General features: G+C 65.6%; 56 protein-coding genes (2 of these 56 cut by a window edge). 37 read left to right on the plus strand and 19 right to left on the minus strand.

Translation table 11 applies throughout. The features are described 5' to 3' along the window. The 4 genes from Q7514_RS24925 to ubiG all read left to right on the plus strand — a co-directional run. A protein-coding gene (locus Q7514_RS24925; RefSeq protein ID WP_330135942.1) for an acid phosphatase crosses the window boundary here: on the plus strand, positions 1 to 798 show its 3' portion. 330 nt of this gene lie to the left of the window's left edge; 798 of the gene's 1,128 nt are visible here — the last part of the coding sequence; its start codon lies beyond the left edge, outside the window; the stop codon is at positions 796 to 798. Positions 799 to 1,088: 290 nt separating this feature from the next. Next, entirely contained in the window at positions 1,089 to 1,655 is a 567-nt protein-coding gene (locus Q7514_RS24930) for a dihydrofolate reductase family protein (protein WP_330135943.1), read from the plus strand. A 78-nt stretch (positions 1,656 to 1,733) separates the two neighbouring features. Beyond that, positions 1,734 to 2,612, plus strand: a complete 879-nt coding sequence (locus Q7514_RS24935; protein ID WP_330135944.1) for a sulfurtransferase — start codon at positions 1,734 to 1,736, stop codon at positions 2,610 to 2,612. Positions 2,613 to 2,693: 81 nt separating this feature from the next. Continuing rightward, positions 2,694 to 3,470, plus strand: a complete 777-nt coding sequence (ubiG, locus tag Q7514_RS24940; protein WP_408016180.1) for a bifunctional 2-polyprenyl-6-hydroxyphenol methylase/3-demethylubiquinol 3-O-methyltransferase UbiG — start codon at positions 2,694 to 2,696, stop codon at positions 3,468 to 3,470. A gap of 47 nt (positions 3,471 to 3,517) precedes the next feature. Here the strand turns inward: ubiG and Q7514_RS24945 are convergent, their stop codons facing one another. Together Q7514_RS24945 and Q7514_RS24950 are read right to left on the minus strand one after the other, a co-directional pair. Further along, positions 3,518 to 4,639 (minus strand): DNA alkylation repair protein, encoded by a 1,122-nt coding sequence (locus Q7514_RS24945; RefSeq protein WP_330135946.1) that lies wholly within the window; start codon positions 4,637 to 4,639, stop codon positions 3,518 to 3,520. Between the two features lie 60 nt (positions 4,640 to 4,699). Then, entirely contained in the window at positions 4,700 to 5,926 is a 1,227-nt protein-coding gene (locus Q7514_RS24950) for an oxygenase MpaB family protein (RefSeq protein ID WP_330135947.1), read from the minus strand. 147 nt (positions 5,927 to 6,073) lie between these two features. Here Q7514_RS24950 and Q7514_RS24955 point away from each other — a divergent pair, with 147 nt between their 5' ends. Next, on the plus strand, positions 6,074 to 6,733 hold the full coding sequence (locus Q7514_RS24955) for a TetR/AcrR family transcriptional regulator (RefSeq protein WP_330135948.1): 660 nt from the start codon (positions 6,074 to 6,076) through the stop codon (positions 6,731 to 6,733). 5 nt (positions 6,734 to 6,738) lie between these two features. On the opposite strand, the gene Q7514_RS24960 is transcribed toward Q7514_RS24955, so the two are convergent. Further along, positions 6,739 to 8,340, minus strand: a complete 1,602-nt coding sequence (locus Q7514_RS24960) for an FAD-dependent monooxygenase (protein WP_330136035.1) — start codon at positions 8,338 to 8,340, stop codon at positions 6,739 to 6,741. Positions 8,341 to 8,502: 162 nt separating this feature from the next. Here Q7514_RS24960 and Q7514_RS24965 point away from each other — a divergent pair, with 162 nt between their 5' ends. The 8 genes from Q7514_RS24965 (at position 8,503) to Q7514_RS25000 (ending at position 16,795) form a co-directional block, all read left to right on the plus strand. Next, positions 8,503 to 9,270, plus strand: coding sequence for a helix-turn-helix transcriptional regulator (locus Q7514_RS24965; RefSeq protein ID WP_330135949.1), 768 nt, complete (start codon positions 8,503 to 8,505; stop codon positions 9,268 to 9,270). Between the two features lie 150 nt (positions 9,271 to 9,420). Then, entirely contained in the window at positions 9,421 to 10,458 is a 1,038-nt protein-coding gene (locus Q7514_RS24970) for an iron-siderophore ABC transporter substrate-binding protein (RefSeq protein ID WP_330135950.1), read from the plus strand. Continuing rightward, positions 10,455 to 11,498: a FecCD family ABC transporter permease gene (locus Q7514_RS24975; RefSeq protein ID WP_330135951.1), complete on the plus strand. Its 1,044-nt coding sequence runs from the start codon at positions 10,455 to 10,457 to the stop codon at positions 11,496 to 11,498. The genes Q7514_RS24970 and Q7514_RS24975 overlap by 4 nt, the downstream gene beginning before the upstream one ends. Next, a complete protein-coding gene (locus Q7514_RS24980; protein WP_330135952.1) occupies positions 11,495 to 12,547 on the plus strand; it encodes a FecCD family ABC transporter permease in 1,053 nt (350 codons plus the stop codon). Before Q7514_RS24975 ends, Q7514_RS24980 begins: the two co-directional genes overlap by 4 nt. After that, positions 12,544 to 13,347, plus strand: coding sequence for an ABC transporter ATP-binding protein (locus Q7514_RS24985; protein WP_330135953.1), 804 nt, complete (start codon positions 12,544 to 12,546; stop codon positions 13,345 to 13,347). The genes Q7514_RS24980 and Q7514_RS24985 overlap by 4 nt, the downstream gene beginning before the upstream one ends. 65 nt (positions 13,348 to 13,412) lie before the next feature. Beyond that, the gene (locus Q7514_RS24990; protein ID WP_330135954.1) at positions 13,413 to 15,005 is read left to right on the plus strand and encodes an FAD-binding protein; all 1,593 of its coding nucleotides are present in this window, start codon (positions 13,413 to 13,415) and stop codon (positions 15,003 to 15,005) included. Further along, positions 15,002 to 15,385, plus strand: a complete 384-nt coding sequence (locus Q7514_RS24995; protein ID WP_330135955.1) for a ferredoxin family protein — start codon at positions 15,002 to 15,004, stop codon at positions 15,383 to 15,385. The genes Q7514_RS24990 and Q7514_RS24995 overlap by 4 nt, the downstream gene beginning before the upstream one ends. A gap of 255 nt (positions 15,386 to 15,640) precedes the next feature. Next, positions 15,641 to 16,795, plus strand: a complete 1,155-nt coding sequence (locus Q7514_RS25000; RefSeq protein WP_330135956.1) for an LLM class flavin-dependent oxidoreductase — start codon at positions 15,641 to 15,643, stop codon at positions 16,793 to 16,795. Positions 16,796 to 16,856: 61 nt separating this feature from the next. Here Q7514_RS25000 and Q7514_RS25005 read toward each other — a convergent pair whose 3' ends face one another. From Q7514_RS25005 to Q7514_RS25015, 3 genes are read right to left on the minus strand one after another with little or no spacing between them, the layout of a single operon-like run. Next, on the minus strand, positions 16,857 to 17,654 hold the full coding sequence (locus tag Q7514_RS25005) for an ABC transporter ATP-binding protein (protein WP_330135957.1): 798 nt from the start codon (positions 17,652 to 17,654) through the stop codon (positions 16,857 to 16,859). Then, positions 17,651 to 18,718 carry a taurine ABC transporter substrate-binding protein gene (locus Q7514_RS25010; RefSeq protein WP_330135958.1) on the minus strand — a complete coding sequence of 356 codons (1,068 nt, stop codon included), beginning with the start codon at positions 18,716 to 18,718 and terminating at the stop codon, positions 17,651 to 17,653. The genes Q7514_RS25005 and Q7514_RS25010 overlap by 4 nt, the downstream gene beginning before the upstream one ends. Further along, entirely contained in the window at positions 18,715 to 19,548 is an 834-nt protein-coding gene (locus Q7514_RS25015) for an ABC transporter permease (RefSeq protein ID WP_408016183.1), read from the minus strand. Before Q7514_RS25015 ends, Q7514_RS25010 begins: the two co-directional genes overlap by 4 nt. Positions 19,549 to 20,018: 470 nt before the next feature. Here Q7514_RS25015 and Q7514_RS25020 point away from each other — a divergent pair, with 470 nt between their 5' ends. From Q7514_RS25020 to Q7514_RS25045, 6 genes are read left to right on the plus strand one after another with little or no spacing between them, the layout of a single operon-like run. Then, entirely contained in the window at positions 20,019 to 20,780 is a 762-nt protein-coding gene (locus Q7514_RS25020) for a GntR family transcriptional regulator (RefSeq protein ID WP_330135960.1), read from the plus strand. Further along, on the plus strand, positions 20,777 to 21,004 hold the full coding sequence (locus Q7514_RS25025; RefSeq protein WP_330135961.1) for a 4Fe-4S dicluster domain-containing protein: 228 nt from the start codon (positions 20,777 to 20,779) through the stop codon (positions 21,002 to 21,004). Before Q7514_RS25020 ends, Q7514_RS25025 begins: the two co-directional genes overlap by 4 nt. A gap of 19 nt (positions 21,005 to 21,023) precedes the next feature. After that, positions 21,024 to 22,448: an ABC transporter substrate-binding protein gene (locus tag Q7514_RS25030; protein WP_330135962.1), complete on the plus strand. Its 1,425-nt coding sequence runs from the start codon at positions 21,024 to 21,026 to the stop codon at positions 22,446 to 22,448. Beyond that, complete coding sequence (locus Q7514_RS25035) at positions 22,445 to 23,287, plus strand: ABC transporter permease (RefSeq protein WP_330135963.1); 843 nt, start codon at positions 22,445 to 22,447, stop codon at positions 23,285 to 23,287. The genes Q7514_RS25030 and Q7514_RS25035 overlap by 4 nt, the downstream gene beginning before the upstream one ends. Further along, a complete protein-coding gene (locus Q7514_RS25040; RefSeq protein ID WP_330135964.1) occupies positions 23,284 to 24,033 on the plus strand; it encodes an ABC transporter ATP-binding protein in 750 nt (249 codons plus the stop codon). The genes Q7514_RS25035 and Q7514_RS25040 overlap by 4 nt, the downstream gene beginning before the upstream one ends. An 11-nt stretch (positions 24,034 to 24,044) precedes the next feature. Continuing rightward, positions 24,045 to 26,774: a fumarate reductase/succinate dehydrogenase flavoprotein subunit gene (locus Q7514_RS25045; RefSeq protein ID WP_330135965.1), complete on the plus strand. Its 2,730-nt coding sequence runs from the start codon at positions 24,045 to 24,047 to the stop codon at positions 26,772 to 26,774. A gap of 48 nt (positions 26,775 to 26,822) precedes the next feature. Here Q7514_RS25045 and Q7514_RS25050 read toward each other — a convergent pair whose 3' ends face one another. Beyond that, positions 26,823 to 27,089, minus strand: coding sequence for a hypothetical protein (locus Q7514_RS25050; RefSeq protein WP_330135966.1), 267 nt, complete (start codon positions 27,087 to 27,089; stop codon positions 26,823 to 26,825). A gap of 132 nt (positions 27,090 to 27,221) precedes the next feature. Next, on the minus strand, positions 27,222 to 27,860 hold the full coding sequence (locus Q7514_RS25055; RefSeq protein WP_330135967.1) for a DedA family protein: 639 nt from the start codon (positions 27,858 to 27,860) through the stop codon (positions 27,222 to 27,224). A gap of 249 nt (positions 27,861 to 28,109) precedes the next feature. On the opposite strand from Q7514_RS25055, the gene Q7514_RS25060 reads away from it, so the two are divergent. From Q7514_RS25060 to Q7514_RS25070, 3 genes are read left to right on the plus strand one after another with little or no spacing between them, the layout of a single operon-like run. Beyond that, positions 28,110 to 29,471, plus strand: a complete 1,362-nt coding sequence (locus Q7514_RS25060; protein ID WP_330136036.1) for a WS/DGAT/MGAT family O-acyltransferase — start codon at positions 28,110 to 28,112, stop codon at positions 29,469 to 29,471. Positions 29,472 to 29,500: 29 nt separating this feature from the next. Continuing rightward, on the plus strand, positions 29,501 to 31,516 hold the full coding sequence (locus Q7514_RS25065) for an ABC transporter ATP-binding protein (protein ID WP_330135968.1): 2,016 nt from the start codon (positions 29,501 to 29,503) through the stop codon (positions 31,514 to 31,516). After that, a complete protein-coding gene (locus tag Q7514_RS25070) occupies positions 31,516 to 32,259 on the plus strand; it encodes an energy-coupling factor transporter transmembrane component T family protein (protein WP_330136037.1) in 744 nt (247 codons plus the stop codon). Before Q7514_RS25065 ends, Q7514_RS25070 begins: the two co-directional genes overlap by 1 nt. Before the next feature lie 5 nt (positions 32,260 to 32,264). Here Q7514_RS25070 and Q7514_RS25075 read toward each other — a convergent pair whose 3' ends face one another. Beyond that, positions 32,265 to 32,897, minus strand: a complete 633-nt coding sequence (locus Q7514_RS25075; protein ID WP_330135969.1) for a maleylpyruvate isomerase family mycothiol-dependent enzyme — start codon at positions 32,895 to 32,897, stop codon at positions 32,265 to 32,267. 44 nt (positions 32,898 to 32,941) lie between these two features. Between Q7514_RS25075 and Q7514_RS25080 the strand changes: the two genes are divergently transcribed. Continuing rightward, a complete protein-coding gene (locus tag Q7514_RS25080) occupies positions 32,942 to 33,976 on the plus strand; it encodes a DNA polymerase IV (RefSeq protein WP_330135970.1) in 1,035 nt (344 codons plus the stop codon). On the opposite strand, the gene Q7514_RS25085 is transcribed toward Q7514_RS25080, so the two are convergent. The 4 genes from Q7514_RS25085 to Q7514_RS25100 form a co-directional block, all read right to left on the minus strand. Continuing rightward, on the minus strand, positions 33,970 to 35,304 hold the full coding sequence (locus Q7514_RS25085) for an MFS transporter (protein ID WP_330136038.1): 1,335 nt from the start codon (positions 35,302 to 35,304) through the stop codon (positions 33,970 to 33,972). The genes Q7514_RS25080 and Q7514_RS25085 overlap by 7 nt on opposite strands. Before the next feature lie 52 nt (positions 35,305 to 35,356). Beyond that, positions 35,357 to 37,717 (minus strand): cytochrome P450/oxidoreductase, encoded by a 2,361-nt coding sequence (locus tag Q7514_RS25090; RefSeq protein ID WP_330135971.1) that lies wholly within the window; start codon positions 37,715 to 37,717, stop codon positions 35,357 to 35,359. 185 nt (positions 37,718 to 37,902) lie between these two features. Further along, a complete protein-coding gene (locus Q7514_RS25095; protein ID WP_330135972.1) occupies positions 37,903 to 38,583 on the minus strand; it encodes an IclR family transcriptional regulator in 681 nt (226 codons plus the stop codon). A 66-nt stretch (positions 38,584 to 38,649) separates the two neighbouring features. Next, positions 38,650 to 39,081 (minus strand): PPOX class F420-dependent oxidoreductase, encoded by a 432-nt coding sequence (locus tag Q7514_RS25100; RefSeq protein ID WP_330135973.1) that lies wholly within the window; start codon positions 39,079 to 39,081, stop codon positions 38,650 to 38,652. 129 nt (positions 39,082 to 39,210) lie between these two features. On the opposite strand from Q7514_RS25100, the gene Q7514_RS25105 reads away from it, so the two are divergent. Continuing rightward, positions 39,211 to 39,894 carry a hypothetical protein gene (locus Q7514_RS25105; RefSeq protein ID WP_330135974.1) on the plus strand — a complete coding sequence of 228 codons (684 nt, stop codon included), beginning with the start codon at positions 39,211 to 39,213 and terminating at the stop codon, positions 39,892 to 39,894. Positions 39,895 to 39,902: 8 nt separating this feature from the next. Here the strand turns inward: Q7514_RS25105 and Q7514_RS25110 are convergent, their stop codons facing one another. Next, positions 39,903 to 40,742 (minus strand): helix-turn-helix domain-containing protein, encoded by an 840-nt coding sequence (locus Q7514_RS25110; protein ID WP_330135975.1) that lies wholly within the window; start codon positions 40,740 to 40,742, stop codon positions 39,903 to 39,905. A gap of 36 nt (positions 40,743 to 40,778) precedes the next feature. On the opposite strand from Q7514_RS25110, the gene Q7514_RS25115 reads away from it, so the two are divergent. From Q7514_RS25115 to Q7514_RS25130, 4 genes are all read left to right on the plus strand, one after another. After that, positions 40,779 to 41,339 carry a maleylpyruvate isomerase family mycothiol-dependent enzyme gene (locus tag Q7514_RS25115; RefSeq protein ID WP_330135976.1) on the plus strand — a complete coding sequence of 187 codons (561 nt, stop codon included), beginning with the start codon at positions 40,779 to 40,781 and terminating at the stop codon, positions 41,337 to 41,339. A gap of 19 nt (positions 41,340 to 41,358) precedes the next feature. Further along, a complete protein-coding gene (locus Q7514_RS25120; RefSeq protein ID WP_330135977.1) occupies positions 41,359 to 42,273 on the plus strand; it encodes a pseudouridine-5'-phosphate glycosidase in 915 nt (304 codons plus the stop codon). A 108-nt stretch (positions 42,274 to 42,381) separates the two neighbouring features. Continuing rightward, positions 42,382 to 43,089, plus strand: a complete 708-nt coding sequence (locus Q7514_RS25125; protein ID WP_330135978.1) for a DUF222 domain-containing protein — start codon at positions 42,382 to 42,384, stop codon at positions 43,087 to 43,089. Further along, positions 42,978 to 43,604, plus strand: coding sequence for an HNH endonuclease signature motif containing protein (locus Q7514_RS25130; RefSeq protein ID WP_330135979.1), 627 nt, complete (start codon positions 42,978 to 42,980; stop codon positions 43,602 to 43,604). Before Q7514_RS25125 ends, Q7514_RS25130 begins: the two co-directional genes overlap by 112 nt. A gap of 93 nt (positions 43,605 to 43,697) precedes the next feature. Here Q7514_RS25130 and Q7514_RS25135 read toward each other — a convergent pair whose 3' ends face one another. Beyond that, positions 43,698 to 44,327 (minus strand): histidine phosphatase family protein, encoded by a 630-nt coding sequence (locus Q7514_RS25135; protein WP_330135980.1) that lies wholly within the window; start codon positions 44,325 to 44,327, stop codon positions 43,698 to 43,700. Continuing rightward, on the minus strand, positions 44,324 to 44,932 hold the full coding sequence (locus Q7514_RS25140) for an NrtR DNA-binding winged helix domain-containing protein (RefSeq protein ID WP_330135981.1): 609 nt from the start codon (positions 44,930 to 44,932) through the stop codon (positions 44,324 to 44,326). The genes Q7514_RS25135 and Q7514_RS25140 overlap by 4 nt, the downstream gene beginning before the upstream one ends. A gap of 61 nt (positions 44,933 to 44,993) precedes the next feature. Between Q7514_RS25140 and Q7514_RS25145 the strand changes: the two genes are divergently transcribed. Next, entirely contained in the window at positions 44,994 to 45,389 is a 396-nt protein-coding gene (locus Q7514_RS25145) for an ADP-ribosylglycohydrolase family protein (RefSeq protein ID WP_330135982.1), read from the plus strand. A 9-nt stretch (positions 45,390 to 45,398) separates the two neighbouring features. Here the strand turns inward: Q7514_RS25145 and Q7514_RS25150 are convergent, their stop codons facing one another. After that, entirely contained in the window at positions 45,399 to 45,578 is a 180-nt protein-coding gene (locus Q7514_RS25150) for a hypothetical protein (RefSeq protein ID WP_330135983.1), read from the minus strand. A gap of 75 nt (positions 45,579 to 45,653) precedes the next feature. After that, positions 45,654 to 47,708, minus strand: coding sequence for an elongation factor G-like protein EF-G2 (locus Q7514_RS25155; protein WP_330135984.1), 2,055 nt, complete (start codon positions 47,706 to 47,708; stop codon positions 45,654 to 45,656). 224 nt (positions 47,709 to 47,932) lie between these two features. Here Q7514_RS25155 and Q7514_RS25160 point away from each other — a divergent pair, with 224 nt between their 5' ends. The 8 genes from Q7514_RS25160 to Q7514_RS25195 all read left to right on the plus strand — a co-directional run bounded on the left by Q7514_RS25160 (position 47,933) and on the right by Q7514_RS25195 (position 55,987). Next, positions 47,933 to 49,117 carry an MSCRAMM family protein gene (locus Q7514_RS25160; protein WP_330135985.1) on the plus strand — a complete coding sequence of 395 codons (1,185 nt, stop codon included), beginning with the start codon at positions 47,933 to 47,935 and terminating at the stop codon, positions 49,115 to 49,117. Between the two features lies 1 nt (position 49,118). Next, a complete protein-coding gene (locus Q7514_RS25165; protein ID WP_330135986.1) occupies positions 49,119 to 49,727 on the plus strand; it encodes a class F sortase in 609 nt (202 codons plus the stop codon). Positions 49,728 to 50,119: 392 nt separating this feature from the next. Then, positions 50,120 to 51,511 carry an ABC transporter substrate-binding protein gene (locus tag Q7514_RS25170; RefSeq protein ID WP_330135987.1) on the plus strand — a complete coding sequence of 464 codons (1,392 nt, stop codon included), beginning with the start codon at positions 50,120 to 50,122 and terminating at the stop codon, positions 51,509 to 51,511. Then, complete coding sequence (locus Q7514_RS25175) at positions 51,511 to 53,640, plus strand: branched-chain amino acid ABC transporter permease (protein ID WP_408016184.1); 2,130 nt, start codon at positions 51,511 to 51,513, stop codon at positions 53,638 to 53,640. The genes Q7514_RS25170 and Q7514_RS25175 overlap by 1 nt, the downstream gene beginning before the upstream one ends. Further along, a complete protein-coding gene (locus Q7514_RS25180; RefSeq protein WP_330135989.1) occupies positions 53,618 to 54,331 on the plus strand; it encodes an ABC transporter ATP-binding protein in 714 nt (237 codons plus the stop codon). Before Q7514_RS25175 ends, Q7514_RS25180 begins: the two co-directional genes overlap by 23 nt. After that, complete coding sequence (locus Q7514_RS25185; protein WP_330135990.1) at positions 54,328 to 55,029, plus strand: ABC transporter ATP-binding protein; 702 nt, start codon at positions 54,328 to 54,330, stop codon at positions 55,027 to 55,029. The genes Q7514_RS25180 and Q7514_RS25185 overlap by 4 nt, the downstream gene beginning before the upstream one ends. Continuing rightward, the gene (locus Q7514_RS25190) at positions 55,026 to 55,382 is read left to right on the plus strand and encodes a hypothetical protein (RefSeq protein ID WP_330135991.1); all 357 of its coding nucleotides are present in this window, start codon (positions 55,026 to 55,028) and stop codon (positions 55,380 to 55,382) included. The genes Q7514_RS25185 and Q7514_RS25190 overlap by 4 nt, the downstream gene beginning before the upstream one ends. 53 nt (positions 55,383 to 55,435) lie before the next feature. Beyond that, entirely contained in the window at positions 55,436 to 55,987 is a 552-nt protein-coding gene (locus Q7514_RS25195) for a hypothetical protein (protein WP_330135992.1), read from the plus strand. Between the two features lie 76 nt (positions 55,988 to 56,063). Here the strand turns inward: Q7514_RS25195 and Q7514_RS25200 are convergent, their stop codons facing one another. Beyond that, positions 56,064 to 57,203 carry the 3' portion of a sulfite reductase subunit alpha gene (locus Q7514_RS25200; RefSeq protein WP_330135993.1) on the minus strand. The gene runs 618 nt beyond the window's last position, so the window shows 1,140 of its 1,758 coding nt (coding positions 619-1,758); its start codon lies off the right edge, out of view — the gene reads right to left on this strand; it ends in the stop codon at positions 56,064 to 56,066.

Raw genomic sequence — 57,203 nt, forward strand, 5'->3', positions numbered from 1 at the left:
CTCGGCGAAGCGTTCCGGGTCGCGCTGGCCGAAGGCCGGTTGCCCAAGGTGCACGCGCTGCTCGGAGGGGAGGTGGGGCGGGCCGTCGGTGTCACCAACCTGTCGCTCCTGGAGAAGCAGCATTGGAACAATCCGAGGCCGTTCGAAGTGTCCCCCGACCGCATCCACTACTACTTCGGTGATGGCGTCAGTGGTTCCGCCGACCCGTATGTCGAGGTCGGCGGTACGAGTTCGTATCCCTCGGGCCACACGTCGGGGGCGTATCTCAATGGGATCCTGCTCGCGGATATGTTGCCCGAACTGGCGTCGCAGATCCTTGCCCGTGCCTCGGAGGTGGGTAACAGCAGGATCGTGCTCGGCGTGCACTATCCGCTCGATGTGATGGGCGGCCGCATCATGGGTCAGGTCGCGGCTGCGCAGCGATTGAACGATCCCGCCTTCGCACGATTGGTCGACGAAGCGGAGGACGAGCTTCGAGCGGAACTCGAGCGGTCCGTCGGTGTCCCGCTCGGTGAGTACATGGCCACCGACGCCCCGTATCGCCGGTCGGACGTGGCACGCGACGAATTCCGAGAGCGGATGACCTACGGCTTCGACCTGATCGATCCTTCGATGGTGAACGACATCCCCGCCGAGGCTGCTGTGCTGATGCGGAGCGTCGCACCTGAGCTGACCGATGGGCAGCGACTGGACATACTGCGGCGCACCGCAATTCCCGCAGGCTACCCACTCGATCAAGCCGGGCCTGACGGAGGATGGTTGCGCATCGATCTCCCCGCAGCCTACGGCGCACTGTAGCGACTCGCCGTCCGATCGCCGCGGATCGCAGACAGTGCGTCGGTTCGAACGTGGGTCAACTCGAGTGCTTGTAGTTCGAACGATGGATACCGTCAGCCTTGCGAAGGGTGCAACGTACGGGCAGTCGGTTGAATCGGCCGACCACACGCTCGAGCAGTTCGGCGCGCGAAGCGAAGTGCCCGTAGAGCGTGATGCGGCCGAGTACACCGCTGTACGGGTTACGGTAACAGGGTCACAACTTGAACGGAGCTGTTCAACTTATCGATCTCCCGGTCGGAGGCGTGACCGCTATGGCTACCTACACATTCGATGTGTTCTCCACACTCGACGGATACGGATCGTCGGAAGTCTGGCCTGGTTACTGGGGCAAAGAAGGTCCTGAACTGGTCGCGGATCGCGAGAAGATCTTCTCGCCGGACAAGATCCTCGTGCTCGGCGCGACGACCTACCGGACGTGGTCGAGGCTGTCGGAACTGATCGACGATCCCAGCTTCGAGTGGCTCTATGCGATGCAGAAGGTGGTTCTCTCGACCACCCTCGAGGGGCCGCTGAAGTGGCCGAACACAACCCTCGTCGCCGAGGATGCCCTCACCGCTGTTCCGCGATTGAAGGCAGAGTCGGATCTGCCGTTGCGCTCACACGGAAGCATGACGATGAATCGTGCGCTCATGGCAGCCGGCCTCGTCGACCGAATCGAGGTTGTCGTCTTCCCGGTGGTCACCGGCGCAACAGGACGCGATCCGATCTGGGCCGGAGCACAGGACTTCGATCTCGAGCTCATCGAGTCCCGAACGTTCGACGGGAAGACCCAGCAGTTGGTCTACGTCCCGACCCTCCACAAGGCCTCTCGCGAATAAGGGAAGACCTCGTGTGTTCGACGGCTCGATAGGCTTGTGAAGGCACCAGATCTTGCATTCTGTGAAGAGGAGCGCCCGATGACCGAACACAAGCCTCATACCGTTACCCCTGAATGGTTGTACGAACAGCTCGGCGACGAAGACCTGGTGGTCGTCGACGCGACCACTCACCTGACGATGCCGCCGGACGGCTCGGTGCACATCGAACCCGGTCTCGCCACGTACCTCGAGGCGCACATCCCCGGCGCGGTGTACGCGGACCTGTTCACGGACTTCTCGGAGCACCTGGCTCCTCTGCCGTTCACCGCAGCGTCGTCCGAACGGTTCGCGGCCGCCGCAGGAGCGGTAGGAATCGGGCAGGGGCGTCGCGTCGTGGTGTACGACCAATCGTCCGGAGTCTGGGCCGCGCGCCTGTGGTGGCAGTTGCGGTTCGAGGGGTTCGACGACGTCGCTGTACTCGACGGGGGACTACCTGCGTGGCAGGCGGCGGGGTTCCCGGTGTCGGATGAGCAGGTGATCCCGCATGCGACGACCTTGACGACGGACCGCCGACCCGAGTTGGTGCGTTCCACCGAAGAAGTCGCGGGTGCCCTCGATGACGAGAACACTCTGATCATCAACGCGCTCGACCCGGCAACCTATCGGGGCGAGAGCCCGTCCTACCCTCGCCGCGGCCACATTCCGGGCAGCATCAACATCCCGTTCGGTGATCTCGTCGATCCGTCGACCGGCCGGTTGAAGCCGACGGACGAACTGCGAGCAGTGTTCGAGAAGGCAGGTGCGCTGGACCCGGCCGTACAACCGGTGACGTACTGCGGAGGCGGGATCGCCGCAGCAGGTCTTGCGCATGCGCTCGCGGCGGCGGGGCGTTCGGATGTCGCGGTGTACGACGGGTCTCTCAATGCGTGGACTGACGACGAGTCGCTGCCCTTGGTGGAAGGCCCGAATCCTCGTTGAAGGACGAAGGACTGCGCGGCACTCGGCTTTCGAACGTACGATGGCCGCGACGGACTTCCCAAGGATGCGCAGGTGCACTCCGTGCCCATAGACAACGACGTGTACAACCGGGTCGGCGACACCTGGTGGGACGAGGACAACCCGCTCAACATGTTGCACGGGAGCCTCACGTCGGGTCGCTTTGCGTACTTCCGTGACGTGCTCGGGGATCACGTGGGTGGTGACTACGCCGGAATGCGGGCCCTCGACATCGGCTCGGGCGGTGGGTTCCTCGCCGAGGAGTTCGCGAAGATCGGTTTCCGTGTGGTCGGTGTCGATCCGTCCGCGATATCACTGGACACGGCGCGCACGCATGCGGCGGCGGGAGAACTGGACATCGACTATCGGCTCGGTGTGGGAGAGCAGCTGCCGGTGCGGGACGCCGAGTTCGGCGTCGTGTACTGCTGTGATGTGCTCGAGCATGTGTCCGACCCGGATGCGGTGATGGGTGAGGTCGCGCGGGCCCTCGAGCCAGGAGGCCTGTTTCTTTTCGACACCATCAACCGCACCTGGACGAGCCGGCTCGTCGCCATCAAGATCATGCAGGAATGGCGGTGGACCCGATTGTTCGACACCCCAATCCACGATTGGTCGATGTGTATCAGGCCGGAAGAACTCGTGGAGGTCATGGGCCGGCACGGTTTGCGGGCAGGCAACATCGTGGGGCTCGGTCCGCGGTCCAAGAATCCACTCCGGGTGTTCGACATGGCGCGAGCGGCGCGCGGACGTCTTCCCTGGGGAGAGGTGAGCCGCCGGCTCGACTTCGGGCGAATGAGATTCACCGGAATCTCCTACATGGGTTACGCGGTCAAGGAGTGACACCGGGAAGCGCTTCGACGCACGAGCAGCCGAGCTCGGCAGCATCCTCATCCGGCGGAGATTCCGTTCTCCGGGAGTAGTTCGAAGGGCGCTGGGGCAGTCGCGACGCCGTTGACCTGGAGGGCGACGGCGTGCTCGCCGGGGTAGTAGCGGCGGGTGGTGATCGGCCGGAACGAGTGTTCCCTCTCGATTGCGAATTGCTCCCCGGGAGCCAGTTCGCGGGTGGCGAGTTTGAAGACCTTCGTGCTCGAGGCACCGTTGGCCTTGCGGTGATGGATGATGTAGTCGATGGCCAGGCGTGCCGGCTCCGTGCCCGTGTTGCGGAGAGCCGCAGTGAATTGGACCGTGCCGCTCCAGGGCACTCGCGCGGCGACGATGTGAGGACCGTCGACATCGACCGACGCCGGCGCGAAGCCGAGCAGCGCAAGGGCTCCGACATGGCCGCATTTGACGAGGGTCCGCAATCCGTGACGAACGAGCGCCGGCGTCGTGTCGGCCGGGTCGCTGAGCCACCTGCGTGCGGTGTCGACGACCAGATCGGGATCGTCGCGGCTGAGGTCGTTCAGGTGATTGGCCACCGAGCGACGCACGTACTCATTGTCGTCCCGGTACAGGGCGTCCAGGATCGGGACGGTGATGCCGCGTCGCGCAACGATCTCCGGAACCCGCACTGCCCAGGGGAGATAGGGCCGGGTCCCTTCGCTGGCCAACCGTCTGACGTGTTCGTCGGCCGACGTCGTCCACTCGGCAACGATGGTGAGCGCTCGGTCGAGGTCGTGACGGAGGAGTGTCCGGATGGCGAATTCGGAGGTCAAGCGGCCGGTCAACTCTGCCAGTAGCGCCATTGCATCGGTGAATGCCGCGTCGCTGTCGTCGTGCACGGCCCTGGTCGCGACAGCGCTGGTGACGGGCCAGAGCAACCACCCACCGAAATCCGGCGAGTGGTTGTAGGCGCTGCGGACGACCACGGCGAGCGTGGCGTAGTCTCCGGGGACGTCCGCTAGGAGTGCGTCGCGCAGCAGGTCGGCGCGCTCGCGCAGAGTCGATCCGTCGAGTTCGTGGGCGGCGCGAGGAAGCTTCCGCAGCTGCTGTTCAGGTGCGGCGTCCTGGATCGACTTCGACAGCTGTTCGGCCACGTGTGGTCCGATGAGCTCATCAGCAAAAGGCATGAGGCCATCATCCCTGCAGGGAGGTCCGTGCACACCGCTGAGTGATGACTCGGGAATCGGTCAGGGGTAGTTCGGGTTGTTGAACTCCGGGATCTCGATGCTGATCGTCTGTAGTTCGGACATGTAGAGCAGAACGAACTGGCGGAGCAGCTCGTCGAAGGTCCAATACGCCTCCGGTGCCAGCGGCAAGGGGAGCAGCCCCTCGCGCACGGCGACGAACGGTCCCCATGCCACGTCGAGCAGTGTGCCCCACACCGGTTCGCGCGGGATGTTCAGCCAGTTGGCGATTTCGTCGCCGAGCATGAAACGCGTGAGGGCACCCAGGATGGGCCGGCTGAGGAGCGTGAGGTCGAGCCCTGCGCCGAGATCGAGGAGCATGTCGGCAAGCTCGAGTCCCTCGGTGGTGGGAGCCAGAATCGGATCCAGCGATTCTCGAGCTTGGGCATCGGCATCGTCCCACGTCGCGGGGATGTACTGGTCTTCGATACCGAGCATGTGCGCGCTGATCTGCCAGGAGTGGAGGAAGCCCTCGGACTCGTCGGCGGGGATGGGCACCTTCCACTTCTTCAATGTGCGCATGACGGTGGTGGGCAGGCTGTGCCAGGTGACCATCATGTCGTGCTGGCTGATCGGAATATCTTCGGGCGCGGCGCCGGTCCAGTGCGGTGACTGCGGAAGCAGGTGCCTCACGGCAGCATGCACGAGTCTGGTTTTCACGGCGGTCACGATCATCTCGCCATCGTCGAGATATGCGTTGCGGGAACCGATGTCGTACCCCAGTTTCGCGGTCTTGGAGATGCGGCGCTTCATGTTGGCGCCGCCCTTCGAGTAGTACACGGCGAGAGCCTCTTTCGGAATGACGGTGCTCATCATGCCGCTCGCGAACCCGTACAGGACGCCGAGGTAGAGACCCCGCTTCTCGTTGAACCGCACCGCGGTCTCGAGCTTGCCTCGGTCTGCCCACTCCGGCAGCCGGCGCGCCCGCTCCATGAAATCCCGCAGATCGGCCGGGAGCCCGTCGGGCAAGGGCTGCCCGTTCTTCGTCCATGTTCGGAGGAGTTGGTTGACCCTGGGTACATCGCCACGGTCGAGGAGCGATGCGACCAGTGGATCGGCTTCGGTGTCCCAGACGGTTCTCGGGTCTGCGCCGCTGCCGGTGCCCGGGATCGAGCCCGCCGGCGACCACCTCCAGGGTTGTGCGTTGGCAGGTGATGCGAGCGCGATCGCGCTGAGCGCGCTCAGCGCTCCGCCCGCCTGCAAGATCTTTCGTCTACTCAGTTCGGCCATGCCATCTACCCCCGGGGTAAGATTGTGAGAAACAGGGTTACAAGATCCGTTACTGCGTATCATTTTCTAGCACGGTGTGATGACGGATGTGTGCAGTTTTGTGAAATTGAGGTGCTCGGCCGCCGTGTAACCTCGAATGTCCAGGAGGTGATCGTGGATTCTCTGCCGGCCGCCCGGTCCGAAACCCTGCTCGAGCGCGCGTTCCTCGAAGCCGTTGAGCAAGTCGACGACGTCGATGCAGTGCGCACACGCCTGCTGGACGCGGCCCACGAGCAGTTCTGCCGGTCGGGAATTCAACGCTCGTCGATGGAGGAAGTCGCCAGAAGGGCGAATCTGTCGCGGGTCACGCTCTACCGGAGATTCGAGTCGAAGGATGCGCTCGTCGAGCAGGTCCTGCTGCGTGAGTTCCGCCGATACTTCGATCGGTTCCTCGTCGATATCCGATCCGCACAGACGGCCGCCGACCGCATCGTCCTCGGGTTCGTCAGCTCGCTGAGGGCAATCCGGACCAACTCGCTGATCGGGGGTCTCCTCGACGCCGAACCGACACTGCTTGCAGGGTCCCTCGTCGATGACGGTCGAATGCTTGCCATTGCGCGGCAGTTCGTCGCCGTCCAGCTTCGCCGCGAACAGCAGGCGGGCACCATCTCACGCAGACTGAACATCGATCTGACGGCAGAGATGATGGTGCGGATCGCGGCGTCGTTCCTGATGGTCCCGACTGATCTCGTCGACCTCGACGACGACGATCAGCTCGCAGCGATCGCGCGCGAATTCATCGTGCCGATGGTCGAGCCGGCCGGCTAGTTTCTTCACGGTTCCGTGCGCACGATGGCCTCGAAGTATCCGCTGATGCGCTCGAGACTCGGCTCCTTCACGCGGAAACCCACATATCCGTCGGGTCGTACGACGACGGCCTCGGGATCCGTCCCGAAGCCGTACATTCGTGCCGCATCGCCGTTCTCGTCACGCAGGGCCCGTCCATCGGACCGGTCGGCGGCGGGAGCGATGATGTACGCCCGCAGCAGGTCACCGAATCGATCGGTAACGGCGTCGGACAGCTCGGCGAGCTCGGACCCGGCGGCCGCGTTCGGTGCCCACGACAGCACCGTATGTCCGGGATGGCGAAGTAGGTCGTGCACTCGTATGGGAGAGGTGACCGTGTCCTGCCGGAGGCCACGGGCGTCAGGTGCGCGATCGCCTGGCGACGGGCCTGTCGAGTCCCCCGTGCCCCCGACGATGGTGCTATCGCGATAGCCGAGCAGGAGCTGCGCCTGCCGCAACATGGCCGTCGCGAAGTCGGTTTCGCCGCTTCCGATGCCCTCGCGCGCGTCACGCACGGTGCGGCCCACCACCTCCTCGCCGATGGGTCGGCGTTCGGCGTCGTAGCTGGCGAGAAGGCCGTCGGCGGCGTGTCCGCTCACCGCGAGCGCGAGTTTCCAGCCGAGATTGTAGGCATCCTGAATGCCTGTGTTCATCCCCTGCGCACCAGTGGGTGGATGGATGTGGGCCGCGTCGCCCGCAAGGAACACCCGCCCCGTGCCGTAGCTGTCTGTGATCCGGTGACTGACACGAAAGACAGAGGACCAGCGCATCTTTCGTACGCTTGTCGGTTCGGGTGCGAGGCGGTCCACCACGTCCTGGATATGCCCGAGCGTGGGCGGGTGTTCCCCTTCGAGGCCGTGCGCGACCGTGTCTGCCCCGGTGGTTGCCAGGTCGGGCGCGACGAACGACGACACGCGATACCGGCCGCGGCCGGGCAGCGGGATGCACACCATCAGGTCTGAGGTGGCTCCGTTCTCCTGCGTCATCGCGCGTACTCCGTAGCCCGTCGGCAGGGACCAGTCCAGTTCGACGTCGGCGAGCATGTATTCCTCGGGGAAGGCGTCGCCCTCGAACGAGACCCCCAATCCCTTGCGTACCGCGCTGTGGGCGCCATCGCAGCCGACGAGATATTTCGCCGTCAGCTGCTGTGTGCCGTCATCGGTGCGCAGGGTGGCGACGACACCGTCCGCGGTCTGCTCGAACCCGGTGAGTTCGACACCGTATCGGACCGTCGTGCCGTGTTCGGCCAATGCGTGTCGAAGGACGTGTTCGGTGGCGTACTGCGGCATGCACGCGAACCGGTAGGGCACGTCCTCGGGCAGTTCGAGGTCGAAGCGCATCGCCTCGGCTCCGTTGACGTACACGATCTGCCCGCGCATCGGAGCCGACAGGTCGAGTGCGGGCCGCGCCACGCCCATCGCATCCCACACTTCGAGGGTCCGCGGCTGGATTCCCACGGCCTTGGCGTAGTGCGCCGGTGTCGGCAATCGGTCGATGACGACGATGCCGATTCCTCGGCGGCGAAGCTCGAGCGCTGCAGTCAGCCCCACCGGGCCGGCACCGACGACAAGTACGGATGTTTCGCTGATCTCGGACACCGTTGTGCCTTTCGTAGCGAGCGGTGTATCGATTGTGTCGCCGCCGGTCCTTGCGTGGGCCCGAATGCCGACAATTCACACCGGGCGACATACTGGTCGCCGAAGCCCCGCAACTGCAGCGACTGATCGGGCGAGGCCGATCGAGGAGGAAAAATGGAGAGCCGATCCCTGCCGGTCTACGCTGCCGGTGAGATCGACGTGCCGTTCGTGATCGCGGGCATGGACGAGCTCATCGGAAGTGACACCCGCTTCGAGCCGCATTCGCATCCTACCCACGAGCTCTTGTGGAACGAACGCGGCGCGTCGAGCGCAACCATCGGCTCTCAGACCTGGACCATCACCCCGACCATCGGTCTGTGGATCCCGGCGGGTCTGCTGCACTGGGGCATCATGCCGACGGGAACATGGTATCGCACTGCGCATTTCGGAATCGACCACGCGCCATTGCTGTCCGACGGGCCGGTGGCGGTCGAGATGACATCGTTGCTGCGGCTACTGCTGGACCGCCTGACCGATGAGTCGCTCGGAACCGCATCGCGGTCGTTGACCGAGAAGATGGTGATCGACGTCCTGGCGCCCGCTGCGCACGAGTTGCTGGTGCAGGTGCCGACTTCCCCGGTGCTGCGGCCCATCGTCGAAGCGGTCGGTGCCGATCCCAGCGACCCCCGAACGCTGTCGGACTGGGCGGAGGAGTTGGGTGTCAGCCGTCGTACGGTCACCCGTGCGTTCAGGGCCGAGACCGGGCTCAGCTTCGGGCGGTGGGTCGCTGCGGTGCGCGCACAGCGCGCGGTCATGCTCCTCGGGCACGGCGTCGAGCTGGGTGAGGTCGCAGAGCAGATGGGATATCGCTCGGTGAGCGCATTCGGGGCCGCGTTCAGGCGGGCCACGGGCGCAACCCCTGCTACGTTCCGGGCGGGCTGATCCGGCCAGTCTGTGACCCGATCGCGATATCGAGTGTCCCGACCTCGCGATTGCGTCTCGGATCGGTAAACATTAGATTTAGGCAAACCTCGCCTAATGTCCGATGGGTCCGGATGCGGGCATCACCTGCACGAAAGTGAGTTCGTCCACATGCGTTCCAAGCGCTTCCTGGCCGTGGCCGCGACCGCGGTCGCCGTCACGCTCGGTTTATCCGCCTGCAGCTCCGATTCGTCGGGCTCCAGCGAAGGCGACACCGGCACCGCGTCCGGCGAATACCCGATCACCATCGAGCACGCCCTCGGCACCACCACGCTCGACGAGAAGCCGGAACGTGTCGCCACCGTTGCATGGGCCAACCATGAGGTGCCGCTCGCGCTGGGTGTCGTGCCGGTCGGTATGGCCGCCGCGAACTTCGGCGACGATGATGACAACGGCCTGCTGCCGTGGGTCGAGGAGAAGCTCGAAGAGCTCGACGCCGAGACACCTGTGCTGTTCGACGAGACCGACGGCATCGACTTCGAGGCCGTGTCCGACACGAACCCCGATGTCATTCTCGCCGGGTATTCCGGTCTGACGCAGGAGGATTACGACACCCTCAGCGAGATCGCCCCTGTCGTCGCATACCCCGAAGGGCCGTGGGCGACGTCGTGGCGCGATGTGATCGCGATCAACAGTGCCGGAATGGGGATGGCCGAAGAAGGCCGTCAGCTCATCACTGGCCTCGAGCAGGAGATCGCCGACGTCGCGGCGTCGCATCCCGAACTCGAAGGCAAGGCGACGATGTTCCTCACTCACGTCGATACCGCAGATCTGAGCCAGGTCAGCTTCTACACCGCGAACGACACCCGCGCCGCGTTCTTCGAGGACCTCGGCATGTCCACACCGAAGAGTGTCGCCGACGCATCCACCGGCGACGAGTTCTCCAAGAAGGTCAGTGCTGAGCAGGTCGACGTGTTCGACGACGTCGAGATCATCGTCACCTACGGCGACCAGGCACTCGTCGACTCCCTCGAGGCCGACCCGCTGCTGTCGCAGATGCCGGCCGTCGCGAACGGTTCGATCGTGTTCCTCGACGGGTCGGGCCCGCTCGGCACCGCCGCGAACCCGACTCCGCTCGCCATCTCGTGGGTGCTCTCGGACTACGTCGACATGCTCGCCGAAGCAGCAGGCAAGACGAACGCGGAGTGACCTCCGTACAACAATCCCCGACGCCGAGCGCCGCACTTCCGCGGCGCTCGGCTCTCGGCAACTCTGCATGGCTCGTCGTGCTGCTAGGAGTCCTCGTGCTCCTCGTCGTCGCGTCGGTGACCGTCGGGTCGCGCGATGTGGAGTGGGCCGACATCGTCGCCGCCCTCGGTGGATCGACCGACAACATCGGTCAGGGCGCCATCGCGAAACGCATCCCGCGGACGGTGCTCGCGCTTCTCGTCGGAGCGGCGTTGGGGCTGGCCGGCGCGGTGATGCAGGGTGTGACCCGAAACCCGTTGGCCGACCCCGGCATTCTCGGCGTCAATATGGGCGCGTCGCTCGCAGTGGTCGTGGGCATGGCGTGGTTCGGGCTGTGGACGCAGACCGCGATGCTGTGGGTAGCGATCTTCGGCGCCGGCATCACCGCGGTGTTCGTCTACATGATCGGGTCGCTCGGTCGCGGGGGAGCGACACCGCTCAAACTCGCGCTCGCCGGAGCGGCCACGGCAGCGGCGCTGTCGTCGTTCATCACCGCGATCATACTTCCGCGCAACGACATCGCCGGGAACGTGCGCTCGTGGCAGATCGGCGGTGTGGGAGGCGCGACGTTCGATGCGATCGGGCAGGCGATGCCGTTCCTGATCGCAGGATTCGTGATCTGCCTGCTGTCGGCACGCAGTCTCAACTCTCTGGCCTTGGGCGACGAGATGGCCGCCGGGCTCGGCGAACGTGTGGCGCTCGCGCGTGGGCTCGCCTCGCTCGGAGCGGTACTTCTGTGCGGTGCTGCCACCGCGATCGCCGGACCCATCGCCTTCGTCGGACTCGTCGTGCCGCACCTGTGCCGGCTCTTGATCGGCGTCGACAACCGTTGGCTGTTGCCCTTCTCCGCATTGGTGGGTGCCGCGCTGCTCACGGCCGCCGACGTCGTCGGACGCATCGTTGCGCGACCCAGCGAGATCGACGTCGGCATCATCACCGCGCTCATCGGCGCACCGTTCTTCGTGTACATCGTCCGACGGCAGAAACTCCGAGAACTGTGACAGCGACACTCACCACCATCAAGCCCGACGTCGACGAGGTCGCCGCGAGCCGTGTGCGCCGTGGGCGACGTCGTCGCATCGTGATCGGGATCCTCGGGGTACTCGTCGTCGCCGCATTCGTCGCGAGCCTGATGTTCGGGAAGACGTTCTATCCGCCGTCCGACATCGTCCGCGTGATCCTCGGCGAGAACGTGTCGGGCGCGACGTTCACCGTCGGCCGACTCCGCCTACCGCGCGCTGTGCTGGCGGTGGTCGCGGGAATTTGCTTCGGCCTGGGCGGCATCACCTTTCAGACGATGCTCCGCAACCCGCTCGCGAGCCCCGACATCATCGGCATCAGCGCCGGCGCGAGTGCCGCAGCCGCATTCGGGATCATCGTGCTCGGGCTCGGCAGCACCCAGGTGTCGATCTTCGCGATCGTCGCGGGGCTCGGAGTGGCGCTGTTGATCTATGCGCTGTCGTACCGAGGTGGGGTCGCGGGTACGCGGCTGATCCTCATCGGTATCGGCATCGCGGCCATGCTCGACAGCGTCACCTCGTATCTGCTGAGCACAGCGGCCGCGTGGGATCTGCAGGAGACGATGCGCTGGCTGACCGGCAGCCTCAACGGTGCAACCTGGGGCGCGACCGTGCCCGTCATCGTCGCACTCGCGATTCTCGGTCCGGTGCTGTTGGGACAGACCCGTAACCTGTCGATGATCCAGCTCGGTGACGACGCCGCCCAGGCGCTCGGTGTGCGTGTGGAACGCACCCGCATCGTTGCGATCGTCGCGGCCGTCGGACTCATCGCGTTCGCCACCGCGGCAGCGGGACCGATCGCGTTCGTCGCGTTCCTCGCAGGTCCGATCGCCGCCCGCATCGTCGGCCAGGGCACGTCGCTGTTCGTCCCGGCTGCGCTCGTCGGGGCGCTCCTGGTGCTCGTCGCCGACTTCGTGGGCCAATACGCGTTCGGCACCCGCTACCCGGTGGGTGTCGTGACCGGTGCGCTCGGAGCGCCGTATCTCGTCTACCTGATCATTCGCTCCAACCGAGGGGGAGGTTCGCTGTGACCGCACCGCACACTCTGACGGTCGAAAACCTGGAACTCGGCTACGGTAGCCGGACCGTCGTCGAGGACTTCGATCTGGACATACCTTCGGGGATGATCACGTGCATCGTCGGGGCGAATGCGTGCGGCAAGTCGACGCTGCTGCGGTCGATGTCGCGCCTGCTCGCACCCCGCGGCGGGCATGTGCTGCTCGACGGCAAGGACGTACACAGGCTGCCCGCGAAGAAACTCGCTCGCACCCTGGGTCTGTTGCCGCAGTCGCCGATCGCTCCGGAAGGGATCGTGGTCGCGGATCTCGTCGGGCGCGGCAGGCACCCTCATCAGCGGGTCCTGTCGAGGTGGAGTCGCGCGGACGACGCCGCAGTCGCCGATGCGCTTGCGGCCACCAACACCACCGAACTCGCCGAACGCGCCGTCGACGAACTGTCCGGTGGCCAGCGGCAACGGGTGTGGATCGCGATGGCCCTCGCGCAGCAGACCGACGTACTGCTGCTCGACGAACCCACCACCTTCCTGGATGTGAGTCATCAGGTGGAGGTGCTCGACCTGCTCACCGACCTCAACCGAGACCGCGGCACGACGATCGTCATGGTGCTGCACGATCTCAACCTCGCCGCCCGTTATGCCGACTACCTCGTCGCGATCGCAGACGGTCGGCTGTATGCGGCGGGTGATCCGTCGGAAGTGCTCACGAGTGACACCGTCGCCGCGGTGTTCGGGCTCGACAGCCGCGTGATCGACGATCCTGTCTCCGGGAAGCCGCTGGTGCTGCCGGTCGGGCGGCATCACGTCACGGTGTGAAGTCTTTAGCATCACGCTGATTTCAGACGTGGTGGGCCGGGCGCGAAATCGGAATGATCCTCGTCATGACCGAACCTCTCGATCTGGCCACAGACGTCCTCGTCATCGGAGGCGGACCCGCCGGCACCTGGGCCGCGCTGAATGCGCGCAAGGCCGGTGCCGACGTGATCCTCGTCGACAAGGGGTACTGCGGAACCAGCGGCGCAACAGCGCCTTCGGGGACCGGGGTCTGGTACGTCGCACCTGATCCGGAGCAGCGGGCGAAAGCGAAAGCGAGCAGGGAAGCGCTCGGTGGCTATCTGGCCGACCACGCGTGGATGGACCGCGTGCTCGACCGCACCCACGAGAACATGCACCTCCTCGGCGACGAAGGGCGCTACCCGTTCCCGGTCGATCCCGACACGGGACAGCAGATCCGCACCGGGGTGCAGGGCCCCGAATACATGCGGCGCATGCGGGCGTGGGTCCAGCGGCTCGGCGTCCGCATCCTCGATCACTCACCGGCGCTGGAGTTGTCGGTCGACCGCGACGGGGCCGTGCGCGGCGCTGCCGGGTACCAGCGGCAGGCCGATCGCGACTACCGGATCACGGCGGGGGCCGTGGTGATCGCCAGCGGAGGCTGCGCGTTCCTGTCCGGTGCGTTGGGTACCAACGTCGACACCGGTGACGGCGCCCTCATGGCCGCCGAAGTGGGTGCCTCCTTCTCCGGTATGGAATTCGCCAATGCCTACGGGATCGCGGCAGCTGGTTCGACGATCACCAAGACCGCGTACTACGGCTACGCGACCTTCTTCCACGCAGACGGCAGCGTGCTCGAGGGCGCGGGATCGAGCAAGGGCCGTTCGATCATCGCGAAGACGTTGCAGAACGAGCCGGTATTGGCGCAGCTCGATCGGGCGGACGCCGAGGTGCAGCGACAGATGCGGCTCGGTCAGCCGAACTTCTTCCTGCAGTTCGACCGGCGAGGGATCAACCCGTTCACCGACAAGTTCGAGGTGACGATGCTCGCCGAGGGAACCGTGCGTGGCACGGGCGGTATCGATGTCGTCGACGATACGTGCGCGACGTCGGTGCCCGGGTTGTATGCAGCGGGGGACGCCGCGACCCGCGAACGCATCTGCGGTGGCTTCACGGGGGGTGGCAGCCATAATGCGGCGTGGGCGATGTCGTCGGGAAGCTGGGCCGGGCGGGGGGCGGCCCAGTTCGCGCGACGCGTCACCGAGGTACGGGCTCGTGACCTGCGCGGGGCCGGTCGCGCCGGGTTGCGACCGGCCCAGCGCACCGAGCTCGACGCCACTGCCGTGCTCGCGGCGGCGCGCTCCGAGCTGATTCCGTACGAGAAGAACCTCTTCCGCAACGGCGTGGGACTGCAGAAGTCGATCGACGAGCTCGAATCACTGTGGACGGCGCTCGCATTCGGCCTGACTCCGGGTACCGGCACGGAGCGTATCCGGGCGAGGCAGGCGGCGGCGATCACGGCCGTCGGTCGCTGGGCCTACCACTCGGCATCTGCCCGTACCGAGACTCGCGGCATGAGTAAACGCTCGGATCACCCGGATCTGGATCCGGCTCAGCACCATCACATTCTCACCGGGGGCCTCGACGAGGTGTGGACGCGGACTGCTCCGGTGCGCAATTCGGTGATGGTGGCGTCGTGATCGAGATCCTGCTGGCCGACGCGTGCATCGGCTGCGACAAGTGCGTCGACGTGTGTCCGACCGACGTATTCGATCGCACCGATTCGGGAATCCCGACGATCGCGCGTCAGCATGATTGCCAGACGTGCTTCATGTGCGAGGCGTACTGCCCGACCGACGCGTTGTTCGTGCACCCGCAGTCGACACCACGTGAGGTGCAGGGCGACGACGGTGACCACATCGGACGGTATCGAGAACAGATCGGTTGGGGGAGTGGACGGGTCGCGGGATCTCGGGTCGCGGTGGGGCCGGAGCTTCCCCGCGGTGAGCCGCCACCCCGTCTGTCGGCCGGTCGACAGTCGGTCGGCGACGGGACCTGCTGGGGCTCGCGTCCGAAATGATGGTTGGTGTATCGATGTTTCGCGGGTGAGGTATCGTCGTGATCGTCCGTGCAGCACAACACAGAGGTCACAGCCATGCCCGCCACCGATCGACCGCAGCCCGCGTCGCTGCGCACGGTCTGGCACAGCTGGCGGCTCTACGTGGACCTGTGCCGCACCGGCGCCGAGCGCTGTCGTACGTAGGCTCCGCTCGATCACCGAGGTGACCGAGCAAGACGATGCCTGCTCGGTTCCCACACCTCGAGGATTCCTCACATGTCTCTGTCTTTCCACTGGTTCCTGCCCACCTCCGGCGACAGCCGCTCGATCGTCGGCGGTGGGCACGGCGCCGACCTGCGCGCGAACGCCGGCGACCGTCCCGCAACCCTCGACTACCTCGGTCAGGTCGCCCGTACCGCCGAGCAGCTCGGATTCGAGGCTGCGTTGACCCCGACGGGACTGCAGTGCGTGGATGCGTGGGTCACCACGGCGATGCTGGTGCCGCAGACCCGGCGACTGAAGTTCCTCGTGGCGTTCCGTCCCGACGCGTTGTCGCCGACGCTGGCCGCGCAGATGGCCACGACATACCAGGAGCACTCCGACGGTCGACTGTTGATCAACATCGTCACCGGTGGTGAGAGCAGCGAACAACGTGCCTACGGCGATTTCCAGCCGAAGGACGAACGGTATCGGCGCACCGACGAGTTCCTCAGCGTGGTGAGGGGGCTGTGGCGCGGTGATCTGGTGTCGTTGGAAGGCAAGCACGTTCACGTCGAGGGCGCTCGACTCGACAAGACCCCGCCCGTGACACCGACCGTGTACTTCGGTGGGTCGTCGCCCGCCGCGCTTCCGGTGGCCGGCCGGCACGCCGATGTGTACCTGACGTGGGGTGAGCCGCCGGCCCAGGTCGCAGAGAAGATCGCACGAGTGCGGGCCGCGGCAGCCGAGTTCGGCCGTACGCTGCGTTTCGGTGTCCGCCTGCACACGATCAGCCGCGACACCTCCGAGCAGGCGTGGGCCGAAGCTCAACGATTGCTCGACGACATGAACCCCGACGACATCGCGCTCGCGCAGGCCGGGCTCGCAGCCAGTGAATCCGAAGGCCAGCGCCGCATGAGCGAACTGCACGGCAGTGCACGACGACACGACGGCGGCGCCCGCACCCTCGAGATCCACCCGGGTCTGTGGAGCGGGGTCGGATTGGTGCGTGGTGGCGCCGGGACCTCACTGGTCGGCAGCCACGCCGAGGTGGCGTCACTGATCGAGGAGTACCGGGCGGCCGGTGTCGACGAATTCGTGCTGTCCGGCGTGCCGCATCTCGAAGAGGCGTACTGGTTCGGCGAAGGAGTATTGCCGATTCTCGAGCGCAGAGGACTGTGGACGCATCCGGATCGCGTCGATGCAGACCCGAAGCCGGCGTTCGTTCACTGATCGAGACAACGAGAGCGGGCCGCGTCCTCCCCCGAGGACGCGGCCCGGTGTCGTTCTGTGATCAGCTGTGCGCGTGATAGATCGCGCTCGCAATCTTCTCCTTGTATGAGGTGAACTCCGCGGACGTGCGCACGGCCGCCGACCGCCCCTCATCGGTGGCGTCCTCGGGAAGCTCGATCGGGATGTCGTGCATGATCCGGCCCGGGCGTGCGCTCATCACGAGTACCCGGGTGCCGAGAAGTACGGCTTCGTCGACGCTGTGCGTGACGAACAGGACCGTGCGGTGGTGCTCGCGCCAGATGCTGAGCAGCTCGAGCTGCAGCTTCTCGCGGGTCAACGCGTCGAGCGCGCCGAACGGTTCGTCCATCAGGATGATGCGGGGATCATTGACGAGCACCCGTGCGATCTGGGCGCGTTGCTGCATACCGCCCGACAATTCGTAGGTGCGGCGATCAGCAAAATCGGCCAGTCCGACCATGTCGAGAATGTTCTCGGCCCGCGCGCGACGATCCTGCTTCGAAGCCCCGCGCAGGCGCGGCCCGAGTTCGACGTTGGCGCGCACCGATTTCCACGGGAAGAGATTGGGCTTCTGGAACACGACCCCACGTTCGGGTCCGGGACCGGTGACGACGTCGTCACCGATGCGGATCGATCCGCTGGTGGGCTGCTCGAAACCGGCGAGCATCTGCAGCACGGTCGTCTTTCCACACCCGGACGGCCCGACCAGAGAAACGAATTCGCCGGGCTCGATCGTCAGGTCCGTCGTGTCGACCGCGCGCACCGCGGTGGCTCCGTCGCCGTACGCCTTCGAGACCCCGGAGAATTCGACCCGGTCGGGGGCCGTCCGTGTGCCGGTCACTGTTCCGCGACCGCGTTCACTGCATCGACGTACACACCGTTGCTGTACGTCTCGGGTGTGCTGACCTCGGTGATCTCGCCCTGGCTGAGCAGGAACTCCGCGGTGGACTGCAGGTTGGTTGCCATGGCGCCGCCGAGGTACTCGGGTGAAGCCTGGTCGGAGGCGCGCAGGAACTCGAGCCCCTCGAGCTGCTGAGTTGCCTCGTCGGGGGTGATACCCAGCTGCACCGCGAGCGCGACGGACGCTTCGTCGGGGTCGGTGAGCAGCTGCTCGACGGCCCAGTCCTGCGCACGCGTCCAGGTCTCCATGAACTCGGGGTTGCTCTCGATGAAGTCGCGGGTCGCACCGGCGAGGTCGAAGGTGGGAACACCCTCGGCGGCCGTGTCGGCGCTGGTGAGCAGCACGTGTCCGTCGGTCAGCTGCGACAGGGTGGGCTCCCAGATCCAGGTACCGTCGATCTCCCCACTCTGCCACGCCGCGACGGTCGCATCGGGGGCGAGGTTGACGAGCGTGACCTGATCGGTGATGCCCGCCCGATCCAGTGCGGCGAGAAGGCTGTAGTGCGCGGTCGACGCGAACGGCGTCGCGATCGTCTTACCGGCGAGTTGTTCGACCGAGGTGATCGACGGGTCGCGGACGACCAATGATTCGGCGGCTCCGATCACGTCGTGGACCCAGACGACTTGCATGTCGATGTTCAGTGGCGCCGACAATGCCTTCGTGGCGGGACTGGACCCGAGCAGCCCGAGATCGACACTGCCCGACCCGAATGCCTGCACAACGTCGCCGCCCGACGCGAATCGGCTCCACGAAATCGTGGCGTTCGGGAGGCAGGCCTCGAGGATGCCGGCATCCTTGACGAGCAGGTCGCCGTTGGGGATGTCCTGGAACGCGATGCGCGCGTCGGTGGTGACGGATTCGTCCACCTCGAACGGGCAGGCCTGCGTGTCCGAGGACCCGTCGCCGCCACCAGCGGGCGCTGTCTCTCGATCGGATGACACGCAACCCGACAGGATGGTGGTGGCCGCGAGGGCCGCGGAGACGAACAGGACTGTGCGTTTCATGACTTTCCTTTCCACGGCACGGCCAGCACGCCGATCCATTTGATGAGTGCATCGAGAACCAGAGCGGTGATGCCGATGACGACGATGCACGCGATCGTCAACGGGGTGTTGAGCTGTGTACCGGACAGATAGGCGAGCCCGCCGATCCCGGGGATTCCGTTGTTCAGTTCGGCCGCGACCACGGTGGTCCACGCGAACCCGACGGCGATGCGGATCCCGGTGAGTACCTCGGGAGCGGTCGACGGGAGCACCACATGGGTGAGGACCTGGCGTCGGTTGGCGCCGAGTGACCGGACAGCATTGATGTAGTCGCGAGGGACGGAGTGGACTCCGTTGATGGTCGCGATGGTGATCGCGGGGAACGCCGCGAGGAACAGCAACCAGATCTTCGATGTGTCGCCGATGCCGAACCACACGATCAGCAGGCCGATATAGCCGAGCGGTGGCAGTGCGCGCAGGAAGTTCAGATAGGGCTCGATCAGCGTGTTCAACGGCCGCCACATACCCATCGCGAACCCGAGGAGCGGGCCGACGATGATTGCAGCACCCACGCCGACGAAGATGCGTTGACAGCTTGCGAGCAGGTGTTCCCACAGGAAGTAGCCCTGCTCGCCTTGCACGAGACGATCGACGCCCGGCGCGACCTGGTGCCATGTGTTGGCCTGGACGAATGCGTCCCACACCGCGCCCGGGGAGGGCAGGAACAGGGGTTTGATCAGGCCGGCGGCCGTGACTGCCCACCACGCGAGCAGAAAAACGATCAACGCGAGTACGCGCCCGCCGATGCGGCGGAGTTGCCCGGACCGGCGATGCTGAGATCCGTCGCGCATGGCGGGCGTCGTTTTGTCCGTTTCCGCCGCAGGCGTCTGCGCGGTGAAACTCATACCGGAACCTCCTGGCCGGAAGATCCGGGCCGTGCCTTCGAGATGTTCAACCTCGCCATCCTCCGGTGGGCCGACGTCAGAGCACCAGCGTTGAAATCGTGACGATTCGAATTATCGACACGGTGGTTTCCCTCGTGATAAGGATCGAGAAATTTCTCATTCCGATTTCACACTCCGGAAGTGGAGGGCGACCTCCCGGCGATCGGAGAATTCGGATCTGCGTGATTCGAACGCCCGGACGGCATGGACAGGTGGCGCAATACCCGACTGCGACTGCGGGTACCTCCCTCGATCCGGAGCCGTCACCGGCGCAATGACACGCGGCCCGGAACCGGCCACGTGTCGTCGGGCCGGCAGTCGATTTCGCGACGCTAACGTCCAGTTTCGTCCGAATCGACCTTCTCGGGAGAACAGATATGAGTGATGTCGCGCGGCTGCGCCAGCCACGCTCCGACCGAGCGCGGCAGGTATCCGACGTGCTGCGCCGGCAGATCCACGGCGGCGCGTACGAATCGACATTGCCTAGCGAACAGGACCTCGCCCACGAGTTCGGGGCGTCCCGCAACACAGTCCGTGCAGCCTTGTCCCTCCTCAAGGGCGAAGGTCTGATCGATCGGGCACCGAAGGTCGGAACCCACGTGGTCGGACGCAAATACGAACACGGACTCGATGCATTGCTCGGCCTGAAGGAGACGTTGCGCGGCTACGGCGAGGTCCGCAACGAGGTGCGAGCAGCATCCGTCATCACCGCGCCACCGGCTGTTGCGCATCGCTTGCAGCTGGACCCGGGCGGTCCCGTCGTCTACGTCGAACGACTCCGCTATCTCGGCGACCTGCCGCTGAGCCTCGACCAGACCTACCTCGAACCCGAGATCGGAACCGAACTGCTCGAACACGACCTCGAATGCAATGACGTGTTCGCGCTCATCGAGGAGATCTGCGACCGGCCGCTCGGGGGAGCGGACCTCGCGCTCGAAGCCCTCGCCGCGGATGCCCATTCCGCTGCGCTCCTGCAGACCTCCGAGCACGCGGCTCTTCTGCTGCTCGAACGCCTCACAGCGCTGGACGATGGGCGTCCCGTAGACCTCGAGTACATCCGCATGCGCGGAGACCGAATCACGATGCGCGGCAGTCTTGCCCGCAGACCGGAACCAACAGGGTGGGAGATCACCACATGAGTTTGATCAATCAGCGCGCCGACGTGCCCGTCACCATCGACGAGTCGCTGTGCATCACAGGATGCACGCTGTGCGTCGAGATATGCCCTCTCGACTCACTCGCCATCAACCCGGAGAACGGGAAGGCATTCATGCATGTCGACGAGTGCTGGTACTGCGGTCCGTGCGCCGTGCGTTGCCCCACCGGCGCGGTCACCGTGAACATGCCCTATCTCCTCCGCTGACCCGAAACGGATGAACCACATGAAGCGCACTGTCACGGCGTTCGCGCTCGTTGCCGCCGTCTCGTCAACCGCCGCCTGCTCCCTCGAAGGCACAGGTTCGTCCGACGACACCGTTCGCGTCGTCGTCGGATACCAGTCGAAGACCATCAATACCGTCACTGCCGGCACATTGCTGCGCGCCCAGGGCTATCTCGAACAGCGATTGCAGAGTCTCACGGACTCGACCGGGGTCGAGTATTCGGTGGAATGGCAGGACTACGACACCGGCGCCCCCATCACCGCGCAGATGGTCGCCGAGAAGATCGACATCGGGTCGATGGGCGACTATCCGATGCTCATCAACGGGTCTCGGACACAATCGAACCCGAACGCGGAAACCGAAATCGTCTCGGTCACCGGATACAATCCGAAGGGCGCCCTCAACATGGTGGTGGTGCCACCGGAGTCGCCCGCACGAAGCCTCACCGACCTGGCCGGGCAGAAGATCTCGGCCAGCGTCGGGTCTGCGGGCCACGGCACACTGGTACAAGCACTCGATCGGGCCGGAGTCGATTCCGACACCGACGTCGAGGTTCTCAATCAGCAGCCCCAGGTCGGTTCGTCAGCACTCGAATCCGGGCAGGTGGCGGCATTGTCGCAGTTCGTGGCCTGGCCCGGTCTTCTTGTGTTCCAGGACAAAGCGCAGCTGTTGTACGACGGAGCGGAGCTGAACGTCCCGACGCTGCACGGTGTGGTGGTGCGCGAATCGTACGCAGCCGACCATCCCGAAGTGCTCGATGCCTTCCTGCGCGCACAGCTCGACGCGACCCGGTTCATCCAGACGGAGCCGCTGGAAGCCTCACGGATCGTCGCCGAGGACTCGGGTCTGCCGCAGGAAGTCGTGTACCTGTACAACGGCCCGGGTGGCACGTCGTTCGACACCACCCTCAAGCCGAATCTGGTCGACGCACTGAAGGGCGATGTGCCGTACCTGAAGTCGATCGGAGACTTCGAGGAACTGTCGATCGACGGATTCGTCGACGACGGCCCGTTGCGCACCGCATTCGAGGCAGAAGGGCTCGACTACGACGCCACCCTCGCGCAGACGGGTAATCCCGCCGAGGTCACCGGCGTGGACCCGGTGTGCGGTTCCGATGCGACCGACCCGGCCTTGGCAGGAGAGATCTGGTTCGACGGCGCCGACACGACCCAGGTCGCGGCCGACCCGACGTGCCTGCTGCGTGCGGTCAAGTACGCGCGAGCAGCCGGTGAGACGATCCGCGCCGCATACGTTCCGGACGCGGAACTGGGCACCCGCTGGTTCGCCGACAAGGCGCTGTGGGTGCGCGACGGGGAAACGTACTTGCCGTTCATCACCTACGCCGCGGTCGACCGCTTCCTCGCCACCCACCCGACCGCCACCGTCGTCGATTACGACACCGCTGTGAACGAGGTTCGGCCATGACCGCTGTCGTCGATAAATCCGTCGGCCTCGCCGAGGAGGAGGCTGCCGACACACCGACCACCAGACGATGGCGCTCACGCCTGCTGCGCGGCATATCCGTGCTGGCCGCGGTCGGATTGTGGCAGCTCCTCACCGCACACGACGTCCGCATCTGGCTGCGGTTCGATACGTTGCCGGCCGTCACCGACGTCCTCGCAGCCTTCGGCGCGCAACTGCGCGGCGACCTGTTCTACCTCGACCTGGCTCAATCACTCCTCCGCATCCTCACGGGATTCGGTCTCGCCGCCGTGATCGGAGTGATCGTCGGTGTGGCGCTGGGACGTTCGTCGATGGCCGCAGACACCATCGGACCGCTCGCGGAGTTGGCCCGCCCGATCCCGGCGATCGCGGTGGTGCCCGTCGCGATCCTGCTGTTTCCCAGTGATGAAGCCGGCATCGTGTTCATCACCTTCGTCGCCGCGTTCTTCCCGATCATGGTCAGCACCCGGCATGCGGTGCGTGCACTGCCGACCCTGTGGGAGGACTCGGTGCGCACACTCGGTGGAAGCCGGTGGGATGTGTTGGCACGTGTGGTGCTTCCCGGAATCCTCCCGGGTGTGTTCTCCGGACTGTCCGTGGGACTCGGAGTGGCGTGGATCTGCGTGATCTCCGCAGAGATGATCTCCGGACGTCTCGGCGTCGGCTACCGCACGTGGCAGGCGTACACGATCGTCGACTACCCCGGAGTGTTCGTCGGGATGATCACCATCGGAGTGCTCGGCTTTGTCACTTCCGGCGCGGTCGAACTGCTCGGCCGCCGAGTCACCCGGTGGCTGCCACGAGGAGAAGAACAGCGATGACCAGCGTGATCAGCGGAATGACCCTCGACCTGGACGACGTCACCCTCTCCTACACGGGCACCCCCGTCGTCCGGCGGCTGTCCCTCGAGGTGCGGCCCGGCGAGATCCTCGTGCTCACCGGAGCGTCCGGCTGTGGCAAATCGACGGTCCTGCGTGCACTCGCAGGCCTGCTCGTTCCGGACTCCGGAGAAGTGCGCGCGGACGGAAATCCTGTCACCGGAACCGACCGCGACCGCGCCGTCGTATTCCAGGACAACGCGCTGCTGCCCTGGCGCACCGTCCGCAGCAACATAGAACTCGCACTGTCGCTGCGCGGCGAACCGCGAGCGGGCCGACGCGAGGCAGCCGACAGGTGGATCGAGGAAGTCGGTCTCGCCGGATTCGGTGACTACCTACCGAAATCATTGTCCGGCGGTATGCGTCAACGCGTCCAACTTGCACGCGGGCTCGCCGGAGCGCCCCGCGCGGTGATGATGGACGAACCGTTCGGAGCCCTCGACAGCCAGACACGCGGCGCCATGCAGCGCCTGCTCATCGACACATGGCGCACCCACCCGACCACCGTCGTCTTCGTCACTCACGACGTCGACGAGGCGGTGCTGCTCGGCGACCGCGCGGCCGTGCTGGGACGAGGCGGAGAGCTACGTGAACTCCTCGACGTCCCGCACCCGCGCGTGGCCGACGCAGCCGACCGACCCGACACACGCGCCGTGCGCAGTGCACTGCTCGCTGCGCTCGAGCGCTGAGGAGAACACCGATGGACATACCGGATCTTGATGATGCTGTGCGGTTCGACTGCGATGTGCTGGTGATCGGAGGCGGCACTGCCGGAACGATGGCCGCCCTCACCGCCGCAGAGAACGGCGCGAACGTGCTGTTGCTCGAGAAGGCCCACGTGAGGCACTCGGGTGCCCTCGCGATGGGGATGGACGGGGTCAACAACGCCGTGATTCCCGGTAAGGCGGTGCCCGAGGACTACGTCGCCGAAATCACCCGCGCCAACGACGGCATCGTCGACCAGCGCACCGTCTATCAGACCGCCACCCGTGGCTTCGCGATGGTGCAGCGACTCGAGAAGTACGGCGTGAAGTTCGAGAAGGACGAATACGGCGAGTACGCGGTGCGACGCGTGCATCGCTCGGGGTCGTACGTGTTGCCGATGCCGGAGGGCAAGGACGTCAAGAAGGCCCTCTACCGGGTGCTTCGGCGCCGGGACATGCGGGAGAAGATCCGCATCGAGAACCGGCTCATGCCCGTGCGTGTCCTCACCGCCGACACCCCGCAGGGTCGACGCGCCGTCGGTGCGGCTGCGTTGAACACCCGGACCGGGGAGTTCGTCGCGGTCGGCGCCAAAGCGGTCATCCTCGCGACCGGACCGTGCGGGCGGCTCGGACTCCCCGCGTCCGGATACCTGTACGGGACATACGAGAACCCCACCAACGCCGGCGACGGGTACTCGATGGCCTACCACGCGGGTGCAGAACTGAGCGGCATCGAATGCTTCCAGATCAACCCGCTGATCAAGGATTACAACGGCCCCGCCTGCGCGTACGTGGCAAACCCGTTCGGCGGCTACCAGGTGAACGCGCTGGGGGAGCGATTCGTCGACTCGGATTACTGGTCCGGACAGATGATTTCGGAAGTCCGACGCGAGATCGAATCGGCTCGGGGACCGATCTATCTGAAGGTCAGTCACCTTCCGGAGGAAACCCTCGATTCGCTCGAGTCGATCCTGCACACCACAGAGCGACCCACGCGCGGGACATTCCACGAGAACCGTGGACACGACTACCGCACGCACGACATCGAGATGCACGTCTCCGAAATCGGCCTGTGCAGTGGGCATTCGGCGTCGGGTGTGTGGGTGGACGAACACGGCGCGACCAGCGTGCCGGGGCTCTACGCCGCGGGCGATCTGGCATGCGTGCCGCACAACTACATGATCGGGGCATTCGTCTACGGCGACCTCGCCGGAGCGCACTCAACCGGCACTCTCGACGACGTGCCGCCGCCGACGGATCTGCCCGCCGACCAACTCGCGGACGCCCACGAACTGATCTACCGGCCGCTGCGACACCCCGACGGCCCACCGCAGCCCCAGGTCGAATACAAGCTGCGCCGATTCGTCAACGACTATGTCGCACCGCCGAAGACCGACACGAAACTGTCGATCGCGGTAGAGACGTTCGACCGCATGACCCACGAGATCGCAGAGATGGGCGCCCGCACACCGCACGAGCTGATGCGGTGCGCCGAGGTCACCTTCATCAGGGACTGCGCCGAAATGGCCGCGCGCAGTTCGCTGGTGCGCACCGAGAGTCGATGGGGGCTCTATCATGAGCGCGCCGATATCCCGGAACAGAACGACAGCACCTGGGGTTATCACCTGAACCTCCGGCGCGGAGCCGACGGGACGATGGAATTCCTCAAACGTCCGGTCGCGCCCTACCTGGTGCCGGTCCCCGAATACGATCACCTCCCGCCGGCCGACCGGTCGGTGATTCCGATCGCGCAACCCGAGATCCGTGTCGGTCGCGCCCCGAGCGTCGAACGTGAGCGGGCGATGGCGCAGCCGGAGCAGGCGGTGTCGCTGGAGCAGGCGGCGTCGCCGCAGATCGTGGCGCTGTTGAACCTGGACGAACCGACGGTCACCGACCTGCAGGCATTTCTGCAGAGCGATGATCCGCAGGTGCGGGCGACCGCGGTCTCGGTGCTGACGGAGAACACACCGGAGGGATTCTCCGCGGCGCTGATCGGGGCTCTGGGAGACTCCGACCCGGCGGTGCGCCGCACCGCGGCCGAGGGTGTGCGCGAACTTGTGGAAGTGCTGCCGGAGGTGGAGAAGATCGCCACATACCTCGGCTCGGCCGATCCTCTGGCTCGTGCGACGGCCGTCGACGTGCTGCGCGCACGGCATGCCGGGCGGCGCGAACAGTTCCTGGAGGTGCTCGCGGATCCGGATCATCGCGTGCGGGTAGAGGCGATCCGCGCATTGGTCTCGCTGGACGAGTGGGAAGCGGTCGCCGTGGCGGCCGCGGACGCCAATCGGGAGGTCCGTGTCGTCGTCGCCCACGGACTCGCCACCATCGCGAGGGGAGGCGCAGAGGCTGTTCGCGCGCTCGCTGCGGATAACGACCCGCTGGTACGGGCTGCCGCGCTGACCGCGTTCGCGTCGCTCGGATGCGGAGAGCAGGAGGTGGGCACGCTGGTGAAGGGGCTACGGGAATCGGCGTGGCAGGTGCGCCAGGGCGCGGCGCGCGGACTGGCCGGGGCCGATCCGGATCTTGCTGTCGACGTGCTGGCGGGAGCGCTCGAGGATGTTCATCTCGACGTACGCAAAGCAGCTGTGTTGTCGCTGATGCAGTGGTCGGCGAAACCGGAGGTGAGGGACGCATTGACCGGTGCCCTCGACGATGCCGATGCCGATGTGCGGGCGTACGCGCGCCGTGCCCTCGTCGTTGAGGGGGCGGGTACGCCCGTCGGCTGACCCAGGTGGGTCCGAGCCCGGATCTCCGGGCTCGGATCCACACTCGGTCTATGAAGAGAGTTGCGCAGCCGAGTAGGCGTCCTTGATGGCGTCGAGCGCGCTGGTGCAGGGGATGTCGGCCTTGCGAACCTCGGCGACCACCTCGGCCTCATCGGCCAGGACGCTGCTGGCCGCAACTGCCCAGACGACCTTGCCCGGATCGAACTTACGGGTGGAGACCCAGCCTCGCTGCGGAGCAAGTTCGCGCAGCGTGCTCCAGTGCGCGATCTCGTTTGCATCCGGACGTCCGATGAAGAGCAACTGCTCGTGTGCCACGGTGAACCCCTTTGTTCTGCATGCCTCGATAGGGGTGTCGTCGAGTGTGTTCTTTTCGTTACATTGCGCTCGAGCGAAAAATGTGCACAGGTCAGAGCTCGGGAAATGTCCTGGCCGGCGCTCGGGCAGGCTCTAGGCCTGCATCCGCGACCGCATTCGCCGCACCACGGCCCAGAGGACGGCCACCGCGACGACGGCGATCACGATGTACTGCAGTGTCTCCGCATAGGGCTCGACCCGGTACCAGTTCTCGCCCAGCTGATACCCGGCGATCACGAAGATGCTGTTCCAGACGAGGCTGCCTGCGGTGGTGAACGCAGCGAACTGCCAGATCGGCATGCGCGTCACTCCGGCCGGAATCGAGATGAGGCTTCGGAAGATGGGCACCATCCGGCCGAAGAACACCGCTTTGCGGCCGTGTCGACGGAACCATTCGGTGGTCCGATCCAGATCGTCCACCTCGACGAGGGGGAGTCGATCCACCGCGCGACGTATCCGTGCCTCACCCACCCAGCGTCCGAGCGAGTAGAGCCCGAGTGCTCCCACGATCGACCCGAGAGTGGTCCAGAACAGCGCACCGAACAGGGTGAAGCTGCCGAGGCTCGCCGCGAAACCCGCGAGCGGGAGGATCACCTCGCTGGGCAGTGGAGGGAAGACGTTCTCGAGTGCGATGGCGAGGCCTGCCCCGATCCCGCCGAGTCGATCCATGAGATCGAGCGCCCACCCGGCGAGTCCGTCCGTGGGAGCAGTCCCGAGATCTTCGATACTCACCTCACCCACGATAAGGCGGATGTGTGGTCTCACAGGCCACAGAAGGCACAGAGGGCACGCATCGTGGGGTAAATGCCCGGATCGGGGCGTTCGTCTCTTGGCGGTAGGTCACAGTTTCGCGTATTACTGGTGACAATTCACATATCGCGCGGGGGCGCCCGTGAATCACTACACGGTCGGGTCGCAGGGGGCCCGCCAACAGCAAGCTCGCGAATGCGAGCGGAGGTAAGCGTGCACGTTCGACTGCCGATGTCGCCGACCGACTCGATGTTCCTCCTGGGAGAGTCACGCGAACACCCCATGCACGTGGGTGGACTCATCCTCTTCACACCACCGGACGGCGGCGACGCACCTGAGATGCGTGCCGCGTTCGACAGGGCGCTGGGTGAACCCGATGCCGACCCACTGTGGCGTCGACGACCTGTGCGATCCCTTGCGACTCTCGGGCAGTGGGCGTGGGAGGAAGACGAGGACTTCGACCTGACGCACCATGTGCGCTACGACGCCCTGCCCACACCCGGTGGCCTCGACGAACTGTGGAATCTCGTGTCGAGACTGCACGGCACCCTGCTGAACCGCGACCGGCCGCTGTGGGAGATGCACCTGATCGAAGGGCTCGCGGACGGTCGATATGCGGTCTACACCAAGATCCACCACGCGCTGGCCGACGGCGTGGGTGCGATGAAACTGCTCCGTCGCGCGATGAGTGCCGATTCGGACCGCACCGACATGCCCGCCCCGTGGGCACCCGTGGACGCACTGGTACCGACTCGACCCGAGCGGACCTCGCGTGCGCTCCCGGAGTCCGTGATCGGGGCGGCGCGGACCGTGGCCTCCGAGGCATTCGGACTCGTGCCCGCGTTGACCGGGACGGTGGACAGGGCTGTGCGCGGCCGGGGCGGCTCGCTTTCGCTCGCGGCACCGAACACCGTCGTCAACGTCCCGATCAGTGGTGGACGCCGATGCGCGGGACGGTCGTGGCCCCTGAAAAGACTGCGCGCGGTCGCGACGGCAGCCGGTGCCACCGTCAACGATGTCGTGCTCGCGATGTCCTCGGGTGCGTTGCGTTCTTTCCTGCTCGACCAGGACGCCCTGCCCGACAGATCGCTCGTGGCGATGGTCCCGGTGAGTCTGCGGCCGGACAAGCAGTGTTCCGGAAACCAGGTGGGCGTGCTCATGTGCAACCTCGCCACCGGCACTGTGGATCCGGTCGGGCGACTGACGACGATCCGCGAAGCCACGACCCAGGGCAAGGACGCGATGCGCGGCATGCCGACGGTGTCGCGGCTGGCGACCAGCGCACTCGGTGTTGCGCCGCTCGCGGTGGGCATGATCACGGGGAACCGTGCGCTGCCGAGGCCACCGTTCAACATCATCGTTTCGAATGTTTCCGGCCCGGCTCACCCGCTGTATTGGAACGGGGCGCGAGTCGACGCGGTGTACCCGCTGTCGGTGCCCGTCGATGGGCAGGCCCTGAACATTACGTGTACGAGCACTGATGACGACATCGCGTTCGGTCTGACATCCTGCAGTCGCGCCGTACCGAGGCTCGAACCACTGCTCGACCGTCTCGACGCCGAACTCGACGCCCTGGAGCGAGCTTTCGAGTAGTACCGCGTAGGGCTGGCAGACTTGGCCCAGTGAACGCGGCGACCAGACCCAGAACCAGAGGCCCACTTCGGCCACCCGAGCTTGCCGCTGCGGCAGTGTTCGGAGCGCTCACCGCGGTGTTGTCGGTGGTCGCGGGGCTGATCCCGATCGGCGTCGCGCAGGTCCTGGTGGCGCTTCCCGTTGCGTTCCTCGCCATCACGGGTCGCGTGCGTACCGTCATCGCCGCCACCACGGCGGCGGGTGTGGTGGCGCTGATCGCGGGTGGGCCGTTCGCAGTCGCGGCAGTGGTGCTGCTCGCGGCGATCGGCACGCTCGTGGGATTCGCGCAACGCCGCTGGGGTAGATCGGCGGTGTTCGTCATTTTCGCCTGCTCGGTGCCGATGGGCCTGGCGGTGGCCGCAGCGGTCATCGGGCTACTGGTCGTGTTCGAGCGGACCCGCGTCCTGCTGCTCGAGGCACTGGTCAACACCATGCGCGGCATGCTGACCGCGTTCGAGGCTGCCGGGTCGGGTCCGGAACTGAGCCGCGTGGTGAACGAGGCCATCGACTTCCTCGTGGCGTACTGGTGGCTGTGGATCGGCAGCGCTGTCGTCCTCGGCGTGGTCGGGACGGCACTGCTGGCGTTCGGGATCTTCGCGTCCGTCGCCCAGCGCACCACCTGGCCTCGTCAACAGGCGGAATGGCCGGAACGGACCACCACACGCGAGCCCGGTCCGCTGCCCGTGAAGCTGAATTCGGTCTCGTACCGCTACGCGAATGCGACCGTCGACGCGCTGTGCGATGTCGACCTGACGATCACCGAAGGCGAGTTCGTCGCGGTCGTCGGTGCCAACGGCTCCGGCAAATCGACACTGGCCCGCATCCTGGCAGGCTTCGACCCCACATCGGGTTTCGTCGATCGGCCAGGCCCGGTGGGGCTCGGCGCGCAGATGGGGACCGTGCTGGTCTTCCAGCATCCGGAGGCCCAGGTGCTCGGCCGCACGGTCGGTGAGGACCTGCGCTGGGGAACGAGCAACGACATCGACATCGACGCCCTACTTGCCCGCGTCGGACTCGAGGGCATGGCCGACCGCGCCACCGAAGACCTCTCCGGCGGGCAGCAGCAGCGACTGGCATTGGCCGCCGCGCTCGCGCGCTCACCGAAACTGCTCATCGCCGACGAGATCACCGCGATGGTGGACGCCGACAGCCGCACTGCTCTGATCGGCCTGCTCGGGGAGATCGCCGCCGGTGGCACGACCGTCGTACTCATCACCCACCTCGACGACGAAACCGCACGCGCCGACCGCGTCGTGCATCTGGATCGTGGGCGCATCATCGACCGGCCCGCTCCCACACCTCGGCGCGCGGCGATCCCTGCCGAACCGCCGGCGCAATGGCTCCCAGCCCTCGAACTCCGCGACGTCACCCACACGTATGCGGCGCGCACGCCGTGGGCACACACCGCGTTGCGCAACGTCTCGCTGACCGTCGGTCGCGGGGAAGGGGTCCTGGTGGTCGGCGCCAACGGGTCGGGCAAGACCACCCTTGCATGGACCATCGCGGGTCTGCTGCGACCCACGAGCGGCACATGCACCGTGCATGACACTCCCACCTCGAACGTGCGCGGCGAGGTCGGACTCGTGTTCCAGCAGGCGCGGCTACAGCTGCAGCGCCCCACGGTGGCGCGGGAGATATCCGAGGTTGCGGGCCTCCACGACACCGACTACCAGTACGTCGCCGCTGTCCTGAAGCGAGTGGGACTGAGCGTCGACCTGGCAGTTCGTCCCATCGATCAGCTCAGCGGCGGCGAGATGCGACGCGTCGCGATCGCTGCGCAATTGTCGCGGGCCCCGCGTGTGCTCGTACTCGACGAGCCCCTCGCGGGCCTCGACACCGCAGGCCGGCAGGAACTGATCTCGATCCTCGTACACCTGCGGACTGTCGAACACGTCACGATCATCGTCATCTCCCACGACCTGCACGGCATGGAAGAGGTGTGCTCGCGCACCGTGGTACTCGAGCACGGCACCGTGGTCGACGATGGAAGCAAGGCGGCCGCGTGATGAAGAACCACCGTCAGCGTCGCCCCGTGATCCTGCTGCGACCGGTTCCGCGTGAGACACCTCTGCACCGCGTGTGGGCGGGCACGAAAGTGATTGCTGCCGCGGTCCTGTCGGTGGTGGTGAGTTTCCAGCCGTCCTGGGTCGGGCTCGGCGTCATCGTCGCCGTGCTCTTCGCGGGGCTGCTCGTCGCGCGGATTCCGCGCGGCGTCGTGCCGACCATCCCGTGGTGGGTGTTCGCGTTCCTCGTTTTCTTCGGCGTCATCAATGCAGTGGGTGGTGGTATCGACGGGTACATCCGGGTGACGCTGCTCGGTATCGCGCTGTTGGTTCTTGCATCGCTGGTGGGGTGGACGACGCGGCTGTCGGATCTCGTCGACGCACTGCCCGTCCTGCTGGCACCACTGCGGGTGCTGCGTATCCCTGTGGACGAATGGGTGACCACTTGCGCATTGGCGTTGCGAGTCCTGCCGTCGATCCGAGGGGAGTTGCGCATGTTGTTCGCGGCGCGACGCCTGCGGGGGCGGGCCGGCCTACCCTCGCCGCGAGGCTCGTGGAACGAGGTCGTCGATGCTGTGGGCGCGGTGGCGTCGGTATCGATGCGCCAGGTGCGCGACCTCGGTGAGGCACTGTCGGTGCGGGGGCCTCGACCCGTCGTGCGGGCACGCCCGCGTCTCGGGGTGGGGGATCTGGTGGTGGTGCTCGTCGTGGTCGTGGCGTGCGTCGCTGTGGAGATTCTGGGGTGAAGTCGTCATGAACAGCGCGAGCGGAGGATTTCGGCACCGGGCCCGGTGAGGTCGTCGCAGTAGTCGGTGCGGCCTGCCATCGCCATCGTCAGCGAAAGGGTCGGGCCGATCACCTCCGGCCCGGAGCCCGTGGTGAAATCGCTGTCCGTGGCGGTGAGCCGCAGCCCGTCCGCCGTGGTTCTGCTGTTCACCGCGAAGTCTTTTCGCGCATAGAAGCGTGCGACCTCTGTCGTTGCTTCGATGGCCGGTGCGTGGGAGATGCCGAGGGGGCGACGGATGTCCTGTGCGTGCACGACGACTTCACCCAGCCACGCCTCGGTCGGTCCGAGAGGAGCCCTGGTGCTGGTCAGCACGTGTCGAAAGCTCGCTAAGGTCTCGTCGGGTGTGGTGCCGAGGTGCTCGGCGAGTCGTCGTGCGTTGTGGAGGTCGGTGTCGAAGCGTGCACCGAGGACACTTCCGATCCACCGCAGTGGTCCCACAGTGGCAACCGCGGTGAGATGTGCGGCGACCTTTTCGATCGTCCACTCACCGCATAACGACTGTTGTGCCCACTGGTCGGAATCGAGGTCGGCGAGATCGTCCGCCAACACTGCACGTTCGTTGTGGACAAGTGCCCAGAGATGATCGCGGTCGGTCACCTGGGTGACGATATCGGGCTTCACGGTCCGATGCCGACGGTAGCGTGAGCAATGTGCGCTGGGTCCTGCACGTCGACCTCGACGAGTTCCTCGCCGCCGTCGAAGTGCTCCGACATCCCGACCTCGCCGGAAAGCCGGTGGTGGTCGGCGGTCGCGGCGACCCCACCGAACGCGGCGTGGTGTCGACCGCCTCGTATGCGGCCCGCAGATTCGGAGTGCGATCGGGCATGCCGTTGAGGGTCGCGGCACGCAAGATCCCCGATGCCGTGTTCCTTCCCGTCGACGCCGATGTGTACAACGAGGTGTCGCGCAAGGTGATGGACACCCTGCGAGGGTTGTGCGTCACGGTGGAAGTACTCGGGTGGGACGAGGCGTTCCTCGGTGTGGAGACCGACGATCCGGACACATATGCAACCGTGGTGCGGCGGTCGGTGCTCGACGAGACAGGTCTGCACTGCTCGGTGGGGATCGGCGACAACAAACTGCGGGCGAAGATCGCGACCGGATTCGGTAAACCCCGGGGCCAATTCACCTTGACCCGCGACAACTGGTTCTCGGTGATGGGAGACCTGGGCCCGATCGCACTGTGGGGGATCGGGTCGAAGACAGCGAAGAAGTTGGATGCCATCGGGATTCGCACGGTCCGCGAGTTGGCGTCGTCCTCTGTCGACGACATGGCGTCGAGATTCGGCCCGAAGACAGGGCCGTGGCTCGTGGCGCTCGGTAGGGGCGCGGGGAGTGCGGAGGTATCGGGCGAACCGTGGGTTGCACGGTCGCACAGCCGCGAAACGACGTTCCAGCACAACCTCACCGATTGGGCGGAGGTCGCCGAGCATGTGTGGCGGTTGGCCGAGCGGGTCACCGCAGATATCCGAGCCGAGCACAGGCCGGGTGTTCGGGTGGAGGTGAAGGTTCGGTACGCACCGTTCACCACCCACACCACCAGCCGCGCGCTGCCGGATCCGACGCTGGATCCCTCGGTGATCTCCGCGGCAGCGGTGTCGCTGCTCGAACGGTTCGATCACGAACGGCAGGTGCGGCTGGTGGGGGTGCGAGTGGAGATGAGCAGCGCTCAGTAGAGGCTGTCGAGCTTGTCGAGATCCACGCCCTTCGTCTCGCGACTGGTGGCCACCGCGATGACAGTGATCGCCATGGTGATCATGAGGTAGATGATCACCGCGGTGGCGTCGAAGCGGTCGACGAGCCACACCGCGATGAACGGCGCGGGGGCACCGGCGATGATCGACGATCCCTGGAACACGAGCGACGAGCCTGCGAAGCGGTACTTCGTGGGAAACAGTTCGGTGATCCACGCGGCTTCGGGACCGGCCAGCATGCCGTGGAGCAGCGCGCCCACGCACACACCTATGCCCAGCGCGAGCATGCTCTCCGTGTGCACGAGCGAGAAGAAGATCGGTGCCCAGACGACAAGTGAAATGGCGGGGACGAGCATAGCGACCTTGCGTCCCACCCGGTCCGACCACCAACCGCCGCCGATCATCCCGACGAATTGGCAGACCGATGCGAACGCGACAGTGGTGACGATCGCGCCGCGGGTGTAGTCGAAGTAGGTGGTCGCGTAAGCGATAACGAAGATCGTGTAGACGTAGAACGCGATATTCTCGCCGAGCCGCATTCCGAGCCCGTGCAGGAGGGGACGGGGCTTGCGCAGTGCCTCGACGATGCTGGAGCGCTCTTGGGAAGTGTCGGCATCGGCCTGGCTTTTTTCTTGCGCCGCTTGGTAGACGGGGGATTCCTCGACACCGCGACGGATCAGGAAGCCGATCACGAGCAGGGGCACTGCCAGTAGGAACGCGACCCGCCAGCCCCAAGTGTCGAACGCGTCGCCGGGGAAAGCCACCGCGAGGATTCCCACAGTGACGGTGGCCAGGACAGTACCGGCCGGTGCACCGGCCTGGGGCCATGCGGCCCAGAACCCTCGCCGCTTGGGCTCGCCGTATTCGCTGACCAGGATCACTGCAGCACCGAACTCGCCGCCCAGCGCGAAGCCCTGAATCATGCGCAGGACCACGAGCGCAACGGTCGCCCAGATACCGATCTGGCCATAGGTCGGAAGCAGGCCGATCGCGGCTGTCGCCGCCCCGAGCATCAGGAACGTCGCCACGAGAACGGGTTTGCGCCCGAACTTGTCGCCGAGGTGACCGAAGACGATGCCGCCGAGGGGCCGGGCCACGAATCCGAGACCCTGGGTTGCGAGCGCCATCAGGAGTGAGGCGACGGCGTTGCCGCTGGGGAAGAACAGGGGTCCTAGAACGGTCGCGGCGAGGATGCCGTAGATCGCGAAGTCGTACCATTCGAGTACTGCGCCGGCCATGCTGCCTGCCAGGACCCGTTTGAACGGGGTACCGGTGGTCGGTGTGTCGGCGTCCGGTGGAACGGACGGCATGTTCGCATTCTCGACGGTGGTCATGCGGTTACCTTTCGGAAGTGCTCGGGGCTCAGAGCTGGAGGGTCAGCGTGCTGCCGCAGGCGCGAGAGCAGCAGGTCATCATGGTTTTTCCGGCGATACGCTCGGTCTTCGTGAGAACCAGGTCTCGGTGGTCGACGGCTCCGTCGAGGACGGGCACCTCGCACGCGCCGCAGATGCCTTCTTCGCAGTCGCTCTGCGCGTCGATGTTCGCGGCCCGCAGCGCGTGCAGCACCGTCTGGTCGGCGGCGACCGGGACGGTGATACCGGAGTCCTTCAATACGACCTCGAAAGCGTGTTCCTTCGACGGGTCGAGTGCTTCGAGGGTCGAGGAGAAGTGCTCGACGTGCAGGGCGTCGTCGGGCCAGTGTGCGGTGGCGTCGGACAACGCAGTGAGGAAGCGTTCCGGTCCGCACGAGTACACCTGAGTGCCTTCTTCCGCGGTCGCGAAGAGGTTGGCGAGATCCATCCGGGTACCTTTGTCGCTCGGGTAGATCCGGACACGGTCGCCGTGGTCGCGCGCGAGGCGGTCGAGGAATGCCATCGAGGTGCGCGAGCGCCCGGCGTAGTGGATCTCGTAGTCACCTCCGGTGGCTTTGACTTCGTCGGCCATTGCGATCACGGGCGTGATTCCGATGCCGCCGGCGACGAACACGTATCGTTGCGCATCGGGATCGAGTTTGAAGTGGTTGCGCGGGCCCCGCATGCGCAGTGTGGTACCGACGGCGAGTTCGGTATGCACCCAACGGGATCCGCCTCGGCTGTTGGACTCGTGAAGCACCGCGATCTGCAGGGCCGTGCGGTCGCTTCGGTCGCCGCACAGCGAATACTGCCGTGACACTGCGCCACAGTCGATGTCGATGTGCGATCCGGCCGACCATTTGGGCAGTGGTCGCCCCGAGGTGTCGCGCAGGGTAACAAGCAGGACGTCGTCGGTGAGATGCTCGAGTTCCGAGACGGTCATCGTGCGGGCGATGGTGTTCTTCGAGGGCTCCCCGATCTTGACCGGCTGCCGCAGGGACAGCAGCCCTGGGTCGGCACGTTCGGGGTTGCGCGCCGGATCCCAGCGGACCAGCACGTGGTCCGGTCCGCGGAACGAGGTATTGGGCAGATAAGTGAATTCCTGGTCGGGAACCAGCTCCATGTGCGGTAGGCGCTTGGTCAGCTCCTCGAGAAAGATCTGAATTTCCATGCGCGCAAGGTTCTTTCCCATGCACTGGTGACTTCCGTAGCCGAAGGTGAGGTGGTCGCCGGCGTTGTCACGACGGATATCGAAGTCGTCGGCCTGGTCGAAGTGGCGTTCGTCGTGGTTGGCCGACGAATTGACGATCAGCAATTTCGCACCCGCGGGAATCTCGATGCCGCCGATCGTGGTGTCGGCGGTGACGAGGCGGCGCCACGCGGCGACCGACCCGGAGTGGCGCAGGCACTCCTCGACCGCGTTGGGGATCAGACCGGGATCGTCGCAGATCTCCTCCCATACATCGCGGTGCTCGAGCAACAGGCGCAATGCGTTGGCGGAGGCGTTGGCGGTGGTCTCGTGTGCCGCGACAATGCCGGCCATCATCATCGAGTGCAGGTAGGAGTCGGTCACGACATCCGGCTGTTCCTGCTGAACGCGGATGCCGAAGGGCATCCAGCCGTGCCCACTCGGGTCCTTGCGCATCTTGTCGAGGACTGTGCCGGCGAACTGCCAGAATTTGCCGACGGCCTCGGCAACAGCGACCTGCTGTTCGGGTGCCGGCCGTCCCCAGGTGTTGACCGTGTGGGCGATCGAGTACTCGCGCAACGTGTCCATGTCTTCTTCGGGAACGCCGAGGAAGTGCAGCGCCACGGTGAGCGGGACTTCCCAGAGCATCTCGTCGACGAGGTCTACGTGCCCGGAATCGACGAAACGGTCGACGTATTCGCGGGTCAGCCGCCGCACCATCGGCTCGTGGTGTGCGAGCGCAGCGGGGGTGAACGGCTCCATCAAGGCGCGCCGTCGCGGCATGTGTGCCGGTTCGTCCTCGTTGACGAGCGTGCGGGACATCGCGTAGTCGTACTGCGCCAGAACAGAACTGGCCTCGTCGGAGGTGGGAGTGATCTTGTCGAGTGCGATGGCGGGTGAGAAGAGCTCGTTGTCGCGGAAGACGGCTTTGACGTCTTCGTAGCGGGTGACCACCCAATAGTCGAGTTCTGGGCTGTAGAAGACGGGTTCTTCGTCCCGCGACCAGCGTAGCGACGCGGCAGGGTCTGTCTGGTAGGGCCCGGTGAACGGGTCGAAAGCTGCGGCGCGGGGAGAGACGGGGCAGCCGCCGGGAGACGTGAAGGCGCTGTGGTCGATGGGGCATCGGTCCTGGGTCGACGCTCCACTGGTCTCGAGGGTGGTTCCACTCGACGGGCTGGTCATGTACTTCTCCAAGCGATGAACTGGTGTGTTACTAATAACGAACATATGTGTTCGATGAACGAACTTTTGTAGCGTAACGACCGTCACATCGGGCGTCAAGGCCGGTCCAGAACCAGGCGGACGTGGGCACGACGAAAAGGGGACGCTCCAGTGAGCGTCCCCTCGGCGGCCGGTCGTGGTCTGGGTCAGACGTCGAGCAAGGCGGTGATCTGTGCGGCGGTCTGCACGACCGCGTGTGCGGCAACGTTGGTGTCGAGGCCCTCGATCGCGACGACACCGACGCTCGACTCGAACCCGAGGCCGTCGTGGTCCGACGGGGTGCCTACACCCGCCGCGACGCCCACGGCGCCGTGCTCGAGCTCACCGGCTGTGATGCTGAATCCGTCCTGACGCGCCTGGCGGAGCTGATCGGTGTCGTCGTCGGCCGCGGGTCGCCCCGCGAGGATCGCGAGACCCGCCGCCCCCCGCGACACGGGATGCCTCGTGCCCAGCCGATAACCCACACGCAGGATGCCCGAATCGGGCTCGGCCACCGCGATCACCACGCATTCGTCACCCTCCAGCATCGAAAGGAACGCGGTCGCGGATGTCTGTTGTGCCAGCTCGCGCAGCAGCGGCTGGGCAACCTCGCGCAGGCGGGTGTGGAATCGCAGACCGAGTATCGCCGTCCCCGCCGACAGCCTGATCCGTCCGTCCTCGGTCCGTGCGACGAGAGAATGCGCCTCGAGCGTCGCGACGATTCGATAGCTGATCGCACGTGCGACGTCGAGCTCCGCGGCGAGTTCGGCGATCGAGATTCCGCCCGGCCGTTGAGAGACGATCTCCAAGGCACGAAGGCCGCGGTCCAGGGTTTGCAGGGTGCTCACTGTTCTCCTCAGAACTCGGTGCGGATATCCGAGCCTATCCGCCCCGAGTGACCCGGCGGCCGGGTGTCACTGACTCGCAGCGCCGTAGAACCGGTCGACACGAACCCGAAGTACCAAACGTTGTTCGGCAACCATGGCGGCGCGGAACTCGTCCCAATCGGGATGCTCTCCCTGGACCTTCCGATACAGCGCGACGAGGTGCTCGGTCGCATCGTCGTCGGGGTTGCGCGCTACATCGGACAACTCTGCGTTGCCCTCCGCGACGGCATACGACCAACCGTCGTCGGAGTCCTTGAACAGACTCACGCGCGAGTCGCGGCGCATGTTCCTCGTCTTCGCGCGGGTGTCGGTGATCGAGATGGAGAACGTGTGCGTTCGGTGATCGTAGTGGTACAGAATGTTCGAGAGCTGAGGTCTCCCTGAGCGTTTGAGGGTGACGAGCGCGGCGACTCCGGTGTCGCCGAACAGGGCTTCGAGTGCGGACTCATCGGCTGGCATTGCGTCAGGATACTTGGATCCAATGTGACAGGCATGCAGTCGAAGTGACCGAATGTGACATTCTGCCGTGCTGATGGGTCTACCCTCGAATGAGGGTCGGGGCCCTCTTGTTGTGACATCGAGGCAGCTATGGCTGACAACACTGCGCGCAATGCCGCTTCACCTCCGGGGAAAGGCGAGGGGTCATCGATCGTCGATAAGGTGCTCGACGGACCGTTGACAGGCCTCGCCCCGTGGATCTTCCTCGCCATCTTCGAAGGGCCCGGCAGCACCGGATGGGTGTCTGCGGTGGCGCTCGCCATCTCGGTGTTCTTCGTCGTGGCAGACCGGATCCGCGGGAAGCAACTCAAGATTCTCGGGGCCGTGGACGTGCTCTTCTTCGCCGGCCTGTTCATTCTGCATTTCTTCCTGAGCGTCGATGGCCAGGTGTGGCTGGAGAAGTGGATCGGTGAGATCGCGAACATCACCTTGGTGATCATTGCGGTCGGTTCGATCCTGATCCGGGTGCCATTCACCCTCCAGTACGCACGTGACATGGTCGAACCGGAGTACTGGAACTCCCCACTGTTCATCAAGACCAACTACATCATCACTGCGGTATGGGCTGCGGCATTCGCGGTTGCGGCGGCCGCGGGTTGGTACGGCGACGCGGTTCTCGATGACAGCAACAACATCTGGACCGGGTGGGTGCTGCAAACCGGGGCGATGGTGTGCGCGATCAAATTCACTGCCTGGTATCCGGACCACGTCAGCGAGAAGGCCATTGCCGAGCACGAGGGCGCCGAGACCGGTTCGACCGGAGAAACCCTTTGACGACTCCGTCAGGCACCGTATCGCTGCGCGAACACCGCGGGTGTCATGCCGACGACCTTTGCGAAGTCGCGCACGAAATGTGGTTGATCTGCGTACCCGAGCAGCGCAGCCATTTCGGCCAGCGGGATCGACCGTTCGCGCAACCGTCCCGCCGCTTCCTGGAGACGGCGACGCTGGATCAACCATTTCGGGGTCAGCCCGATCCTGCGGTGCACAAGCCGCTGCAGCGCCCGCTCCGACAATCCGAACTCGTTTCGTACCTGTTCGACGCGTAGGACATCGGGATTGTCCTCGACGTACGCCACCACCTCGTTGATCAAGCGTCCTTCGTCGTCGATCGACGCAAGCGGCCGCAGCATGTCGTCGAACAGATCCATCGCGGAGCGATGCGATTCGGGCGAGCGGGGATCGGAGTCCATCACCGCACGAATGCTGCCGGCAAGCTGAGTCCCGTCTTCACCGAACACCTCGGAGAGGTCGACGAAACGGTCGGTGAAGGCCGCGACAGGTGTATGCGTGAGGAGATGGCCGGCGGCCGGGGTGAACATCACCCCGGCCGCCCATCCGTCGCCGACGAGAGTGGTGCGGGACAAGCCCGACGTGATGCCGTAGAAGCGTGCGTAATCCTTCGCGACAACCGCCAGGCATACGGGGTATTGCAGAACCCGCTGGACGGACTCCCTGCCCGCGGGCACCGACCACACCGGAATCCAGTACCGACGCATCAACGCCGCGAGCTCGGGTGCGGCCGGATACCGGAAGACCTTGCTGGAGGTGTCGGTCGGGTCGTTCAGGTGGGCACGTTCGATCGGCTGTCGTTCCGGCCCGTCGTCGGTGTCGGGTTTCATCAATAACGGATCCTCACGCGGGAATATCGTCAAGTCATGAGTACAACGTCCATCAATACAACAGCACTCCGACACGAAGCGGCGAACACGCCACTGACCGCGGTCATCGGGGCTGTCGAGTCCGGTTCGTGGGACCGGCCGTCGCCCTGTGACGGCTGGACGACGCGCGACGTGGTCGCGCACATCGTCGACACCCAACGTGAGTTCCTGGCCGGTCGCGGCCTCGACGTCGGTGAGCGCCCCGACCTCGACGACCCCGCGGCGGGGTGGCGCGAGCACACCGCTCGAGTTGCCGCGCTGCTGACCGACACCGAGCTCGTCGCCACCCCGTACGAGGGATACTTCGGCCCGACGACGCTCGGATCGACGTTCGAGCAGTTCTATATCTGGGATCTGCTCGTGCATCGGTGGGATATCGCGCAGGGTGCCGGGATCCCCGTGAACTACACCGATGCCGAACTCGACCGGATCGAAGCCGGTGCCGACAGCTTCGGCGACTCCCTCTACATGGACAGTGTCTGCAAGCCTGGTGTGGAAGCCGGCTCTGGCGATCGGCAGGCACGGGTCCTGGCGCGTTTGGGACGTCGAGGCGAGTGATGGCGCATATCGTCGGTGTATGACCGAACGGATCGTCGTTGCCGACGAGGTGCGTGCTGCCGTCTCGGCCGGCCGGCCTGTGGTGGCGCTCGAATCGACGATCTTCACGCACGGACTGACGCGGCCGCGCAACCTCGAGGTGGCGTTCGCGGCCGAACGTTTGTTGCGAGAAGCGGGCGTCACGCCCGCGACGACAGGCGTGGTCGCAGGTGTCCCCACCGTGGGCTTGTCGCGCGATCAGATCGAGTTGATCGAGGCCGCGGATTCGGGGACGGTCAAGACCGGGATTCGCGACCTGCCCGTCGCAGCGGCGAAGGGTTCGCACGGCGGGACGACGGTGGCGTCGACAGCGCTGCTCGCGCAGCGTGCGGGGATCGAGGTGTTCGCGACCGGCGGTCTCGGCGGTGTCCACCGCGGCGCGGCGACGACGTTCGACGAGAGTGCGGATCTTGTTGCTCTGTCGTCGATTCCGATCCTGATCGTCAGCGCGGGAGTGAAGTCCATCCTCGACGTGCCTGCCACACTCGAACGGCTCGAAACGCTCGGTGTGATCGTGCTGGGATATCGCACCACCTGCTTCCCAGGCTTCTACGTGCGCGACAGCGGATGCACGGTCGATGCGGTGGATTCACCGGAGGCCGCGGCGATGGTGGCCCGTGCCCGTGACGATCTTGCATTGAGGTCCGCGGTCCTCATCGCGAATCCGGTCGCTGCCGACAAACAGGTCGATCCTGCCCTGCACGATCGAGTGCTTGCCGACGCGGAGCAGGAAGCGGCGGCCGCGGGTGTCCGGGGTAAGGATCTGACGCCGTTCCTGCTCGACCACATGCACCGCGGCACAGATGGTGCCACCCTCGACACGAACGTTGCAGTGTATCTGGGGAACGTGCAGGTGTCGGCGGAGATCGCGACAGCCCTCGTGAGTGCATCGTGACCGAAGGCGCTCACTGTGTGTGTCGACTGCCGGCACACTCCCGTTCTGTGTCGAACATGTATTCCAATATCTCTTGATCATCGAATGTAAGTTCGATAGAATCTGATCATGGGTGGGGAACTCAACGACACACAACTCATGGCCGAGACACTCGCCGTCTCCGCCGAGATCCACACCCTCCAGGTACACCGGGTAGACCTGATGATCGCGATGTTCGAACGCGACACCGTCGAAGAACACGGCTACCGCAGCCCCGCACACTGGCTCGCCGCCGCAACGAACCTCGAGATCGGTGAATGCCACCGCATCGAGACACTCGCCCGCCTGCTGCGGCTCGAACCGGAAGTCCGCACAGCGTATTCATCCGGCCTGCTCGACTCGGAGAAAGCCCGCCGGATCGCCTACTTCTGCCAGCACTACCCCCGCACCATGAACCCCTGCGAGTTCGACCGAGCCCGCACCATCCTCATCGACCACGCCAGCGAGAAGGTCGCCACCAAAACCACCGTCCGAGCCCTGATCCGCAGGCTCGAGCACCTCTACAGCACCGGCGACGGGCCACCACCGGGTGAAGACTCGTCGCGCAACGAGTTGTTCGTCTCGACCACCCTGCACGGCCGGGTCGTGCTCAAAGGCGACTTCGACGCGGTCACCGGAGCGCGACTACGGCATCTGCTTTCCCGTTGGCGGCACCGAGGCCCGAGGTGGGTGGTGTCAAAGACGATCGGCCGGCCTCGCGGCGCAACGCCGACGCCTTCGATCAGCTTCTGCAGTGCGTCGACGCCGCCGGTCTCGTCCCCGTCGAAGGCGGTGTGAAACCGCATGTGACGGTCACCGCGTCGATCACAGATCCGACCGAGAACACCGCCATCAAAGAACTCTTCGCGAACAGCCCCGAGCAGGGGTACGCGACCGAGTCGTGGGCCGGGCCGCTGTCGCTCGATGCCGCGCGGATGCTCGCGTGTGATTGCCAGGTCACCAGGATCCTGCTCGACGAACACGGCGTGCCGCTGGCGCACGGGCGGACGTACCGGACTGCGACGACGGCGCAACGTCGAGCGTTGACTGTGCGCGACGGCGGATGCGCCTTCCCCGGGGGTTCGACACCACCAGCGTGGGCAGACGCCCATCATCTGCGGCATTGGGTCGACGGCGGTGACACCGACCTCGACAACCTCGTGATGTTGTGCGGACATCATCATCGGTTGATGCATCACACCGACTGGGAAGTCGAGTTGACCGAACATCTTCGGCCGCAGTTCATTCCGCCCGCGAGTGTGGACTTGTTCCGTACGCCGATTCCGGGGAACCGGCCGGATCTGGTGTCCTAGGTCCACAATAAAACATCAAGACAGCCACCGTCACCAGGGCACGTGTGCCCTGGTCACGGTGACCGCCGCAATCGGCCCATCCACGAACCGGGATCAAAGAATGTGGCCGAGATCCCCGAGGGTGCGCAGCGTGCGGTTGTGGAAGACGTCGTCTTGCTCGAGCACCGTGATGCTGCCCGGAGCGGCGCGATAGGCCACATGCGCGCACGCGCTGATCGGAAGTCGCTGCCAGGCCGCAACGACCCAGCTGAGCGAACCGCCGTGGGTGACGACAATGCGATGTTCCTCGCTGTCGGAAGTGATTCGATCCATAGCCCGGTAGACGCGAGAGACCCACTCGAGCTTGGTTTCCGCGCCTTCGATTCCCTCGTCGTGATCCAGGCGTTCTCCGGCGGGAGGTGGAGGGACGAAATAGGTGTCAAGCCACGCCTGCGGGCGCCCACCCGCAACGCCGTAGGACTTCTCGCGTAGGTCCGGAAGAAGGACGGGTTCGACGTCGAAAACATCTGAGAGGGGGCGGGCGGTCTCGGTCGCACGGGCGAGGTCCGACGTGTAGAGAACCGGAACCGAACCGGTAGGAATGAGTTCCCGCAGTCGTGCAGCGATCGCGCGCGCATGGATCACTCCGCGAGGGGTGAGTGCGGAGTCGTACCAGCCGCCGACGAGACCGTCGACGTGATGGGTCGCTTCGGGGTGCGTGACGACGTAGATGCGCTCGCTCATCGGGCGGACCGGTTCCCGAGAAACGTCGCTGCACTCGGAGGCAATGGCTCGTCTGATCTCCGGTAGAGCTCGGCAGGCCTCCCCGCGCCTTCGCGACTGAATTCGCAGGTTGCGTGGAGACCATGCGACAGGTAGCGACGGAAGGTGTCTTTCGGGAATCTGCGGCCGTAGATCACTTCGTAGAGGCGACGCAGATCGTCGATGGCGAGGCCGACGACCTCGGAGTGGTCGAACGCGAGCTCGCTCGTGTTGTGCACAGGCACCAGCTGGGCTCCGGTGGGGAAGCGCTCGAATGGCGCGGCTGCGCTGTGGGCCATCGACAGAACCCAGCCGCGGTCGTCGCGCTCGGGGTCGTCGAGCATCGCCATCTGATGGAACTCCACGCTGTCGAGCCCCGCCTTGTGGTGGAGCGCACGACGTGCGGCGTCGGCGAGACGCTCGCCGGGATGCAGGAACGTCCCGGGCAACGCGCGTCCCCGTGGGTGGTCGACCACCAGCACTTTCACGGTCTCGTCGACGACGGTCAATACAGCCACGTCGACAGCGACCGAGGGGCGCGGATAGTCGGTGAGGGGCCTGCTCGGTGACCCCGGATTCTTGCTCACGTTGTCATTGAATCAAACATGCGCTAACTGCATTAGCGCAATATTGAGCAAAGGGGGAAATGTGGAACTGGGCGCGCAGCAGAAGGATCGAGTCGCCGGAGTGCTCGTGGCCACTGCTGCGGGCGATGCGCTCGGTGCTGGATACGAATTCACCCACCCGCGACCGGATGCAGCGATCGACATGATCGGTGGAGGCCCGGGCCCGTTCGTGCCGGGGGAGTGGACCGACGACACATCGATGACACTCGCGATCGCCGAGGTGTCCGCCTCGGGAGTGCCGATCGCAGGCGGCGACACGGACACCACCGCGGCAATCGCCGGCGGGCTGCTCGGGGCTCGCTGGGGCGCGTCGTCGGTGCCGGAACGGTGGAAGCAGATGCTGCACGGTTGGCCCGGATACCGCGTCGGCGGTCTCATCGAGCTTGCGCAGAAGACAGCGGCGAACGCGGTCGATTAGGAATTCCGGTCAGGAAGGCGCCTGGTCGTCGGGTTCGACCTGCTCGGTCTTCTCGCGGTCGGTGGGACTCCCCGGGACGCCCTCCTCGTCTCGTTCCTTCTTGACGTTCTCTTCCATGTCGTCGATGAGCTGAGAAAGGTTGTCGCCGGTCAGATCGTTTTCGTGTGCACGTCGATGGGGATCGGACATGGTCTTCCTTTCGTCGTGCGGATCTTCTCTTCCGGCGGTACCCGACTCGGCGGGCCGGGAAACCCGACTCACATGTCACATGCGAGTCGGTGCTCTCCCATCGAGGAACTGCGCAGCGAGCGATGTCGGCATCGGTTCGTGCCGCAGATATCCACGCGCGAAGTCGGCGGTGCCCTGGGTGATCGCGCGCAGGTCGATCGGGTAGCGCCCTAGTTCGAGCTCCGGCACCTCCGCGCGCAGCAGTGCGACGCCGGGGCCGGGAGATTCGGTACCCAGTACCCGGCCCCGGCGCGCCGACAGGTCGCTCAACACCGACCCGAGATGTTCCTCGGGCACGGTCACCCGCACCGCGGCGACAGGCTCGAGCAGCCGGGTCTCACCGTGGGAAGCAGCGTCGCGGAGCGCCAGGCCCGCGGCTGCCTGGAACGCGGCGTCCGACGAATCCACTGAGTGGGCCTTGCCGTCGACGAGCGTGACCCGGACATCCACCATCGGATTACCCGTCGCTACACCTTTGGCGGCCTGTGCCCGCACACCCTTCTCCACCGACGGGATGAATTGCCGCGGAACCGCGCCTCCGACGACACGTTCCTCGAACACGACCCCGCTGCCCACCGGGAGCGGTTCGATCTCGAGGTCGCACACCGCATACTGACCGTGTCCTCCCGACTGCTTCACCAGACGACCGTGCCCCGAGGACGGGGCCGCGAACGTCTCCCGGAGCGGAACACGATGCTCGACGAGATCGACCTGCACGCCGTGTCTGTTGCGGAGCCGGTCGACGACCAACTCGGCGTGTGCCTCACCGGTGCACCACAACACCACCTGATTGGTATCGGGATTCTGCTCCACACGCACCGCCGGATCCTCGGCCGTCAACCGAGACAGGGCCTGCGACAGTTTGTCGTCGTCGGTGCGTGAATGCGCTTCGATCGCGAGGGGTAACAGCGGCTCGGGAATCGGCCACATCGCCAGGTCTGCGGGGTGATCGGAGTCGTGGAGCGTATCGCCGGGGCGCGCGGTCGCGAGCTTGCCCACGCACACGAGGTCACCGGCCACTGCCTCGCCGACAGGTCGCTGCTGCTTACCGAACGGATTGGTCAGTGCCGGGATCCGTTCGGCGGAGCGCTCACTGCCTGTGAGTGTTGCTGTCGTGTCCGGTCTCAACGTGCCGGCGTAGACCCGCGCCAGGCTGATCCGGCCCACATACGAATCCCCGGTCACACGCACGATCTGAGCGACGAGCGGTGCGTCGGGATCGCACAGCGGAGCGCTCCGCAGGCGGTGGGTGGGGGCGGGGAATCCCGTGACGATCAATTCGAGCAGTTCGACCGCACCGACACCGCTTTCCGTGGCGGGTATTGCGGGGTGTAGAGCGCACGAGAGTATTTCGCGGGTGAGGCCGTCCTGCAGGGACTCCGGATCGAGTTCTTCGCCGGAGACGAACCGTTCCATGAGTGCGTCGTCCTGACCGGAGATCGCCTCGACCAAGCTCTCGCGCGCGGACTCGGAGACCGGGCACGGGCCGGGCTCACCGTAACTGCGGCCGGTCAGCAGGCCCATCGACCCGATCGGGCGATCCCCGTCGAACACCGGATAGAACAGTGCGCGCACGGTGTCGGGTCCGAGCCCGAAGGCATCGTGGCACTGCTCGAGTAGTTCATCGTAGCTGTGCCGCGCGATGTCGAGCTTGGTCACGACGATTGCGCGCGGAATCTTCTCCTCGTCGCACTCGCGCCACAACGCGCGCGTCGCCGCGGTGATGGAGTCGGTGGCAGAGACGACGAAGATCGCTGCGTCGGCCGCGTGCAGCCCGGCGCGGAGTTCGGCGTCGAAGTCGGGGTGGCCGGGCGTGTCGATCAGGTTGATCTTGATGCCCTTCCATTCGAGGGGCAATACTGCCAGCTGTACCGAGCGTCGGTGTTGCTGTTCGATCTCCTCGTAATCGGACACAGTGGTGCCGTCGACCACCCGCCCCGCACGACCGATCGCGCCCGATGCGAAGGCCAGCGATTCTGCGAGGGTCGTCTTTCCCGTGGCGCTGCACCCGACCAGCGCGACGTTGCGAATGGCGTCCGGCGTTTCCGCGACGGGTGTCTGCCGGGTGCGTGATGCGGTGCGATCGGACATCGACCTGCTCCTCGTGTCGCTTCCGCTCAGTTTAGGCAGCCGCACCCGCTCTGCGGTCGTCTTTGGAACGTCCAAGATCGTGGACGGCCGCAAGACACCGCGCGATGTCGGAGTCGCAACGGCTCGGTCTCGAGACTCTCGCGGTGCTAACGGGTGGGACGGTCAGGCCGACCACACCTGTGTCGGGGTACCCATCTTTCGGATCGTCGAAGGAGGCACCCACCATGCGAGCACCCTCACGCATCCTCTCCGCACTGTTCGGGGCGACACTGGTCGTCGCCGTGGCCGGCATCGCAGGCGCAGAACCGTCGGAGACGGATACAGCACCCAGCGTTACCACGACGACCAGCGCGCCGGCGTCCCCCACTACCTCGGTGGCGGACGACACCGGCGAGCCGGAACCTGCGTCTTCTGTGATCACGCCGACCACCGCGACGACTCCGACCACACCGTCACCGGATGTCGGGATCGAGATGGGCACGGTCGCGATCCGCGCGGCGACACTGTCGGACGATGAGCCGATCGCGGGCGTGTCCGTCGCTGTCGCCCGTTGTGAAACGGGAGGAATCGTCGGTACATCGGCGACGGGTCCTGATGGGATGACGAGTATTTCGGCTTCACTCGGTTGTTACAGCGTGTCGCTGGCGGGATTCCCCGACGGCTACGACCCCGTGTCGACCGGGCCGTGGCAGATCGACCTCACTGCACCGGGTCAGGTCCAGAACGTGGGGTTCGTCTTCACTCGCTGGACGCCGCCCGGTGAGGGCACGATCGCGGTCCATGCTCGCCATGTCGATGCGGGGAATCCGGTTCCGGGCGTGACCTCGTCGGTTCGTTCCTGCGTCGACGACGTCCTCTACGGGTATCTGACCACGGATATCGACGGTGATGCGTCGGCGCAGTTCCCGCTGGGTTGCTTCGTTGTGCAGGCGACCGCGATTCCGGCCGGTACGGCACTCGTGTACGGCGGGCCGTTCACTGCGGAGCTCGACGCCCCCGGTGTGGTCCGCTCGGCGGTATTCACGCTGAACTTCTCGGTGCCACCGGACCCCCCGGTACCCACTGCTCACGGACGAATCATCAAGCTGGACAGTATCTCCGGTGCTCCTCTGGAAGGAGCGGTCTTCGTAGTCGGCCCGTGTCGGTCGGAGTGGAACCATCGGGAGGTCACCGGGCCGGATGGTCAGATCCCGCTCTCGCTCGTGCCCGGGTGTCATGTAGCGAAGGAGATCATCGCTCCGGACGGGTACATCGGTGACACCGGGCCGATCACGTTCCAGGCAACGGAGGGCGAGTACTTCACTGTCGAGGCACTGAACATGCCTGAGCAGCCGGGGCCCGTATTCCGTGACCCCGAGGTGCGTGTCCCGGTGCAGTCGATCCCGGCCGGGCCGGTCGAGAGGGGCTGAAATGCGCTCGCGCACAGCCATAGCAACGCTGGCGGGGACGGTTCTGGTCCTCGCCGGCGGCTGCGCCGACGACGCGGGGAGTTCGGGCCCTGCTGTTCGGTCGACGCAGCAGGAGCCGGGTAAACACGACATGCCGCCCCCGGTGGTGGTCATTGCCGACGGTCCGGCCGCTCCCGTCACGTTGACGATCGGTGACGCGTCGGCGCCGACCGACCCGGTCGCGACCGATGCCGCCGGCGTGCTGCTCCCGCCGCAGGATGTGTCGCGACTGGGGTGGTGGGCGGACTCGTCGTTTCCCGGATCCGAGGCCGGCTCGATCGTGGTGACCGGGCACATCGACGACGTCGCGCAGGGCGACGGTTTCGCGACGCGGTTCGCCGACCTTGCGGAGGGCGATGAGGTGGTCCTGTCTCTCAACGACGGATCGGCGCGGCAATACCGTGTCGACCGGTTACTGAGCGTCGGTAAGGACGGTGACCTCCCCCTCGACGAACTGAATCGGCTCGACGGGCCCGAAACCCTCGTCCTCGTCACGTGCGGGGGAGAATTCGTCGGACCGCCGTTGGGGTACGCGAACAACGACTTCGTCTTCGCTACGCCGGTGGCGTAGGTACTCGGCGTCCGACCATCCGAACGCGAGTGCTGAACCGGCCGCCGGAAAGCCCGTCTGCCTCATCGTCGCCTCTGCCTGGGTCGACCAGGTGATCTCGGCTCGAAAACATACCCGCAAGGATAGTTATTCCACGGAGAAACAACGTATTTCACGAATGAGAATTGCATTATTGACATTCGAGTATGTGAGTTGCACCATATGTGAGTCGATCGCAGATCGGATGCGCTCGATGTGGTGGGGGCTACGGGGCAGAGGGGTTGAAACGGCAGTATTTCCGAGTAAGTGCGTGGCGGGTGGCATCGACTCTTCTCTGTCAATGGTCCACTCTCCCTGAGATTTTCCGGGCGCGGTGATAGCCCGAATCATCAGCACGGCCGGCGACGGCCCGGATGAAGGACTCGAACTTGAAATTGCACAAGGTGGTTGTGGCGTTCGCAGCTCTGGCTGTGCTGGCAACCGGATGTGGTGGCAGAGATGGAGCGGAGGAGATCGACTCCGGCTCAGGACAGTCGGACTCGGTCGCGACAGCGAACTTCGGCGACCTGACCGAGATATGCGGTCCGGGCGACGCCTCCACTGCCTCCGCACAAGGCGTGACGGCCGATTCGATCGAGGTGGGGGTGTTCTCCGACATCGGGTTCACCAAGAACTCCGAGTTCGTCGACACCGCGAAGGTCTTCACATCGTGGTGTAACGAAGCCGGAGGGATCAACGGTCGTGAGCTTGTGGCAAACACGCGCGACTCGAAACTCATGGAGCCGCGCCAGCGGATGATCGAGGCATGCCGCGACGACTTCGCCCTGGTGGGAGGTGGTGCTGCACTCGACGGGCTCGGCGTAGAAACGCGGCTCGAGTGCCTGCTGCCTAGCTTCCCGGCCCAGGCCGTGCAGGAGAAATCTGCCGGCGCCGACCTCGAGGTTTCCGCATCGCCGTCGAAGATTCCCGGTTACGACAACTATGCCGGGATCCGCACCTGGTTGATGGACGAGGCGTACCCGGAGTCCAAGGGCGCCATCGGCATGCTGAACGGCGACGCTGCCGTATCCAAGCTGATCGGCGACATCAACCGTGAAACGCTCATCGACCTCGGTGCCACCATCGTCTACGACGAGCTGTTCCCGCTGTCGGGCGTGACCGACTGGACGCCCTACGCTCAGGCCATCAAGTCCAGCGGTGTCCGCGGCCTCGTCTTCCTCGGCACGTTCGATTCGCTTTCGAAGCTCGAAGAATCTCTCACCAATATGGATTACGAACTCGATTGGATCGACGCCAACAACAACGCGTACAACGACCAGTTCATCCAATTGCTGGGCAGATCTGCGGATTACCAGAACAACGTCGTCGACCTCAGCGGTGTCGCTCCGCTCGAGAGTGATGAGCCCGCGGTGGAGGAACTGAAGGCTCTGTTCGACGAGTACGCGCCGGGTGCGCAGATCACCCTCCCCGCGATGCGCGCGTGGTCGTCGTGGCTGCTCTTCGCAAAGGCCGCCACGGCGTGTGGCGACGAACTGACACGAACGTGCGTTTACGAGACGGCACGGGAAGAAACGGCGTGGACCGGTGGCGGACTCCACGTCGCCAACGATCTGGCAGAACCGCTTCCGCCGCAGCCTTGCTTCAACGTCGAGCGCGCGACGTCCGAGGGTTGGGAGCCGGCGGACTTCGGTGCCGACAACGGCCTCTACCGATGCGACATCCCGGCGCGTGAGCTCTCCGAAAGCACCTCGAGCGCACCGATGACCCTCGCCGATGTCGGCAAGAGCATGAACGACCTCGAATGATGGACCAGTTCCTCGCTTTCGGGATCGTCGGACTGTCGACGGCTGCTATCTACGCAGTCATCAGCAGCGGGTTGGTGGTCACCTACGCCACCACCGGTGTCTTCAACTTCGCGCACGGCGCGACCGGAATGATGGCAGCGTTCGCCTACTGGCAACTCAGTGTCGGGTGGGGATGGCCCGTATGGCTTGCGCTGCCCGTCATTCTGGTGGTGCTGGCCCCGCTGTTCGGGATACTCGTCGAACTGCTGATGCGGCCCGTTCAGGGGCTCGGTGATGCCGAGAAACTCGTGATGACGATCGCGCTGCTGAGCGGGTTGATCGCGCTTGCCCGGTGGATCTGGGATCCGATGGAGCCGCGTTCGCTGCCCAGCTTCTTCGCCGACCGGACGCCGTTCCACATCGGTTCGGCGACGGTCAGCTGGCACCAAGCAATGACGATGGTCATTGCCATCGCGGTGGCGCTCGCACTTCGCGTCCTGCTGTTCAACACTCGCACGGGCGTCGAGATGCGGGCCACCGTCGACGACCGTGCGCTTGTCGGTCTCACCGGAGCAAATCCGGTGCGGGCCAACAGGGTTGCCTGGGTGGCAGGCACGGTCCTTGCCGCTCTCGGCGGGGTGCTGATCGCCTCTATGGTCTCGCTCGATGCAATGCAGCTGTCGCTGTTGATCGTCAGTGCGTACGCGGCGGCCATCTTCGGCAGATTGACGAGCCTGCCGATGACATTTGTCGGTGCGATCGTCGTCGGGTGCATGGAGGCCTATCTCGCCGGCTACCTGCCGCAGAACGAATATCTGCCGGGTCTTCGACTCGCGGCGCCGGCGATCCTGCTGTTGATCGCCCTGCTCATCTTCCCGCATCGGAAACTGCGCGGACGTGAACGCAATCTCACCCAGGTGCCGGTACCCACCGTGCGAGGCACGTTCGTATTCGCCGCCGTCATCGTCGTCTTCGGTCTCATGCTGGCGACGGTGCTCGGTGAGGGAGACCTGATCACCTACGGCCAGATCTTCGCGTTCGGTGTGATCGCGTTGTCGATGGTGCCGCTCATCGGCTACGCCGGACAGATCTCGCTGGCCCAACTGGGAATCGCAGGAATCGGTGCCGTCGTGTGCGCCAACTTCGGTGCAGACGGTCAATGGTGGGCCATACCCCTCGCGATGCTCATCGCGGGTGCGATCGGTGCGCTCGTGGCTCTGCCCGCACTTCGGCTGTCCGGGGTGTATCTGGCCTTGGGAACCGGTGCCATCGCGGTGGTACTCGATCGGTGGATCTTCCCCATGGCGTCGCTCGAGATCTTCGGGCGAGAGTTCGCCTTCTTCAACATGGGATCGGCAAACCTGGCCGGGCCCAGCCTGTTCGGATTCCACCTGGACAGCACAGCCGAACTGACGGTGTTCGCGGCCGTATGCCTGGCGCTGGTGACCGCCTTCGTCGCGGCCATTCGACGGGGCCAGCTGGGACGTCGTCTGATTGCGTTGCGCGACAGTGAAACCGCGTATGCAACATTCGGCGGAAGCCTGCTGCTCATGAAGACCCTCGTGTTCGCAATCTCGGCTGCGATCGCCGGTCTCGGCGGGGCGCTGTACGGGATGCAACTGCGAGCGGTGGCACCCGAACAGTTCAACTTCGTCGCGGGTCTCGGCATCTTCCTTATCGCGGTGGTCGGTGGCCTCGGCGTGGTCGGCAACGGCCTGTTCACCGGCTCGATGATTGCCGGCCCGATGAACGCGCTGGTCGCGCTGATCCCGGCGACACAGAACTTCGTGCAGACCCTCCCGGCACTGGCCGGACTCGCATACGGATCAGGTTCGGTCGACGACGGAATCGTGCCCTCCCTGAGAGAACGCTTCGACAGTGCACTGCGCAACCCGATTGCGATGGGCTCGCTCGCTGTGGCGGTCCTCGCGCTGTGGATGCTGCGGATCGCCGACCTGATCAATGGCTATGTGCTCGTCCTCGGAATCGTGATCGCAGCAGCGGCCGCATTCGGATGGGGGGTGAGGCGAGTTCCCGAGACGGATTCGGAGTCGGAGTCGGAGATCCCCGTCGAGTGGTGGGGACTGCAACGCCCGTGGGACGAGAAGGACGAGGAGGTGCTCGATCGTGCCATCGCAACTCGAGGTTGAGAACGTCACCGTGGCATTCGGGGGACGCAGAGCCCTCGACGGTGTCGACCTTCGGGCCGAACCGGGACGCGTCACCGGACTGATCGGTCCCAACGGGGCGGGAAAGAGCACACTGTTCGACGTGATCTCCGGGCTGCGCAAGCCGGTGAACGGCAGTGTTGCCCTCGACGGCCGGGAGATCACCAAGCTCGGACCGGCCCGTCGCGCGCGGCTCGGGATGTCCCGCACTTTCCAACGGCTCGAACTGTTCGGGCGTCTCAGCGTCCGCGACAATCTGCTCGTCGCAGCGGAGATGGGTCCCGACCGCAAGGTGGCGTCCGCGGTGGTCGACGGACTCCTCGATCGCCTCGATCTGCGTGCGATTGCCGACACGACCGCGGATGCGCTGTCGACCGGCATGGGACGCCTCGTCGAGGTGGGGCGGGCCCTCGCAGCACGTCCCAGCATCCTTCTACTGGACGAACCCGCGGCCGGCCAGGACCGGGAGGAGACCGAACGGTTCTCTGCGCTGCTGCGTACGGTCGCCGACGACGGAGTGGCGGTGCTCCTCGTCGAACACGATATGGAACTGGTGATGGAGGTGTGCGACACGGTCCACGTGCTCGACCTCGGGAAGATCCTCAGTGTCGGCACACCCGACGAGGTCCGCAGCGACGAGCGTGTCATCACCGCGTACTTGGGAGCGACATGAACCCCATTCTGGAACTTCGCGATGTCTCGGCCGCCTACGGGAAGATCACGGTGCTACGCGGCGTGAACGTGAGCGTGATGCCCGGGCAGATCGTGGCGTTGCTCGGCCCCAACGGTGCCGGAAAGACGACGACGCTGCGCGTGGCGTGTGGTGCGCATCCTGTCAGCTCGGGCCAACTGCTACTCGGTGGCCGCGACATGACAGGCGTCTCGCCGCGCGATCTCGCCCGAATCGGCGTGTGCCTCATTCCCGAGGGGCGCGGGGTCTTTCCCAACCTGACGGTCCGCGAGAACCTCGTGATGATGACGTTCACGGGCCGCTCGATCGAGGAGATCGAGGAGGTCGCCTACACGCGGTTCCCGATACTCGGAAAGCGCGTGTCGCAGACAGCGGGAACGATGTCCGGCGGCGAACAGCAGATGCTCGCGCTGGCACGGGGACTGGCCACCGATCCGGCCGTGCTCATGCTCGACGAATTGTCGATGGGATTGGCACCTCGGATCGTGGCCGAACTGTACGAGCACGTCGCCGAAGCCGCGCGGCAGGGGGTCGCGGTATTGGTGGTGGAACAGTTTGCCACGGCGGTGTTGCATACCGCCGACCACGCCGCGGTGCTCGTCCGCGGCGAGATCGAGATCGAAGGCCCACCGGACGAACTCGGCGACGAGCTCGCGTCCCTCTACTTAGGAAGTGCATGATGACCGCGACGGAAACACGAGCCGACAAGTTCGCACGCGAGCTGACCGAACTGAAGATCCCGGATCCCGCCGTCGGTCGATCCGGGCTCTGGTTGAGACTCGGTGTCGCGTTGATGGTTCTCGGACCGGTGTTGGCGATTGTGGCATACCTGATGTCGCACAACACCTCCGACGCGCTCGTCCAGCGCGACGCCATCATCATCGCGCTGCTGGGTATCGCGGTGGGCGTCGTGGGATCGGCTGTGTTCCTCCGTTATTCGATCACAGGATTCCTGAGATTCTGGCTGGCTCGTCAGTCGTACGAATTCGCGCGACTCGGTGATCGGCTTCCCGCGGATCCCACCGCACCCTGACCCAACCGCACCACCCACGTGGACGAGGGTCCACCATTCGAAAGGAATACCCAGTGCGCACACTTTCCATCCGCCGGGCACTGGCGGTTGCCGGAATCGCCGCAGTTGCCCTCGCTGGAGTAGTCGGTTGCAGTAGTGATGATTCGTCGGACGCCACCGACGACACCACCGCGACCACCGTTGCCACCGCGACGACCGAAGCAGAGGACACGACGGAGGCCGAGACGACGGAGGCGGCCGGTGGCGCTGCCGACGCAGAGACGACGCAGGCCGTCACCGATGCCTGGGTCACGTTCTTCAACGGGACGACCCCGCCGGAGACCCGCGCCGGCCTCGTCGAGAACGGTGACGCGTTCCTCCCCGCCCTGGAAGGGATGGTTGCAGATCCGCAGGCCACCGCGACCACCGCGACGGTCGAAGGTGTCACGAGCGCGGGGGACGACGCGGCGGTGGTCTCCTGGACCCTGTTGATGAACGATGCGCCCGTTCTTCCCGACCAGTCCGGTGAGGCGCTGCTCGAGGACGGCCAGTGGAAGGTGTCCGCGGTGACGTTCTGCACCCTGCTCGCCATCCAGGGCGACGGAAGCGCAGTGCCCGGCTGCTGACGTGCCACGTCGGAACGGCCGAATGCCACCGTCATGCACTCGAGTGCATGACGGTGGCATTCGATCGTAGTGGACCTCAGTAGACGTCGCGCACGTACCGCTTCTCGCGCTTGAGCGCAGTGATGTACTCGGCGGCCTGCTCTGCACTCATGCCGCCGTGTTCGGCAACGACTTCGTGGAGCGCGAGGTCGACATCCTTCGCCATCCTCGACGCGTCGCCGCAGATGTAGAAATGGCCGCCTGCCTCGAGCCACGCGAACAGTTCGGCGCCGTGCTCCTTCATCCGGGTCTGGACGTAGATCTTCTGGGCCTGGTCCCGGGAGAAGGCCAGGTCGAGGCGGGTGAGCAGTCCGGACTCGACGAAGTCGGCGAGCTCGTCCTCGTAGATGTAGTCGCAGCTGCGCTTCTGGTCGCCGAACAGCAGCCAGTTCTTTCCGGTCGCACCGCGGGCGCGGCGTTCCTGGAGGAAACCGCGGAATGGCGCGATACCGGTACCCGGTCCGACCATGATCATCGGCGCGGTGTCGTCGGACGGGACTCGGAACGACTTGTTCTTCGTCACGAAGATCCCGACCGGGTTCTCGCCGACACGGTCGGCGAGAAAGGTCGAGCACACGCCGCGCCGTTCACGTTCGTCGGTGCCGTAACGCACGGCCGCGACCGTCAGGTGCACGGACCTCTCGGCGCTGTTGGGGCTCGACGAGATCGAATAGGCCCGATGCTGCAGGGGCTTGAGGACCGAGAGGAGCTCTTCCGGTGAGAACGCCGGCGCAGGTTCGAGCGCCAGGACATCGAGAATATCTCGGCCCCAGAGCCATTCGTCGAGGGCTGCCTTGTCGCCGTGGCGCAGCACATAGGTGAGTTCCTCGTTGCCCGTGCGCTCTTCCACTGCCTCGAGCAGGTCGACGTTCGGCGCGGTGATCTCGTACCGATAGGTCAGAAGGTGCTCGAGTGTCTCGTCGTGACCGTCGGGGACGGTCTCGCCGTCGAGCTCGAGCACACTGAGCAACGACCCTACGAGCCCGGTGTCGTTGACCGGAACCACGTTCAGTGCGTCGCCGGCCTCGTATTCGATACCCGAGTCTGCCAGTGCGAACTCGAAATGCCGGATCTCCTTTGCCGAGTCCTCGCCCGAAAGCAACCGATTGGCGGTGAGGGTGGCGGGGAACGGGTTCTTCCGCGTCCACTGCGACTTCGCCCGTGCCGGTACGGCCTC

Source organism: Rhodococcus artemisiae (assembly GCF_036327795.1).
Lineage (GTDB): Bacteria > Actinomycetota > Actinomycetes > Mycobacteriales > Mycobacteriaceae > Rhodococcus > Rhodococcus artemisiae.

Bases quoted from the DNA above. Each gene is read 5' to 3' on its own strand.
- Q7514_RS24930 (WP_330135943.1), top strand. From the start codon at position 1,089: ATGGCTACCTACACATTCGATGTGTTCTCCACACTCGACGGATACGGA.
- Q7514_RS24935 (WP_330135944.1), top strand. From the start codon at position 1,734: ATGACCGAACACAAGCCTCATACCGTTACCCCTGAATGGTTGTACGAA.
- Q7514_RS24945 (WP_330135946.1), bottom strand. From the start codon at position 4,639: ATGCCTTTTGCTGATGAGCTCATCGGACCACACGTGGCCGAACAGCTG.
- Q7514_RS24950 (WP_330135947.1), bottom strand. From the start codon at position 5,926: ATGGCCGAACTGAGTAGACGAAAGATCTTGCAGGCGGGCGGAGCGCTG.
- Q7514_RS24965 (WP_330135949.1), top strand. From the start codon at position 8,503: ATGGAGAGCCGATCCCTGCCGGTCTACGCTGCCGGTGAGATCGACGTG.
- Q7514_RS24970 (WP_330135950.1), top strand. From the start codon at position 9,421: ATGCGTTCCAAGCGCTTCCTGGCCGTGGCCGCGACCGCGGTCGCCGTC.
- Q7514_RS24990 (WP_330135954.1), top strand. From the start codon at position 13,413: ATGACCGAACCTCTCGATCTGGCCACAGACGTCCTCGTCATCGGAGGC.
- Q7514_RS25000 (WP_330135956.1), top strand. From the start codon at position 15,641: ATGTCTCTGTCTTTCCACTGGTTCCTGCCCACCTCCGGCGACAGCCGC.
- Q7514_RS25010 (WP_330135958.1), bottom strand. From the start codon at position 18,718: ATGAAACGCACAGTCCTGTTCGTCTCCGCGGCCCTCGCGGCCACCACC.
- Q7514_RS25015 (WP_408016183.1), bottom strand. From the start codon at position 19,548: ATGCGCGACGGATCTCAGCATCGCCGGTCCGGGCAACTCCGCCGCATC.
- Q7514_RS25020 (WP_330135960.1), top strand. From the start codon at position 20,019: ATGAGTGATGTCGCGCGGCTGCGCCAGCCACGCTCCGACCGAGCGCGG.
- Q7514_RS25025 (WP_330135961.1), top strand. From the start codon at position 20,777: ATGAGTTTGATCAATCAGCGCGCCGACGTGCCCGTCACCATCGACGAG.
- Q7514_RS25030 (WP_330135962.1), top strand. From the start codon at position 21,024: ATGAAGCGCACTGTCACGGCGTTCGCGCTCGTTGCCGCCGTCTCGTCA.
- Q7514_RS25035 (WP_330135963.1), top strand. From the start codon at position 22,445: ATGACCGCTGTCGTCGATAAATCCGTCGGCCTCGCCGAGGAGGAGGCT.
- Q7514_RS25040 (WP_330135964.1), top strand. From the start codon at position 23,284: ATGACCAGCGTGATCAGCGGAATGACCCTCGACCTGGACGACGTCACC.
- Q7514_RS25045 (WP_330135965.1), top strand. From the start codon at position 24,045: ATGGACATACCGGATCTTGATGATGCTGTGCGGTTCGACTGCGATGTG.
- Q7514_RS25060 (WP_330136036.1), top strand. From the start codon at position 28,110: ATGTCGCCGACCGACTCGATGTTCCTCCTGGGAGAGTCACGCGAACAC.
- Q7514_RS25070 (WP_330136037.1), top strand. From the start codon at position 31,516: ATGAAGAACCACCGTCAGCGTCGCCCCGTGATCCTGCTGCGACCGGTT.
- Q7514_RS25085 (WP_330136038.1), bottom strand. From the start codon at position 35,304: ATGCCGTCCGTTCCACCGGACGCCGACACACCGACCACCGGTACCCCG.
- Q7514_RS25090 (WP_330135971.1), bottom strand. From the start codon at position 37,717: ATGACCAGCCCGTCGAGTGGAACCACCCTCGAGACCAGTGGAGCGTCG.
- Q7514_RS25100 (WP_330135973.1), bottom strand. From the start codon at position 39,081: ATGCCAGCCGATGAGTCCGCACTCGAAGCCCTGTTCGGCGACACCGGA.
- Q7514_RS25105 (WP_330135974.1), top strand. From the start codon at position 39,211: ATGGCTGACAACACTGCGCGCAATGCCGCTTCACCTCCGGGGAAAGGC.
- Q7514_RS25110 (WP_330135975.1), bottom strand. From the start codon at position 40,742: ATGAAACCCGACACCGACGACGGGCCGGAACGACAGCCGATCGAACGT.
- Q7514_RS25115 (WP_330135976.1), top strand. From the start codon at position 40,779: ATGAGTACAACGTCCATCAATACAACAGCACTCCGACACGAAGCGGCG.
- Q7514_RS25120 (WP_330135977.1), top strand. From the start codon at position 41,359: ATGACCGAACGGATCGTCGTTGCCGACGAGGTGCGTGCTGCCGTCTCG.
- Q7514_RS25125 (WP_330135978.1), top strand. From the start codon at position 42,382: ATGGGTGGGGAACTCAACGACACACAACTCATGGCCGAGACACTCGCC.
- Q7514_RS25135 (WP_330135980.1), bottom strand. From the start codon at position 44,327: ATGAGCGAGCGCATCTACGTCGTCACGCACCCCGAAGCGACCCATCAC.
- Q7514_RS25150 (WP_330135983.1), bottom strand. From the start codon at position 45,578: ATGTCCGATCCCCATCGACGTGCACACGAAAACGATCTGACCGGCGAC.
- Q7514_RS25155 (WP_330135984.1), bottom strand. From the start codon at position 47,708: ATGTCCGATCGCACCGCATCACGCACCCGGCAGACACCCGTCGCGGAA.
- Q7514_RS25160 (WP_330135985.1), top strand. From the start codon at position 47,933: ATGCGAGCACCCTCACGCATCCTCTCCGCACTGTTCGGGGCGACACTG.
- Q7514_RS25165 (WP_330135986.1), top strand. From the start codon at position 49,119: ATGCGCTCGCGCACAGCCATAGCAACGCTGGCGGGGACGGTTCTGGTC.
- Q7514_RS25170 (WP_330135987.1), top strand. From the start codon at position 50,120: ATGAAGGACTCGAACTTGAAATTGCACAAGGTGGTTGTGGCGTTCGCA.
- Q7514_RS25175 (WP_408016184.1), top strand. From the start codon at position 51,511: ATGGACCAGTTCCTCGCTTTCGGGATCGTCGGACTGTCGACGGCTGCT.
- Q7514_RS25185 (WP_330135990.1), top strand. From the start codon at position 54,328: ATGAACCCCATTCTGGAACTTCGCGATGTCTCGGCCGCCTACGGGAAG.
- Q7514_RS25190 (WP_330135991.1), top strand. From the start codon at position 55,026: ATGATGACCGCGACGGAAACACGAGCCGACAAGTTCGCACGCGAGCTG.